The 56320-nt window shown below is 70.1% G+C and carries 51 protein-coding genes and 1 other annotated feature (2 of these 52 cut by a window edge); of the genes, 25 read left to right on the forward strand and 26 right to left on the reverse strand.

Features of this window, described 5'->3' with window-relative positions:
- On the reverse strand, window positions 1–147 hold the 5' end (the start) of the coding sequence (locus ACSTA4_RS13790; RefSeq protein ID WP_444963888.1) for an MFS transporter. Its footprint begins 1071 nt before the window's first position; the window shows 147 of its 1218 coding nt (coding positions 1–147); it begins with the start codon at window positions 145–147; its stop codon lies off the left edge, out of view.
- Between the two features lie 118 nt (window positions 148–265).
- Here ACSTA4_RS13790 and ACSTA4_RS13795 point away from each other — a divergent pair, with 118 nt between their 5' ends.
- Both ACSTA4_RS13795 and ACSTA4_RS13800 read left to right on the forward strand, forming a co-directional pair.
- Window positions 266–1213 (forward strand): MmyB family transcriptional regulator, encoded by a 948-nt coding sequence (locus ACSTA4_RS13795; protein WP_444963889.1) that lies wholly within the window; start codon window positions 266–268, stop codon window positions 1211–1213.
- A 405-nt stretch (window positions 1214–1618) separates the two neighbouring features.
- On the forward strand, window positions 1619–2437 hold the full coding sequence (locus ACSTA4_RS13800; RefSeq protein WP_444963890.1) for an MBL fold metallo-hydrolase: 819 nt from the start codon (window positions 1619–1621) through the stop codon (window positions 2435–2437).
- Window positions 2438–2589: 152 nt separating this feature from the next.
- On the opposite strand, the gene ACSTA4_RS13805 is transcribed toward ACSTA4_RS13800, so the two are convergent.
- The 3 genes from ACSTA4_RS13805 to ACSTA4_RS13815 all read right to left on the reverse strand — a co-directional run bounded on the left by ACSTA4_RS13805 (window position 2590) and on the right by ACSTA4_RS13815 (window position 4571).
- Window positions 2590–2823, reverse strand: coding sequence for a tectonin domain-containing protein (locus tag ACSTA4_RS13805; protein ID WP_444963891.1), 234 nt, complete (start codon window positions 2821–2823; stop codon window positions 2590–2592).
- Window positions 2824–3330: 507 nt separating this feature from the next.
- Window positions 3331–3990 (reverse strand): class I SAM-dependent methyltransferase, encoded by a 660-nt coding sequence (locus ACSTA4_RS13810; RefSeq protein WP_444963892.1) that lies wholly within the window; start codon window positions 3988–3990, stop codon window positions 3331–3333.
- 134 nt (window positions 3991–4124) lie between these two features.
- Window positions 4125–4571 (reverse strand): glycine-rich domain-containing protein, encoded by a 447-nt coding sequence (locus ACSTA4_RS13815; protein ID WP_444963893.1) that lies wholly within the window; start codon window positions 4569–4571, stop codon window positions 4125–4127.
- A gap of 585 nt (window positions 4572–5156) precedes the next feature.
- Here ACSTA4_RS13815 and ACSTA4_RS13820 point away from each other — a divergent pair.
- The 3 genes from ACSTA4_RS13820 to ACSTA4_RS13830 all read left to right on the forward strand — a co-directional run bounded on the left by ACSTA4_RS13820 (window position 5157) and on the right by ACSTA4_RS13830 (window position 8529).
- Entirely contained in the window at window positions 5157–6053 is an 897-nt protein-coding gene (locus tag ACSTA4_RS13820) for a hypothetical protein (protein ID WP_444963894.1), read from the forward strand.
- A gap of 339 nt (window positions 6054–6392) precedes the next feature.
- Window positions 6393–6638, forward strand: coding sequence for a cold-shock protein (locus ACSTA4_RS13825; RefSeq protein ID WP_444963895.1), 246 nt, complete (start codon window positions 6393–6395; stop codon window positions 6636–6638).
- A 538-nt stretch (window positions 6639–7176) separates the two neighbouring features.
- Window positions 7177–8529 carry a hypothetical protein gene (locus tag ACSTA4_RS13830; RefSeq protein WP_444963896.1) on the forward strand — a complete coding sequence of 451 codons (1353 nt, stop codon included), beginning with the start codon at window positions 7177–7179 and terminating at the stop codon, window positions 8527–8529.
- 40 nt (window positions 8530–8569) lie between these two features.
- On the opposite strand, the gene ACSTA4_RS13835 is transcribed toward ACSTA4_RS13830, so the two are convergent.
- From ACSTA4_RS13835 to ACSTA4_RS13860, 6 genes are all read right to left on the reverse strand, one after another.
- The gene (locus ACSTA4_RS13835) at window positions 8570–9541 is read right to left on the reverse strand and encodes an MsnO8 family LLM class oxidoreductase (RefSeq protein WP_444963897.1); all 972 of its coding nucleotides are present in this window, start codon (window positions 9539–9541) and stop codon (window positions 8570–8572) included.
- 316 nt (window positions 9542–9857) lie between these two features.
- Window positions 9858–12317, reverse strand: a complete 2460-nt coding sequence (locus ACSTA4_RS13840; RefSeq protein WP_444963898.1) for a DUF1963 domain-containing protein — start codon at window positions 12315–12317, stop codon at window positions 9858–9860.
- Window positions 12318–12499: 182 nt separating this feature from the next.
- Window positions 12500–14830, reverse strand: a complete 2331-nt coding sequence (locus ACSTA4_RS13845; RefSeq protein ID WP_444963899.1) for an ATP-binding cassette domain-containing protein — start codon at window positions 14828–14830, stop codon at window positions 12500–12502.
- Window positions 14831–15132: 302 nt separating this feature from the next.
- On the reverse strand, window positions 15133–16029 hold the full coding sequence (locus ACSTA4_RS13850) for a class I SAM-dependent methyltransferase (protein WP_444963900.1): 897 nt from the start codon (window positions 16027–16029) through the stop codon (window positions 15133–15135).
- A 123-nt stretch (window positions 16030–16152) separates the two neighbouring features.
- Window positions 16153–16758, reverse strand: a complete 606-nt coding sequence (locus ACSTA4_RS13855) for a helix-turn-helix domain-containing protein (protein ID WP_444963901.1) — start codon at window positions 16756–16758, stop codon at window positions 16153–16155.
- Window positions 16759–16809: 51 nt separating this feature from the next.
- Window positions 16810–17982: an epoxide hydrolase gene (locus ACSTA4_RS13860; protein ID WP_444963902.1), complete on the reverse strand. Its 1173-nt coding sequence runs from the start codon at window positions 17980–17982 to the stop codon at window positions 16810–16812.
- Window positions 17983–18085: 103 nt separating this feature from the next.
- Here ACSTA4_RS13860 and ACSTA4_RS13865 point away from each other — a divergent pair, with 103 nt between their 5' ends.
- Entirely contained in the window at window positions 18086–18661 is a 576-nt protein-coding gene (locus ACSTA4_RS13865) for a CGNR zinc finger domain-containing protein (protein ID WP_444963903.1), read from the forward strand.
- A 52-nt stretch (window positions 18662–18713) separates the two neighbouring features.
- Here the strand turns inward: ACSTA4_RS13865 and ACSTA4_RS13870 are convergent, their stop codons facing one another.
- Window positions 18714–21503: an ATP-binding protein gene (locus tag ACSTA4_RS13870; protein ID WP_444963904.1), complete on the reverse strand. Its 2790-nt coding sequence runs from the start codon at window positions 21501–21503 to the stop codon at window positions 18714–18716.
- 185 nt (window positions 21504–21688) lie between these two features.
- On the opposite strand from ACSTA4_RS13870, the gene ACSTA4_RS13875 reads away from it, so the two are divergent.
- Together ACSTA4_RS13875 and ACSTA4_RS13880 are read left to right on the forward strand one after the other, a co-directional pair.
- Window positions 21689–22594, forward strand: a complete 906-nt coding sequence (locus ACSTA4_RS13875) for an MBL fold metallo-hydrolase (RefSeq protein WP_444964169.1) — start codon at window positions 21689–21691, stop codon at window positions 22592–22594.
- Between the two features lie 21 nt (window positions 22595–22615).
- Entirely contained in the window at window positions 22616–24112 is a 1497-nt protein-coding gene (locus ACSTA4_RS13880; RefSeq protein ID WP_444963905.1) for a carboxylesterase/lipase family protein, read from the forward strand.
- A 141-nt stretch (window positions 24113–24253) separates the two neighbouring features.
- On the opposite strand, the gene ACSTA4_RS13885 is transcribed toward ACSTA4_RS13880, so the two are convergent.
- A complete protein-coding gene (locus ACSTA4_RS13885) occupies window positions 24254–25111 on the reverse strand; it encodes a helix-turn-helix transcriptional regulator (protein ID WP_444963906.1) in 858 nt (285 codons plus the stop codon).
- Window positions 25112–25281: 170 nt separating this feature from the next.
- On the opposite strand from ACSTA4_RS13885, the gene ACSTA4_RS13890 reads away from it, so the two are divergent.
- The 4 genes from ACSTA4_RS13890 (at window position 25282) to ACSTA4_RS13905 (ending at window position 29983) form a co-directional block, all read left to right on the forward strand.
- Window positions 25282–26112 (forward strand): NmrA family NAD(P)-binding protein, encoded by an 831-nt coding sequence (locus ACSTA4_RS13890; protein ID WP_444963907.1) that lies wholly within the window; start codon window positions 25282–25284, stop codon window positions 26110–26112.
- Window positions 26113–26556: 444 nt separating this feature from the next.
- Window positions 26557–28281 carry a SpoIIE family protein phosphatase gene (locus ACSTA4_RS13895; RefSeq protein WP_444963908.1) on the forward strand — a complete coding sequence of 575 codons (1725 nt, stop codon included), beginning with the start codon at window positions 26557–26559 and terminating at the stop codon, window positions 28279–28281.
- 155 nt (window positions 28282–28436) lie between these two features.
- Complete coding sequence (locus ACSTA4_RS13900) at window positions 28437–29027, forward strand: TetR/AcrR family transcriptional regulator (protein ID WP_444963909.1); 591 nt, start codon at window positions 28437–28439, stop codon at window positions 29025–29027.
- On the forward strand, window positions 29024–29983 hold the full coding sequence (locus tag ACSTA4_RS13905) for an EamA family transporter (protein ID WP_444963910.1): 960 nt from the start codon (window positions 29024–29026) through the stop codon (window positions 29981–29983). Before ACSTA4_RS13900 ends, ACSTA4_RS13905 begins: the two co-directional genes overlap by 4 nt.
- An 18-nt stretch (window positions 29984–30001) precedes the next feature.
- Here ACSTA4_RS13905 and ACSTA4_RS13910 read toward each other — a convergent pair whose 3' ends face one another.
- Together ACSTA4_RS13910 and ACSTA4_RS13915 are read right to left on the reverse strand one after the other, a co-directional pair.
- Window positions 30002–30901 (reverse strand): Vgb family protein, encoded by a 900-nt coding sequence (locus ACSTA4_RS13910; RefSeq protein WP_444963911.1) that lies wholly within the window; start codon window positions 30899–30901, stop codon window positions 30002–30004.
- 14 nt (window positions 30902–30915) lie between these two features.
- Window positions 30916–31806, reverse strand: a complete 891-nt coding sequence (locus ACSTA4_RS13915) for an alpha/beta fold hydrolase (RefSeq protein WP_444963912.1) — start codon at window positions 31804–31806, stop codon at window positions 30916–30918.
- A gap of 229 nt (window positions 31807–32035) precedes the next feature.
- On the opposite strand from ACSTA4_RS13915, the gene ACSTA4_RS13920 reads away from it, so the two are divergent.
- The gene (locus ACSTA4_RS13920; protein WP_444963913.1) at window positions 32036–33973 is read left to right on the forward strand and encodes an ABC transporter ATP-binding protein; all 1938 of its coding nucleotides are present in this window, start codon (window positions 32036–32038) and stop codon (window positions 33971–33973) included.
- Window positions 33974–34132: 159 nt separating this feature from the next.
- On the opposite strand, the gene ACSTA4_RS13925 is transcribed toward ACSTA4_RS13920, so the two are convergent.
- Window positions 34133–35023 (reverse strand): dihydrodipicolinate synthase family protein, encoded by an 891-nt coding sequence (locus ACSTA4_RS13925; protein WP_444963914.1) that lies wholly within the window; start codon window positions 35021–35023, stop codon window positions 34133–34135.
- Window positions 35024–35130: 107 nt separating this feature from the next.
- Complete coding sequence (locus tag ACSTA4_RS13930) at window positions 35131–35325, reverse strand: hypothetical protein (protein ID WP_019607433.1); 195 nt, start codon at window positions 35323–35325, stop codon at window positions 35131–35133.
- A gap of 380 nt (window positions 35326–35705) precedes the next feature.
- Between ACSTA4_RS13930 and ACSTA4_RS13935 the strand changes: the two genes are divergently transcribed.
- A complete protein-coding gene (locus tag ACSTA4_RS13935; protein WP_444963915.1) occupies window positions 35706–36506 on the forward strand; it encodes an SDR family NAD(P)-dependent oxidoreductase in 801 nt (266 codons plus the stop codon).
- Window positions 36507–36564: 58 nt separating this feature from the next.
- Here ACSTA4_RS13935 and ACSTA4_RS13940 read toward each other — a convergent pair whose 3' ends face one another.
- Window positions 36565–38607: a BCCT family transporter gene (locus ACSTA4_RS13940; protein WP_444963916.1), complete on the reverse strand. Its 2043-nt coding sequence runs from the start codon at window positions 38605–38607 to the stop codon at window positions 36565–36567.
- A 636-nt stretch (window positions 38608–39243) separates the two neighbouring features.
- Window positions 39244–39978 carry an NUDIX hydrolase gene (locus ACSTA4_RS13945; RefSeq protein ID WP_444963917.1) on the reverse strand — a complete coding sequence of 245 codons (735 nt, stop codon included), beginning with the start codon at window positions 39976–39978 and terminating at the stop codon, window positions 39244–39246.
- A gap of 67 nt (window positions 39979–40045) precedes the next feature.
- On the opposite strand from ACSTA4_RS13945, the gene ACSTA4_RS13950 reads away from it, so the two are divergent.
- The 4 genes from ACSTA4_RS13950 to ACSTA4_RS13965 all read left to right on the forward strand — a co-directional run bounded on the left by ACSTA4_RS13950 (window position 40046) and on the right by ACSTA4_RS13965 (window position 45069).
- Complete coding sequence (locus ACSTA4_RS13950) at window positions 40046–41785, forward strand: hypothetical protein (protein ID WP_444963918.1); 1740 nt, start codon at window positions 40046–40048, stop codon at window positions 41783–41785.
- Entirely contained in the window at window positions 41782–42693 is a 912-nt protein-coding gene (locus ACSTA4_RS13955; RefSeq protein ID WP_444963919.1) for a 5'-methylthioadenosine/S-adenosylhomocysteine nucleosidase family protein, read from the forward strand. Before ACSTA4_RS13950 ends, ACSTA4_RS13955 begins: the two co-directional genes overlap by 4 nt.
- 47 nt (window positions 42694–42740) lie before the next feature.
- Window positions 42741–43403 (forward strand): hypothetical protein, encoded by a 663-nt coding sequence (locus ACSTA4_RS13960; RefSeq protein WP_444963920.1) that lies wholly within the window; start codon window positions 42741–42743, stop codon window positions 43401–43403.
- A gap of 870 nt (window positions 43404–44273) precedes the next feature.
- Window positions 44274–45069 (forward strand): IS5 family transposase gene (locus ACSTA4_RS13965; protein ID WP_231972698.1). Its coding sequence is split into 2 segments (ribosomal slippage): window positions 44274–44605 and window positions 44604–45069, totalling 798 coding nucleotides; the frame shifts between segments, so codons are not numbered across the junction.
- A 240-nt stretch (window positions 45070–45309) separates the two neighbouring features.
- On the opposite strand, the gene ACSTA4_RS13970 is transcribed toward ACSTA4_RS13965, so the two are convergent.
- Window positions 45310–46563 carry an IS4 family transposase gene (locus tag ACSTA4_RS13970; protein ID WP_444963921.1) on the reverse strand — a complete coding sequence of 418 codons (1254 nt, stop codon included), beginning with the start codon at window positions 46561–46563 and terminating at the stop codon, window positions 45310–45312.
- A 167-nt stretch (window positions 46564–46730) separates the two neighbouring features.
- Here ACSTA4_RS13970 and ACSTA4_RS13975 point away from each other — a divergent pair, with 167 nt between their 5' ends.
- From ACSTA4_RS13975 to ACSTA4_RS13985, 3 genes are read left to right on the forward strand one after another with little or no spacing between them, the layout of a single operon-like run.
- Window positions 46731–47897, forward strand: a complete 1167-nt coding sequence (locus ACSTA4_RS13975; RefSeq protein ID WP_124090075.1) for a glutathione-independent formaldehyde dehydrogenase — start codon at window positions 46731–46733, stop codon at window positions 47895–47897.
- Between the two features lies 1 nt (window position 47898).
- Window positions 47899–48468, forward strand: coding sequence for a type 1 glutamine amidotransferase domain-containing protein (locus tag ACSTA4_RS13980; RefSeq protein ID WP_444963922.1), 570 nt, complete (start codon window positions 47899–47901; stop codon window positions 48466–48468).
- Window positions 48465–48767, forward strand: a complete 303-nt coding sequence (locus ACSTA4_RS13985; protein WP_444963923.1) for a putative quinol monooxygenase — start codon at window positions 48465–48467, stop codon at window positions 48765–48767. The genes ACSTA4_RS13980 and ACSTA4_RS13985 overlap by 4 nt, the downstream gene beginning before the upstream one ends.
- Window positions 48768–48827: 60 nt before the next feature.
- Here the strand turns inward: ACSTA4_RS13985 and ACSTA4_RS13990 are convergent, their stop codons facing one another.
- The 3 genes from ACSTA4_RS13990 to ACSTA4_RS14000 form a co-directional block, all read right to left on the reverse strand.
- Window positions 48828–49004, reverse strand: a complete 177-nt coding sequence (locus tag ACSTA4_RS13990) for a hypothetical protein (protein WP_444963924.1) — start codon at window positions 49002–49004, stop codon at window positions 48828–48830.
- A gap of 55 nt (window positions 49005–49059) precedes the next feature.
- A complete protein-coding gene (locus ACSTA4_RS13995) occupies window positions 49060–49476 on the reverse strand; it encodes a hypothetical protein (RefSeq protein ID WP_444963925.1) in 417 nt (138 codons plus the stop codon).
- Between the two features lie 72 nt (window positions 49477–49548).
- Window positions 49549–49848, reverse strand: a complete 300-nt coding sequence (locus ACSTA4_RS14000; RefSeq protein ID WP_444963926.1) for a hypothetical protein — start codon at window positions 49846–49848, stop codon at window positions 49549–49551.
- 174 nt (window positions 49849–50022) lie between these two features.
- On the opposite strand from ACSTA4_RS14000, the gene ACSTA4_RS14005 reads away from it, so the two are divergent.
- Genes ACSTA4_RS14005 through ACSTA4_RS14015 form a run of 3 tightly spaced genes read left to right on the forward strand, consistent with a single transcriptional unit; the run spans window position 50023 to window position 52829 of the window.
- Window positions 50023–50625 carry a recombinase family protein gene (locus ACSTA4_RS14005; RefSeq protein WP_444963927.1) on the forward strand — a complete coding sequence of 201 codons (603 nt, stop codon included), beginning with the start codon at window positions 50023–50025 and terminating at the stop codon, window positions 50623–50625.
- Window positions 50626–50631: 6 nt separating this feature from the next.
- The gene (locus tag ACSTA4_RS14010; RefSeq protein ID WP_444963928.1) at window positions 50632–52020 is read left to right on the forward strand and encodes a Mu transposase C-terminal domain-containing protein; all 1389 of its coding nucleotides are present in this window, start codon (window positions 50632–50634) and stop codon (window positions 52018–52020) included.
- Window positions 52017–52829, forward strand: coding sequence for an AAA family ATPase (locus tag ACSTA4_RS14015; RefSeq protein ID WP_444963929.1), 813 nt, complete (start codon window positions 52017–52019; stop codon window positions 52827–52829). Before ACSTA4_RS14010 ends, ACSTA4_RS14015 begins: the two co-directional genes overlap by 4 nt.
- A gap of 45 nt (window positions 52830–52874) precedes the next feature.
- Here the strand turns inward: ACSTA4_RS14015 and ACSTA4_RS14020 are convergent, their stop codons facing one another.
- The 4 genes from ACSTA4_RS14020 to ACSTA4_RS14035 all read right to left on the reverse strand — a co-directional run bounded on the left by ACSTA4_RS14020 (window position 52875) and on the right by ACSTA4_RS14035 (window position 55841).
- Window positions 52875–53177 (reverse strand): hypothetical protein, encoded by a 303-nt coding sequence (locus ACSTA4_RS14020; RefSeq protein WP_444964170.1) that lies wholly within the window; start codon window positions 53175–53177, stop codon window positions 52875–52877.
- Window positions 53174–54408 (reverse strand): IS3 family transposase gene (locus ACSTA4_RS14025; RefSeq protein WP_444962296.1). Its coding sequence is split into 2 segments (ribosomal slippage): window positions 53174–54129 and window positions 54129–54408, totalling 1236 coding nucleotides; the frame shifts between segments, so codons are not numbered across the junction. The genes ACSTA4_RS14020 and ACSTA4_RS14025 overlap by 4 nt, the downstream gene beginning before the upstream one ends.
- Window positions 54017–54130: a sequence feature (AL1L pseudoknot), on the reverse strand. Its footprint overlaps the gene before it by 114 nt.
- A 5-nt stretch (window positions 54409–54413) precedes the next feature.
- The gene (locus ACSTA4_RS14030) at window positions 54414–55088 is read right to left on the reverse strand and encodes a DUF5996 family protein (RefSeq protein WP_444963930.1); all 675 of its coding nucleotides are present in this window, start codon (window positions 55086–55088) and stop codon (window positions 54414–54416) included.
- 21 nt (window positions 55089–55109) lie between these two features.
- On the reverse strand, window positions 55110–55841 hold the full coding sequence (locus ACSTA4_RS14035) for a flavodoxin family protein (RefSeq protein ID WP_444964171.1): 732 nt from the start codon (window positions 55839–55841) through the stop codon (window positions 55110–55112).
- A 319-nt stretch (window positions 55842–56160) separates the two neighbouring features.
- Here ACSTA4_RS14035 and ACSTA4_RS14040 point away from each other — a divergent pair, with 319 nt between their 5' ends.
- Window positions 56161–56320, forward strand: the 5' portion of a protein-coding gene (locus ACSTA4_RS14040) for a DUF2630 family protein (protein WP_444963931.1). It continues 92 nt past the right edge of the window; the window shows 160 of its 252 coding nt (coding positions 1–160); it begins with the start codon at window positions 56161–56163; the stop codon falls past the right edge of the window.

Genomic DNA, 56320 nt, shown 5'->3' on the forward strand with positions numbered 1-56320 from the left:
CGCGGTGGTGACCGAGATTCCGAATTCGGTGGCGATTCCGGGCATCAGGCCGGAGATCGCAAACTCCGTGGTGCCGATTCCGAAGGCGCCGGCGGCCAGGGTCAGCAGCACCAAGCGGGTGCGTGAGGCGTTGTCTTGCGAAAGCATGCCCACCAGCCTGACCGGCCCGGGACGCGGCAGCCAGACACCCGTTGAGCGTGCACCCGGGGTTCCTACCACTGACAGGGTCATGCTCGCGCAGGTCAGGAGGCCTACCCTGGTGTGTATGACACCTTCGGCGAGCACACCATCGGGGAACCTGGGCGAGTTCCTGCGCTCACGCCGCGCCGCCCTGGACCCCGAACGGACCGACGTCGTCAGCTGGGGCCGACGCCGCAGGGTTCCCGGGCTGCGACGCGAGGAAGTCGCCCAGCTGGCCGGTGTCAGCGTCGCCTACTACACACGGTTGGAACAGGGACAGGCGCGCAACGCCTCCACCGAGGTGCTCCTCGCCCTGGCTCGGGCGCTACAGCTGACGCCGACCGAGACGGAGCACCTGCTCGACCTGGCCAAACCCTCCCCGCTGCGCCCCGCGCCCAGGACCCGGCCCGAGCGGCCGCACCCCCGGGCGCTGGCGATGCTGGAGGCCGTGTCCGACCAGTCCGCAGTGCTCCTGGGGCGGCGCAACGACGTGCTGGCCTGGACCCGGACGGGCCACGCCCTGCTGGCCCCGCACCTGCCGTTCGAGAGCACCGCGGACCCCGCGACACGGCCGTCCATGCCGAGGCTGCTGTTCCTGGACCCGCGGGTGCGGGGTTCCTACGCGGATTGGAAGACCGAGGCGTGCACGAACGTCGCCTACCTGCGGCGGATCAGCGGCAAGTACCTCGACGACACCCGCCTGGCCGAACTCGTCGGGGAGCTCAGCATGAAGGACCCCGAGTTCGCCTCCCTCTGGGCGTCCGGCCGCGTGGGGGAGTGTGTCGGCGGCACCAAGCGCTTCCGTCATCCCCTGGTAGGTGAGCTGAGCATGGAGTTCCAGATCTGGCTGCAAGCCGACAGCCCCGACCACCGCCTGGAGGTCTACACCCCGGCCGACCAGATGTCGGCCGACGCGATGACCCTGCTCGGAACCCTCACGCACGACCCGGGTGCGGGCGGCGGTCCTGCCGTCGCGGCCGACAGCGGCGACAGGGCTCCGGCACGGACGTCATCGGAGTACCGGAGGAACTGACCGGAGGCCGAGTGGACCGCCCTGCTCGCGGCGGTGCGCGTCCGGTAGCGGCACAGCGCGAACCCGCCCGAGGCCGACGTCCAGAGCATGCGCGATCTGCTCGTGTGTGAGCGGGATCGGGGTGTCGAGGTCGATCCACCGTCACACAGCGCGCTCGCTGCTCGCACCCGGCGGGCTGGGGCGTGGGGCCCGCGATCATTCCCGGCGTCTCCTGAAGGCGCCGCCCCCTCGCACCCTCCGGCCGACGTGCCGCCGGATTCCTGTCTCTGGCTGTCGATAATCTGCGGCAAGCAGCCCGAGCTCAGTCCCAAGCAGCAAGCCGAGCTCCGGCGACTACACGATCACCGACCTCACCGAGCTGTCTGCGAATGGCTCGATCAACCCGCGAAGAAGGGTAGGGCCGCCATGCTGACGCAGGTCGCGGAGGGTGTGCTGATCCACCAAAGCGAGTTGCTCCGGAACAACGCCGTTGTCGTGCAAGGCCGGGCGGGTGTGTTGCTCATCGATCCCGGGCTCACCGGCGACGAACTGACCTGTCTTGCGAACGACCTGTCCGAGACGGGCCAGCCCGTCGTGGCAGGCTTCTCGACGCATCCTGATTGGGATCACGTGCTCTGGCACGCCGACCTCGGCGACGTTCCCCGTTACGGCACAGCCCGCTGCGCGGCCGACATGCGGGCTGTGCGGTCAGATGCGGACTGGAAGGCCCGCGCCGCCGAGGGGCTACCGCCGGAAATCGCCGAGGAGACACCGCTGGACCTGTACGGCCTCATCACTGGTCTGCCTGCCGGAACTGTGCGGATTCCCTGGGACGGCCCTGAAGTCCGGATCATTGAGCATCCGGCGCATGCCCCGGGCCATGCGGCGCTGCTGATCAGGGAACGCGGGGTGCTCGTGGCCGGTGACATGCTGTCTGATGTCTTCGTTCCGATGCTCGACGACTTCAACGACACCAATGACCCGGTCGAGGACTACCTCGTCGGGCTGCAACGGCTTGCGGACGTGGCGGGCGACGTCGATGTCGTCATCCCCGGTCACGGGTCCGTCTGCGGAGCTGATCAGGTACACGCACGGATCGAACAGGACCGCGCGTACGTACACGCCCTGCGCGACGGCGTTGTCCCCGACGACCCGCGGGTCGACTCGCCTGAGCCCGGCTGGGAATGGGTGAGCGACATCCACGCAGGGCAACTCCAGCGTCTCGCCCAGAGGAGAGCGTCATGAACCGTGGGGCGGGGACGGCGTTGCCGGGCGCGTGAGCGTCCCGGCGGCCGGAACAGCCTGCGCATGGGCACCCTGTTCCACAGGACGGGGCAGGCGGGGAGCCCCCCGCGACTCCGTCGACGCGGGAGGCCCTCACCTGTCGCGGACCCGGATCAGGGCTGGTCGCCGGTGTAGCGGTAGATGTTGTTGTTGGCGTTGACGCCCCAGACGGTTCCGTCGGCGGCCGCGCTGATCTCGACCAGCCCTCCGGGGATCTTGATCCAGGGGTTGGCGTCGTCGTTGGTGTAGCGGTAGATGGCCCCGCTGGCGTTGACACCCCACACGTTGGTGCGGGAGCCCGCCGAGATCCTCGTCAGTCCTCCGGAGATCTGCTTCCAGTGCGCCATGTCAATCGTCTCCGTCCATTGGGGGTATTGCGCTGAACTCTCAGGAACACCTGTGGCACGGCCGGTCCGGGGGAGACCGGTGCACCTGTGGGGCGACGCTGAACGCGGAGGATTTCGGCAGCCCGGACACCGGCCGCTGATCCCCCTTTCCTCTTCCGGAAATGGGTCCGCTGAACGGGGTGGGCACGACGGTGTTCCACCACTTATCAGTGGAACCGCGGAATTCTCGCCTTTCCCGACCTCGCGCGCCACTTCCGTTGAGATGCCCGGGGGTGGGACGAAGCAACCATCTTGGGCCCGTTTCGGCCAATGTTAAAAACGTTATTCACGCGCGAAAAGATCCGTGATATTGAGATGGCAAATGCACTATGGGTGGAAAAATATAAGATTTCCGAAATGTATTTCCGTGTGCCGGCGGTGGTCCAGGGGCGCGGAGTGGCCGGAGGCCGGTCGCCGTTCGGCCGACGTCGTTGCCCGCGCGGACTGTCCCGGCGGCGGCACGGGAACTCAACGGGAAGCGGTTCCGATCAGGGTTCCCACATGGTCGGCCTCCGGGGCCGACTCCTCCCACACGCGCACCTCACGGAACCCGTGACCAACCAGAATCTCCTCCCACACCTCGGGTTCGTAGGCCCACCGGTACACCCACACCTTCCGGCCGTTGAACCCACCTCCGTACATGCCCTGCACTCCGTACGATCCGGGAACCGCGGGGGCGTGGGAGAACACGAACAGGCCGCCGGGTTCCAGACGTTCGTGCACCAGCGGGAACAGCACGTCGGGATCGGTGAACCAGGCCGCTCCCCACACCGAGTAGACGGCGTCCCACCGCTGGCCGGTTCCCGCCAGGAACTCGACCACGTCCGCATGGTGGAACTCCGCGCCCAGGCGGTCCCACCGGAGGCGGGCCCGCTCCACCGCCACCGGTGACACGTCCAGCCCCGAGGCCTTCACACCTTGAGAGGAGAGTGCGGCGACGGCCGCCCCCTGCCCGAACCCCAGCTCCAACGCGGAGGCGGGTTCCCCCAGCAGTTCGAATCCGGGCCCGTGGCCCGGGTACTGAGTCCACTCCAAGGCGGTGGCCAGCGCCTCCTCCGGGTCCTGTGGGGCGACGCCTTGGGCGTAGCGGTCCCAGTAACCCGGGACGTCCGTGGTCGGGTTGGCCATGGTTGCGGTCCTCGCGGCTCAGGAGACAGGACCCGCACCACGGTAGCCACGGCAAAGCTGAGACGGCAGGGGAACAACGAAAGAGGCCGACACCTCCGCAGGTGTCGGCCTCGTCCGGGTTCTACTCAGGCTTGTCAGTGGCAATTGCTGCCCGGGTGGCAGGGGCTGCATCGCATCGCGTCACGGTCCCACAGCGGCCAGTCCACCGCGAACCCATTGGACTCGATGATGCGGGCGGTGCGTTCCACCGTTCCGTCGTACTTGAAAGCGATCTCGGGGACGTGCTCCAAGAACCTCCCGTCGAAGTGGTGGTGGCAGAACTCGCGGTAGTTCACCGTGTCCAGGATGAACCCGTGCACGGCGATGTCCACGAGCGGCCCGCATCCGACTTCCAGGCCCTGTCCCCACTTCTCCATGGCGGTGACCAGGTAGGCGACGGCCTGGCCGAAGCACCGGTCGGCCATGACCGAGTCCCAGGGGTGGTCGCGGGTCAGCAGAAGGATCTGTCGTTCCCACACCTCGGGAGCGACGAAGCTACGGGGGTCACGAGTAGTAGTGGGGGTGTCGATGATGGAGGTCATCAAGTGTCTCCTTCCCGTCCCCGGAGGAGGGCTCCGACCGGGGGTGTGCCTCCTAGTGGACGCCACCGCTGATAGGCGCATCAATGCGGTTGTGGTGAGCGAACATTGACCGCGACGGCAATGTTGGCCCCATCCCGCTCCGGGTACGTCCCCGAATCCCCCGATCTCTGGGAGACGGACGTGAAGGTCACTCGCGCGACTCGCGCCCAGCTCGCCCGCGACGCTGCCCGTATCCGCGCCGACCAGCAGCGTTACGGCGCTACCGTCCCTGCGATCGCTGCTCAGATCGCTCGGGACCTACCCATCACCCGCCTGGAGGCATGGCGTCTCGCCTACGGGTGGTCGCGCCCCCACGTTGTCGAAGCCATCGCCCAGGTGTACCGGTCGGACGGGCTTGCGCCTCCCGGTCTTACCACTGCCATGTTGTGCCGGTGGGAGCACGGTCACACCCGCCCCGGCCCCGACTATGTCCAAGCCCTCACTCGTGTCTACGGGGTGACTCCAGAGCGCCTGGGTGTCCCCCTGCCACTGTGCACCCCCGGTTGGTACGGTCACCGCATACCGCAGCCGCGACAGGAGCACCACATGCCCGCCGAGTACCCCGAACTCACAGCCGTCGCTGACAGCATCGCCCTCACTGGCCCTGGCGGGAGCACTCCCGACCTTGCGGCACGGGCGTTGGAGTTCTACGAACTGCGGTACAGCGACTATCCTCCCCCTGCGCTGGCGGCAGAAGTGGCCCGCTGCCGGAGTTTGCTCATGGGCCACCACGACATCGACACTCGGCGTGTGCTCGGCTGGATGTCTGCACTTCTTGGCAACCTCGCCCACCACACTGGGGACCCGGCTGGCGCCCTCATCCACCTCAGCGCGGCGGCTCGTGTCGGAGAGCAAGTCGGTGATCGGTGGCTATCGGGGTGGGCGTTGGGAGCCCAATCCATGGTCACTCTCGGCCAGAGTCGGCCGGTGGACGCGTTGGAGCTGGCGGAGCAGGCCGCAGTGTTCTCAGACTCCTCATTGAGGCGTGCTCAGACCACTGCCTGGTGTCGTCTGCGTGCCCTTGCCGCGTTGGGGGATGGCGAAGGCGTGGGACGGGAGAGCAGGGAGGCACAGCGGTACATGGACACCGCGGAGGAAGTGCCGGGCCGGTTCGGGTTCGATCGGGCGGAATTCGAGCTGCATCTCGGGGAAGCCAGGCTGGGCCATGATCCGGGAGTCGGAGCCCAACACGCGGAAGTGTCGGCGAGGCTGAAACGCGTGGGGTCCCCGGGGTGGGCTGCTGCCACGGTCGTGTTGGCTCGTGCTCAGGCAGCGCTTGGAGATGCAGAAGCCGCGACTGAGCTGGGGATGCGGGTGGCGGAGGCGGTTCCGACTGGAGACCTGAGGGATACCACCAAGGGGAGGTTGCGTCATCTTGTGGCGGATTTGAGCGGTTACCGGGGTGCTGATGGGCTGCGGTCTGTTCTTGAAAACTGTTCATGAGGGTGTAGCACGATGACCTGGTCCAAGAGGCGGAGGCAGTCGTCACGCGGGGCCTATGCGGACAGTAAGGCGGTCCCCTCATCGCTCACACGTAGCTAGGAGGGTGACCCCTGCGAAACCAGGTCGTAGCCGAAGTGTGTCTCGTGTCTACCTCTCTGTTCATCCATCGGTGCACTCCGGTGTTGACACATGAGGTGGATGGAAGTGTGGGCACGGGGTTTCGTCCTGGTGAGCGCGTAGCCGCTGGGTGTCCGGGGCGGAGTCCGCTAAGTCGGTTGTTTCCGGCCGTTTCTGCGTCTTTCCGAGGCGATCCCATGCCATGATTTTTGTGGTTCGATGATGACAACCGCCTACTACCGATGGGGAAGACACGTGGCTGAGCGCCAGACCGGCACAGTGAAGTGGTTCAACGACGAGAAGGGGTACGGCTTCATCACGCCGGAGTCCGGACCTGACCTTTTCGTTCATTTCAGGGCGATCGAGGGCACCGGCTTCAAGTCGTTGCAGGAGGGGCAGAGGGTCAGCTTCGAAGCTGTTCAAGGAAACAAGGGGATGCAGGCAGACAAGGTTCAGGTGGAAGGGTAGGCAAGCCCGCCCGAGCTGAAGCTCGCGAAGCCCTCGCACTCGGTCTCTTCCGGGCACGGGGGCTTCGTCGTGTACGGCGCTTGGACCACCCCGTCCGGTGGTGTCGGGGTGAGCGCGCGGGCTGCCCGGCCGAGCCCGGAGCGTCGTGCCGTGGCGGGGATGGCCACCGGGCCCGGCCCTCCGGGTTCTGGTGCTTTTCCTTGCCAACCGGAAAATGCATCGCAAAAGATTGCTATGTGAATTAGGGGACGAAAAGGACAGTTCAGACTTCTGGCATGTGTGGACTTGGGGGAAAATTACGCGAACTCGTGTTCGCTGCGCTAGCGTGTTCCCCGAAAAGAAAAATCCCGGTCGGTGCGCCAAACACCGATCCGGGATTTGGCCGACGCCTGCGCAAACAAGCGTCCGGCCGCGCCACCTACCTGCTTCACCAGGAAGGCGACTCGTCATGGAGTCTACCGCCCCCACTCCCCGTGCCACCACCGAACGCCGTGATTCGGCTCGGGTTTTCGGCCCGCGTCAACGCCCTCGCGGGGCAATGCGCGGAATTGGTTTCATTCCGGACATCTGGGTCAACGAAGTCCGCGAGGCCGGACTCTTCCCCACATCCCGCTCCTTCATCGCCGCCACGGTCATCGCCCGCGCCGCCGACCTCGACGGCCGCTGGTGCTTCCTCTGCCTGGACACCCTGGTCAACCGGTCCGGCCACCTGCTCAGCCTCTCCGTCGCCAAGCGCGCCATCGCGGACCTCGTCGCCGCCGGACTGGTCCGCAAACTCGACCCCGGTCAGACCCGCGCCTTCTTCGCCGAGGACATCAAGGAGCGCACCCGCTCGCACGACCGCCTTCCGCTCGTCCTCGAACTCCTGATCCCCGCCGAGGACTTCCCCGAACCGGTCCGCGAGGAGATCAACGCCGTCCGCGCGGCCCTGGGGGAGGAGCCCCTGGACGAGACCACCCGCCCCCGGATCAGGAAGGCCGCGACGGTTCGAATCGACCTCGGCGACGGGTCGAATCGACCCACACACCTGTATCCCATTCACCTCTCCTCCGACGAGCGCCCCGATTCCGTCCGCAGGAGCCCAGACACAGCAGAGCGGCCCGAACCCGCGCGGCCGCGCACGTACGGACGTCCTCCACACGCGCATCCCCGGAACGCACACCCCCCGCACGTCCAGCCCTCGCAAGGGCACCCCCTGCTCCGGCATGTCCCCGACGCCGCCCTGAACGACCCGCGCGCCGACCGGGCCGCCCTGACCAGCGCCCTGCTGCGCCTGCGTGACGCGGGCCTGACCGCACAGGAACTCACCGCCCTCGTTCGGGGCGCGGAGAGGCTGCGCCGCCCCTTCCCGGCCCTGATGCTGCGCCTGCGCGGCCCGGCCCAGGCCCGCGCCTTCCTCGCGGGCACCTTTGGCCGGGGAGTCACGCCCACAACGCCTTGGCGGCCGGGGATTCCCACGCCCCGAAGGCCCGCCGAGGAGCGCGGCCCCGACGACGGCGACCCCTTCGCCCGTCCACCGGGGTTCGACGTGGACGCCCGGGGCACGGCGGTGCGCACGTGTCCCGAGCACCCCGGCGTCCGCAACGTTCCCGGCGGCACCTGCCGGGTGTGCGGAGGCCCCTGCCGGTCGGTGCCGGGCGAACTCCTGCACCCACCAGCCTCGCCTCGACCACCCGAGGCAAGCGGGGGAGGGGAGGAACCGCGCATCACGGAACCGGCGGGTGAGGGGCCCTGCGAACTCGAACCGGCCCTCACCGAACGCATCCTGGTCTCGCTCATGGGAGGCGGGCCGATCGCCGCCGATGAAGCCCCCGCACGTGGGACAACACCAGCGCACCCGCCCGCGCGTCAGGCCGTCATCGACCGGCTCCGCCGACAGCTCGCCGCCTGATGCCCCGGCGACGGGCACGGCCCGGCGGACACGCGACCCGTCACCGGGCCTGGAGCGAGGCGAGGAACTCGTCGGTCCTGCGGACCTCGTCGCGGTCGTAGGTACTGACATTGGCGAGCAACTCGGAACCGCCGGTGCGGTCGAGGAGGTCGGTGAGCGCGTCCGCCACCTGCTCGGGAGTGCCCGCGATCGCGGAGTCCATCCAGCCGTGCACATCCTTGCGCTTCCTGTCGCGGCTCGTCTCGCCCAGCAGCCGGCGCACCTCCTCGACGGGGCGGAGCGCGCGGAACTCCCCGACCTCCCGTGAGTCCGCGTACGCCCAGGCCTCGGGCAGCAGCAGATCGCGAGCGCGCTCCTCGGTCTCCGCGACGGAGACGTCCACGTTCACGACCAGATAGGGAGCGGGCGAGGTCGGGCTCGGACGGAAGTCCTCGAAGTACGCGGCGATCCTGCCCGGGTCACGAAGAACCGGCCCTCCGACCACCGCTGGAAGTCCCAGTTCGGCGGCGAGTGCCAGCCCCTCCCGGACGGCGAGCAGGAACACCGGCGGAGGCGCGACGCTGGGTTTGGCGGTGATCCCGGCCCGGCCGCCCAGATACTCGCGGACCCTTTCGACCTCTGCCGGGTACTCGCCCTCGCCCAGGGCGGTGCGCCCGAGCGCACGCCGGATCGGAGCGGTGAAGCCGAGCGAACCGCCCAGTCCCAGGTCGATCCTGCCGGGGAAGAGCGCCTCCAGGAGCAGCGCCTGCTCGGCTATCACCAGCGGGCTGTGGTTGGGGACCATGACCCCGCCGGTGCCCAGGCGGATATCGCGCGTGCGGGCGCCGATGGCCGCGAGCAGCACGGTGGGGGCCGAGCTGGCGATACCGGGCACCGCGTGGTGCTCGGCGGTCCAGAACCGGTGGAATCCGAGTTCCTCCGCGCGCACGGCCCTCTCGACGGTCGTCGCGATCGTCTGTGCGTCGGACTCGCCGCTGCGCGTCCGTGAGCGGTCAAGCAGGGAGACCCGCATCGGTTCTCGCCTCCGTCCGTGTGGTGGGACAGCGCATCGTCATCCTCCGCCCGGAGCGTACTCGCCGCGAGCCCTGTGGGCCGGAAGGATCTCCGGCCCCGGGGCATCAGCGGCCTCAGCCCTGTGCTCACGGGCGATGATGAAGATCTACATCGTCAAGGCAGCGGTTCACCATATCCCTTCGAAGCTCGCCCCCTCACAGTGCACGCTGACGGGGACGGCTCCGACACCGAGGCCGTAACGCGGTGCCAGTCCTCAGCCGCAGGAGCGCGAACCCCGGCCGCGCCGGCGGCCGGGGCCCGCTTCCGCAGCACCGTCAGGGGTTGGAGTACATCTGCACCACGACGCGGTCGAAGCGGCGCGCCTTGAGGTCCTCACGGGTGATGGTCCAGTACAGGATTCCCATCGGAACCCCGACCCACTGCGCGAGCAGGACCCAGTCCTCGGGGTCGGAGCCGGGCCCGCCCTCCTCCGGGTCCGCCGAGGCGCGTGCCGGGTCTCCGTAGCCGTCGAAGTCCGCGGCGTATCCGCCGATCTGCCACTCGCCGCCCTCGTCGGACTGCTCGGACCAGACCTCTTGCAGCGTCTCCGCGTGGGGGTGCAGGGCGAGGGTCTCGTCGTCGACGGGGCAGGAGGGCAGTCCCACGCCGGGGATCAGCCGCAGGTCACCGGTGCGCCGCAGCTCCTCGTCCAGGTCCTCGGGGGAGTCGTATTCGTAGGGCTCGTAGCTCGGTGAGGACTCCCGCTCCTCGACCGGCGTCCCCGCCGGGACGTACACGGCGCCGCCCGGAATGACGAACTCGTCCAACTCGACGTTCGCGAACAGGAGCACGTGGCCGTCGGGCGGTAGCGGGATGTCGGTGGCCTCCGGCGGGATCGCGGCCAGGTCGAGCGTCGCGATGAGCTGGTGGTCATCGCGGTTGTCGGGGTCGTCCTCGTCCCACACCGTGCCCGGGGTGGGCGCGTCCGGCGGGAGCATCAGCGGAGTGCCGAGCCTGCCGACGACCGTGCCGGCGCCGTCGCGCGCCGTCCGCAGTTTCGGGCGGGCCAGCCCGAGCCACCGGTCGACGTCCTCCGCCGGAACCCCCTTGTCGAGCGCCTGCTCCCGGAACCGGTCCAGCCACCACAGCACCGACGCGGGCAGGGCCCTGACCGACGGGTGCAGCACCCCCGCGCCGAACTCCCAGCCGGGCTCCGGCCCCACCACGCCCGGCTCGTTCAACCCCGCGAGCCACTCCGCGGCGGACGACCGTGTCCGGGCGTCGGCGTCCGACAGCGCGGCCGCCGCTGCCGCCCTGGCGTCCGGGTGGTCGCCGAGCACACGCCGGGCCGCCAGCCGGTGGCGGTTCGCGCCCAGCGCGAGCGAGGTCAGGCGCGGGACCAGGGCCTCGGGGGCGGCGGGGAAGCGTTCGAGGATGGTCAGGATCATCGTCGTCGTGTCCACGGCGGAGTCGTCCGGATGCCGTTTCCCGTCGCCGCCGTCGAGGTACTCGTCCGCCAGGTCCAGGCGCTCGGCGAACAGGGGCCACCAGCGCTCGGCGTTCTCAGGGGTCAGGAAGGCGCCGATCTTGCGCCTGTGGTGGTCCGTGCGGGTGACCAGGAGCGAGGCGGTACGCCGGTCCGCGTCGGACAGCCCGGCGGCGCGGAACGCGTCCCGCAGGGCGCGGACGTCGGGCATCAGCGCCAGCCGCCCCTCGACGCGGTGCCAGGAGCGGTCCCCGTCGGTGCCGCCCCCGACCCCCAGCGCCCGCAGCTCCTCCGCCAGGTCCGCGTCCTGGGGAGCGGCGACGGCGGGCACGGGGACGGCGGCCTCCGCGGTTCTCAGCGCCCGCACCCGGGAGGCGGCCCGGCGCAGCAGCCGCTCGCGCTCGGGGTCCCGCGTCTCGGCGCCGTCGTCGGCCAGGGCCTCCTCGATCGCCACGACGCCGCCGTCGAGGTCGGACATACGGGCCAGGGCGTCCGGCAGGATGTCCGGCGGCGCGGTCCGCAGGTGCCGTCGCAGCAGGTCCACCTGCCGGGGGCCGTCGATTCGGGACAGGGCGGACAGCGCCTGCGCGCGAACGCCCGCGTCGGCGTCCACCGCCAGTTCGGCGGCGAGTTGCGCGTGCGCCTCCGGACTGTGCGCGCACCGGTCCGCCACGTATCTGCGAGTGTTCAGACCGGACCCGGTGACGACGTCCGCGAGCTCGTCGGCGTTCCGGGCGAGGAACGCGGCGCCCGCGTCATCCTCCAGGAACCGGTGCCGACGAAACGGCCAGTGGCGGGAGTCCGAGTACAGCAGTGCTGACAGGGTGGCGTGCACGGGAGTCCGGCCGGGCGCGCCGCCCGCCCGGGCGACCTCGGTGAGGGTGTGGGGGTCCCACCGCCGCTGGGAACCGTCGGCGTCGGTCCCGTCGGCGGCGCCGCAGACACGGATCACGTCGTCGGCCAGCACGAGGAGCCACGACGGCTCCCCGGATGACGGGGCATTGCCGGTGACCGCGTGCAGCACCTGTCCGAACCGGACGAGCAGGTCGATCGGCGCGAGCCGGTAGACCACCAGCCGTGCCGCGTCGGCCTCCCGCAGCGACCAGCCGGGATGCGCGTCGGCGACGGCGGTCAACCGGTCGGACCGCCAGACCGCGTCCGGTTTGGCGACCATGTCGGCGCCGGTCGGCCGCTCCCGCAACGCCGCCAGGGCCTCCGGTCGGGTGCCGCTCAGCACGTGCTCGACGACCGGTTCGTGGGCCTCGGACACCCGCAGCGGCGCGAGGCAGTCCCGAACCGCTGACGCCACCCGGGTAGCGGTGTCCGTGCCGCCGTCTGAGTCGGTCGTTTCTGCTTCAGATTCGTACATGCCGGAAGACTAGGGGCAGACTCGGACACACGCCTTCGCCGCCGCGCCTTCGGCCGGACCCGCGTCTACCGTGTCGAGAGGTGACCACCGCGGCACACGGCGGCGGGCGGACGGCCGCCCCGTCACAGCACCCCCTTCAGGTAGGAGCCCGTGCGGCTGTCCGGGGCCGCCGCGACCTGCGCGGGCGTGCCCTGCGCGACGATCCGGCCGCCCCGCGATCCGCCGCCCGGACCCAGGTCGATGACGTGGTCGGCGGTGGCCACGACCCGCATGTCGTGCTCGGCCGCGACCACGGTGGCGCCCGCGCCGACGAGGTCGCGCAGGCGGCTGACGAGGACGTCGGTGTCGTGGGGATGGAGGCCGGTGGTGGGCTCGTCGAGCAGGTAGACCGTGCCGGTGACCCGGCGGCGCTGGAGTTCGGTGGCCAGTTTGATCCGCTGGGCCTCGCCGCCGGACAGTTCCGTCGCGGGCTGGCCCAGACGCAGGTAGCCCAGGCCCACCCCGCCGAGGGTCTCCAGGGAGCGCCGCACCGACGACTCCTCGGTGAAGAACCCCGCCGCCTCCTCCACTGACATCGCGAGCACGTCCGCGACCGTGCGCCCCCGGTACCGCACCCGGAGGGTGTCGTCGTTGTAGCGCGAGCCGCCGCAGGTCGGACAGGGGGCGTAGGTGGTGGGCAGGAACAGCAGCTCCACCGACACGAACCCCTCGCCCTCGCACTCCGGGCAGCGTCCCCCCACGACGTTGAAGGAGAACCGGCCGGGCCCGTAACCGAGCGCGCGGGCCTCCTCGGTTGCCGCGAACAGCTTGCGCACCGTGTCGAAGAGCCCGGTGTAGGTCGCCAGGTTGGAGCGCGGTGTCCGCCCGATGGGCTGCTGGCTGACCCACACCACCCGGCCGTGTTCGGCGGCCCGGTCCCCGATCTCCGCCAGCAGGGAGGACTTTCCCGAGCCGGACACGCCGGTGAGGGCGGTGAACACGCCGAGGGGGACGTCGGCGTCCAGCCCCTTGAGGTTGTTGCGGGCGGCCCCGCGCAGCTCCAGGTACCCGCCGGGGGTGCGGGTCGGGTGCTCCGGGACCTCGTCGCCGAACAGGTAGCGGCCGGTCACCGACTCCGGGACCCCGCGCAGGCCGGGGACCGGGCCGCTGTACAGGACGCGCCCGCCGTGCTCGCCCGCCCCCGGACCGACGTCGACGATCCAGTCCGCGCCGCGCACCACGTCCAGGTCGTGCTCGACGAAGCACACGGTGTTGCCCCCGTCGCGCAGGCGCCGGAGGATCTTCGAGAGCGCCTCGACGTCGGCCGGATGCAGGCCCGCGGAGGGCTCGTCCAGGACGTAGACCACCCCGAAGAGCCCCGTGCCCAGCTGGGTGGCCAGCCGGATCCTCTGGAACTCCCCGGTGGACAGGGTCGGCGCCGGTCGGGCCGCGCTCAGATAGCCAAGTCCCAGCTCCGACAGCACCCCGACCCGCGCCGTGATCTCCCCGACCAGCGCACCCGCCGCACCCGTGTCCTCCGCCCAGGGGCGCAGCAGGCCCACCAGCTCGGTCAGGGGCAGCGCCGCCAGTTCGGCGATGGTGTGCCCGGCGAAGGTGACCCGCAGCGCCTCCTGCCGCAGCCGCCGACCGCCGCACTCCGGGCAGGTCCGGTCCACCATGAACTCGGCGGCCCTGCGCCGCCGGGCCTCACTGGCGGAGGAGGCGTACGCCTTGAGCACCAGCCTGCGCGCGCTGCTGTACCTGCCCTGGTAGGGCCGGTGGACACGGCCCGCCTCGCGGACCGGGTGGACGGTCACCACGGGCTGCTCCTCGGTGAACAGGATCCAGTCGCGCTCGTCCTGGGGCAGTTCCCGCCAGGGCCGGTGGACGTCGTACCCGAGGGTGTCGAGGATGTCGCGCAGGTTCTTGCCCTGCCAGGCCCCGGGCCAGGAGGCGACGGCCCCCTCGGCGATGCTCAGCCCGGGGTCGGGTACCAGAGACCCCTCGGTGACCTCGTACTCGACCCCCTCTCCGTGGCACGTCGGGCAGGCCCCGGCCGCGGTGTTGGGGGAGAAGGAGTCGGAGTCCAGGCGTTGCGCCCCGGGCGGGTAGACACCCGCCCGGGAGAAGAGCATGCGCAGTGTGTTGGACAGCGTGGTGAGGGTGCCCACGGTGGAGCGGACCGAGGGCGCAGAGCGCGGCTGGGCGAGCGCCACGGCGGGCGGCATCCCGGTGACGTCGTCCACCTCCGGGGCCGGGAGCTGTTGGAGCAGGCGCCTGGCGTACGGCGCCACCGACTCCAGGTACCGGTGCTGGGACTCGGCGTAGAGGGTGCCGAAGGCCAGGGAGGACTTCCCCGACCCGGAGACGCCGGTGAAGGCGACCAGGGCGTCGCGGGGCAGCTCCGTGTCCACGTTCTTCAGGTTGTGGATGCGGGCGCCGCGCACCCGGATGCGGTCGTCGTGGTTGTCCATGGGACAAGGATTACCCGGTCACGGGACCGGAGAGGACCCGCAGACCCGCGGACCGCCCGGCCACGGCCAACCGCGGCGCGCACCGGCCCTCCCGCCGGGGAGGCGGGCGGGGTGGAGTCGGAACCGGAGGGTTCCCCGTCCGCGCCCCCGACAACGAGAGCCCCCCGAAGGGGCCGACCTCCCCGCGTTGCGCGGCCGCCCCCGCGTGGAGTGACGGCGGGTGGGCGGCATCGCACCGCCGCCCACCCTCCATCGGATGCTGGGGCCGCCTGCCGGGCAACCTGGGCAGCCAGGACCCGGGGTCAGCGGCGTGCGGCCCACACGGCGCGTTCGGTGCGCACGGCCAGGTCGTCGCGGCGCAGGATGCTGTGCGGGCCGTCGGTGTCCAGGAGCCGGTCGAGCGCGGCCAGGTCCTCGGGGGAGAGCTCTCCGGCGACGCCGGTGCGGATGCGTCGCAGGCCGCTGAGCGCGTAGCGGCCGATCGCTTCGCTCTGGGAGCCCCCGATGTTCACGGCGATCGTGCGTTCACCCTCGACCGTGAAACCGGCGGCGGTCAGCATCGGACCCCAGTCGGCCCCGCGGTGGGGCATGTGCTCGGTGTGGAGGCGGTCGGCCGCGGCGTGTACGCGCTCCTCCAGGCCGGGCCGGTCCTCGGGGGCGTCCTCGGGCAGGAAGCGGGGGAACCCGGCCAGCTCGACGACGGCGAACAGGCCGCCGGGCGCGAGCGCGTCGTGGACGCTGCGCAGCGCGCGGTCGGGGCGTGCCATGTGGTGCATCGAGGCCGAGGCCCACACCAGGTCCGGTGAGCCGAGGTCGGGCCAGTCGGGGGCGTCGAGGTCGGCCCGCACGGTGCGCACGCGCTCCTCGACGCCGCGGGCGCGCGCCTTGGCGTTCAGCCGCTGGAGGTGCCCGTCGGAGGTGTCGACGGCCGTGACGCGCGCGTCGGGGAAGCGGTCGAGGAGGGCGAAGGTGCCCGCGCCCGTGCCGCAGCCCAGGTCCACGATCCGGCGCGGGTCCGCCGTCAGCGGCAGCCACGCGGTGATGGAGTCCGTGTGCTCGGCGAGGACCTCGGCGTCCAGGTCGAGGATCTCCGCCTGGAAGTCGGCGTCCTGCTCCTGGTGGCCGTGTCCCTGGTGGTGGTCGTGTTGGGCGCCGTGGTCGTGACCGTGACCGTGGTTGTGCGGGTGCGTCTGGTTCATGTCCTCCACAGTAGGACGCCCATGCGTCCCGAGCATGAAGGTTCCCGGTTTGCGCAAGACATTGGCCGGATGTGCTGCCCGACGCGCAAGACGCGGTCCCCGCGCGGTCGGTGCGGCCGCTCCTCAGGCGTCCCGGGCGTCCGGGGCGTCCGGGGCGTCCTCCTCCCGCTGGTGGCCGCGGCGGGCGTCGCGGTCGAAGATGCCCAGGATCTCGCACGGGCCGCCCTCGGCGCCGATGGCGTGCGGCGTCATCGTGGGGAACTCGGCCGCCTGGTTGGTCTCGACGCGAAAGCGCCGGTGGCCGAGCATGAGCGTCGCGGTGCCGGACAGGACGACGAGCCATTCGCGCCCGGGGTGGGCGCGCATGCGGGCCGGGTTGTCGGGCGGCGGGTCGGTCACGCGCTGGCGCACCACGCTCATGCCGGGGTCGCCCTTGACGGGCCAGCGCATCCGGCCGCGGGCGCCGTCGATCATCGGGCTGATGACGACGTCGTCGTCGGCCGTCTCCACGAGCTGGTCCAGCGTGGTGTCCAACGCGCGGGCGAGGGTGACCAGCTGGTCCAGGGCGAGGCGGCGCCGACCGTTCTCGATGCGGCTGAGCGAGGACTGGCTCAGGTGGGCGCGGCGGGCCAGTTCCTCCAGGGACCAGCCCTGCGCCACCCGCAGGGCGCGGATGCGCCTGCGTACGAGGCCGTCCAGTTCTCCGTCTTCTTGCGTCATGGGCATCATGGTATGCCTGCTATGCAAGACCGGAGTCGGTGGCCCGTGCGGGGGCCGTGTTCACCGCCGGGCGGCCAGCACCGCCGCGAGGCCCTCCCGCAGGTCGTCGACGAAGTACCCGGGAACCTCCAGCGACGGGAAGTGTCCGCCGCGTTCGGGCGACCTCCACCGGACGATGCGGCGGTACCGCTCCTGCGACCAGGGGCGCGGGTACTTCTCGATGTCGCGGGGGTACACGGTGATCGCCGACGGGACGTCGACCCGGAGTTCGGGGTCGAGCGAGTTGTGGCTCTCGTAGTAGATGCGGGCCGCCGACGCCCCCGTCCGCGTCAGCCAGTACAGGGTGACGTTGTCGAGGACGCGGTCCCTGGAGATCGTCTCGAACGGGCTGTCCTCGGTGTCGGACCACTCGGCGAACTTGTCGAGGAGCCAGGCCAGGAGCCCGACCGGTGAGTCCACGAGCGAGTAGCCGATGGTCTGCGGCCGGGTCGCCTGCTGCTTGGCGTAGGCCGCGCGGTGGCGCCAGAAGCGGCGGGTCTCCTCGGTCCACGCGCGCTCGACCGCCGTCAGCCCGTCCGTCGACAACCCGGGCGGCGCCTCCGCGAACGTCGTGTGGATGCCCAGGACGTGCGCCGGGAACCTGCCGCCGAGGACCGTGGTGATGTTGCCTCCCCAGTCGCCGCCGTGGGCGAGGAACCTGTCGTAGCCGAGTCGGCCCATCAGCTCCACCCACGCGGCCGCGATCCTTTCGGTTCCCCACCCGGTGGTGTCCGGCTTGTCGCTGTAACCGAACCCCGGCAGCGACGGGGCCACGACGTGGAACGCCGGTGCGTCCGCGTCCTTCGGGTCCGCCAGTTCGTCCACCACGTCGACGAACTCGGCGACGCTGCCCGGCCAGCCGTGCGTCAGGACCAGGGGAGTGGCGTCCGCGCGCGCGGACCGGCGGTGCAGGAAGTGGATGCCCAGGCCGTCGACGGTCGTGCGGAACTGGCCGACACGGTCGAGGTGCCTTTCGAACGACCGCCAGTCGTATCCGGTGCGCCAGTAGTCGACGACGTCGACCAGGTCGGAGAGGGGGACCCCCTGCTCCCACCGGCGGGGGCCGGGCGCCGCGCGATGGACCGTCTCGGCCTCGGGCAGCCGCGCCGCGGCCAGCCGCGCGCGCAGATCGTCGAGGTCGGCGTCGGTCGCGCGGGCTTCGAACGCTCGCACGTCGCTGTTCGGACGGGACATGGGGGCCTCCTGGCCGTCACGGAACCGGCTACGACCATCGCGAACCGGCTAAGACGGTTCTAACAGTCCTCCACGCCCGTGCGCAACCGGCTAAGGTGGTTCCATGCCCGCTGAGTTCCCTGACTTCCGCCTCGGCACCGTGCTGGCGACCAGCTTCACGGCGACCCTGACGGAGCGCTGCGGCGACGCCGTGGAGCGCATTCCCACACCCCGCCGACTCCTCGACTGGCTGGCGGTGAACGGTCTCGCCGTGGACTCCTGCACCACCGCCCAGCTCGACCTCGCCCGGGAACTGAGGGAGTCGGTCCACGCCGCCGCGACGGCGGCCGCGGTCCGGGAGGCCCTCCCCCCGACCGCCGTCCGGGTCATCAACGAACGCAGCGTTCAGGGCCGGGCCGCGGCCGTCCTGACGCCCGAGGGCGAGCGGCGATGGCGGCTCGGCCCGTCCTCACGGGTGGAGGACGCCCTCGGCGTGATCGCCGCCGACGCGATCAGCGTCATCGCGGGCCAGCGGGACGGGAGACTGGCCCTGTGCGCGTCGCCGACCTGCCGGGCCGCCTTCTTCGACACCAGCCAGAGCCGCACCCGCAAGTGGTGCGACATGAACACGTGCGGCAACCGTCAGAAGAAGGCGCGCTTCAACGCCAAGCAGCGCAAGGACCCCCGAGCAGCGGAGTGACCGTCGACAGCGCGGTGCCCCGTACCGCCGGTCCGCGCCTGGCGGGCGGGCCTCATCCCCGGTGACCGGCCGTCGGAAGGGCGCTCTCCACGAGGTCGCGCAGTTGCGAGCGGGCGGTGACACCCAACTTGGGGAAGCTGCGGTAGAGGTGCGAGCCGACCGTGCGCGGGGAGAGGAACAGCCTCTCGCTGATCTCCCGGTTGGTCAGCCCGCGGGCGGCGAGCCTGATGATCTGCTGCTGTTGCGGGGAGAGCCGGGAGAGCGCGTCGGGGACCGCGTCCGTGACGTCGAGGCCCGCGGCGCGCGACTCGGACCGTGCGCGCTCGATCCACGGGCGCGCCCCCAGACGCCGGAAGACCTCCAGAGCCTCGGTGAGCGGCCCCCGCGCCTCCGCGACGCGCCGACGGCGCCGCAACCATTCGGCGAGGTCCAACAGGGTCTGGGCGCGTTCGAAGGGCCAGTGCTCCAGCCGCGGATCGGCCAGGGCCGCCCGGAAGTGCGCCTCGGCCTCCTCGGGGCCCGTCAGGAGGGCGCGGGCCCGGCTGATCAGCGCGCGCAGGCGGGGCGAGGCGCCGTCCCCGAGCGCGCGTGCGCAACGCTCGACGATCGCGGCGGCCTCCGCGCGCCGACCACCGCGCGCGGCGGCGACGGCCAGGTCCGCCAGGGCCGGGTAGGAGGCGTGGTAGTGCACCGGGTCGCCCTCGGCGGTGAAGACCGCGCGCAGGTGGTCGTAGGCGGTCTCGTACGCGCCGTCCGCGATCGCCGCGGCACCGAGCGCGCGACGGGCGTAGACGGCCACGGCGCGGCTCTCCAACGGATCGACCAGGGCGAACACCTCCCCGATCCGGGCACGGGCCGCCGTCGTGTCCCCCTGGTAGGCCAGCACGGTGGCGTCCACCGCGGCCGCACACGCCATGGCGTGGTCGAGACCGGCCCTCGCCCCGACGGCGGCGGTGCGGGCACAGGCCTCGCGTGCCCGCTCCCACCGTCCCTGTTCCACATAGCTCCAGGCGGCCGCGCCTTCCAGACCCTCCGGCAGCGGCCCCCGCGACCGCCAGCCGTCGAACGCCTCGTCGAAGGCGCGGACGGCCTGCGGGGTCTCGTCCAGGAGCCACGCCATCACCGCCAGGGCGGTGAGCCGGTCGGGCCGACGCCGCACCTGCGACGCCGACCGCGCGAGCACGGACAGGTGCCCGGCCCTGTCGTCGAAGGGGTCCGACACGGCCCTCACCCAGGCGCGCGTCCACGCCTGCGACTCCTCCTCGGGAAGCAGCCCCAGGACGGCCCGGACGCGGTGCCGTTGGGCGTCCTCTCCGGAGTAGAAGCGGACCACGGCGGCATCGGCGAGGAGGTCCAGCGCGGTGGCGGGCTGCGCGTCCGCCGCCTGTTCGGCGGAACCGACCAACCGGGAGAAGACCACCGAGTGGCGCACGGTCAGCACCTCCAGCCGTCCGACCTGCGCGGTCAGGGAGGCCAGCAGCGACGCGTCGTCGGTGTGCGCGCGTGCCTCGGCGGCCAGTTCCTCCACCCAGGAGATGTCGCCGGTGAACACGGCCGCGGTGGCCGCTTCGACCAGCAGCCTGGCCCTGTCCCCGCGCCGCGGTGCGAGTTCGGCGGCGCGCTGTAGGGCGCTGGCCGCCGCCGCGTAGCCGCCGCGGCGGCGGGCCCGTCCCGCGCTGCGCTCCAACTCCGCCGACACGGCCGCGTCGGGGCCCGTGCACGCGGCGGCGAGGTGCCAGGCACGCCGGTCCGGTTCGTCGCCCAGTATCCCGGCGAGCGCGAGGTGGGCCTCGCGCTGCGAGGCGGGGGACGCGGCGTGGTAGATGGCCGACCGGACCAGGGGGTGGCGGAACCGGACGTCCCGGCCGGTCCGCCGCACCAGCCCGGCCCGCTCGGCGGGCAGCCACGCGTCGTCCTCGGCGTGCGGCAGTCCGACCGGGGCGGCGATCGAGAAGTCGGCGCCGTCCATGGCGGCCAGGAGCAGCAGGGCCCGCCTGCTGGAGTCGGGCAGGCCGTCCAGACGGGCCGCGAAGACCCGCTCCAGGTGGTCGGTGAGCGGGAGAGGGCCCGAGGAGGGCGTCCTGGCGGGCGCGTCGGGTGCGGCGGACGCCCTCGCCAGTTCGGTCAGGGCCAACGGGTTTCCACCGGCCTGGTCGAGGATCCGTGCCCGGGTCCGGCCGACGGGGCTGCCCGGCTGCATGTCCAGCAGCCGGTCGGCGGCCTCGTCGCCGAGCGCTCCCAGGGTGAGCGTCGGCAGATGGCGGTCCAGCCCCGGGAGACGGGCGCCGGAGCGGACCCCGAACAGCATCGTGACCGGTTCGCCCTCCAACCGTCTGGCGGCGAAGGACAGCGCGTCCAGGGAGGCGCGGTCCGACCACTGCGCGTCGTCCAGCACCACGAGCAGGGGACGCCGCTCGCCCAAGGCCGAGAACAAACCCAGGACGGCGACTCCGACGAGCATGAGATCGGGTTCGGCCGTGGCCGACCCCGAGCCGAAGGCGTCGCGCACCGCCGCGCGCTGCCTCTGCGGCAGCGCGTCCACCTGGGCCGACACGGGCCTCAGCAGCTGATGCAGCGCGGAGAAGGCCAGGCTCGACTCCGACTCGCTGCCCTCGGCGCGCAGCACGAGAGCTCCGTCCGCCCGGGCCCGGCGCGCCGCGGAGTCCAACAGCGCGCTCTTGCCCGTGCCCGGGTCGCCGACCAGCACCAGACCCCGCTCGGCCGACGCGGAGTCCACCGCACGGAAGAGGCGCGCCAGTTCCGCGTCCCGGCCGACGATCGGGTCCGCGGGGCCCCGCCCCGGCCCCGTGATCGCACCGGAACCGCCTGCGTGCTCGCCCACGGGGTCTCCAGGGGTCGTGGCCCCCCGGTCGGAGCCGCCTTGCCTCGGCCCCCAGGCTACAAGCGGCGCAGGCGCTGCCGGGGCGTGCGCGCAGGTGCAGTCACGTGACGGATACCGCGTGCGCCGGGGCCGCCCGTATGGTCCCAGGAAAGCACCCGAATTACTGAGGAACCCTCATGGAACAAATGCAACTCGGCAATGTCACCATCACCCGGGTCTGGGAGTACTACGGTTCCGTGGAAATGACACCCGACACCTTCTTCCCGGAGGTGTCCAAGGAGGTCTGGGACGACGGTGCCCCCTTGCTGAGCCCGTATTTCGTGGATTCCGAGGCCAATACGGTGAACTCGGCTATCCAGACCTGGGTGCTGCGCAGCGAGGGCAAGACCATTCTCGTCGACACCGGTGTGGGCAATCACAAGGAGCGCCCGTACGCGCCCGTGTGGAGCCGTCTCGAAACCGACTTCCTGGCCAATCTCGCCCGCGCCGGAGTCGCACCCGAGGACGTGGACATCGTGGTCAACACACATCTGCACATCGACCATGTGGGCTGGAACACGTACCTGGACGGCCGGAACTGGGTGCCCACCTTCCCCAACGCCACGTACCTGATGCCCAAGGACGACTTCGACTTCTGGAACCCCGCCAACGGCCACCAGCCGCGGCTCGGCCGCGGCAACCAGAACGTCTTCGAGGACAGCGTGGCCCCCGTGCACGAGGCCGGTCAGACGCTGCTGTGGGAGACCAGCCACCGGATCGACGCCGACCTGCGACTGGACGCCGCCCCCGGGCACACCCCCGGCTCCTCCGTGCTGACCCTCGCCTCCGGAACCGACCGGGCCGTGTTCGTCGGCGACCTGCTGCACAACCCGGTGCAGATCCTCGAACCGGACGCCAACAGCTGCTTCTGCGAGGACCCCGCGGGCGCCCGCGCCACACGCCGCGAGGTCCTGGGCAGGGCGGCCGACGACAACGCCCTCGTGATCCCCGCGCACCTGGGCGGCCACGGCGCCGCCGAAGTGGTGCGCGACGGAGACAAGTTCGCCGTCAAGGGCTGGGCCCCCTTCGCCCCGTACACCGACCAGGGCTGAGACCAGCGGAAAGGCATACCTGTGAACCACCACCCCGACCCCGTCGTGACCACCGCGCAGGGAGCGGTCCGCGGCCGACGCCGCGACGGCACCGCCGCCTTCCTGAACATCCCCTACGCCGCGCCTCCCCTCGGCGCCGACCGGTTCGCGCCGCCGCGACCGCACGAGCCCTGGGACGGCGTACGGGACGCCGCCGTGCCGGGCCCCAACGCGCCGCAGGCCGAACGCGGACTCGGCGGCGTGGACATGTCCCCCTACTTCGGCGACGGTTGGAGCCGCGGAGACGACTACCTCACCGTCAGCGTCTGGACGCCCGAGACCGCGGACGGCGGCCTGCCCGTCATGGTGTTCGTCCACGGCGGGGGGTTCGTCGCCGGTTCGACACGCTCGGACATGTACGACGGCGGCGGCTTCGCCCGTGACGGCGTCGTCCTCGTCACCCTGAACTACCGGCTCGGCATCGCCGGGTTCCTCGACCTCCCCGGAGCACCCGCCAACCGCGGCCTGCTCGATGTGGTCGCCGCGCTGCGCTGGGTCCGCGAGAACGCCGCCGCCTTCGGCGGCGACCCGGACGACGTCACCCTCTTCGGTCAGTCGGCCGGGGCGACCATCGTCGGCGCCGTCCTGGCCACCCCCGAGGCCACGGGCCTCTTCCGCCGAGCCATCGTCCAGAGCGGCAGCGGACTGGGGGCGTTCACGACCGAGCAGGCCGCCCGCGTCACCCGTGCGGCGGCCGACCTGCTGGGCGTGCGGCCCGATGCCGACGCCTTCGCGGAGATCCCCGACGACCGCCTGGTCGAGGCCGCCTCCAAGCTCGCGGGCATCGACCTGCGGACCGGGACCCACCGCGACCCGCTGATCGGACTCAGCCCCTTCAGCCTGGTCCTCGACACGCAGCCCGCCGAATCCGTCGCCGCCGGGCTCGGCGCGGACGTCGACCTGCTCATCGGCACCAACACCGAGGAGGGGAACCTCTACCTGGCCCCCGTGGGCGCCTACTCCACCTCGACCGCGTCCGACGTCGACGCGGCCGCGGCGCGCTCGCACCCGGACCCGGCGCGGCTCGTCCAGACGTACCGCGGGTCCCGCCCCCGGGCGTCCTTCGGCGAGCTGCGGTCCGCCGTCATGGGCGACGCGCTGTTCGGCGCCGGTAGTTGGGCCCTGACCAGCGCCCACGCCTCCCATCCCGCGTCCGCCACCTTCGCCTACGAGTTCGCGTGGCGCTCCGACGCCCTGGGCGGAGAACTCGGCGCCGCCCACGCGGTCGAGCTGCCCTTCGTCTTCGACCTCGCGCACCTGCCGCGGTTGCGCGGACCGGGCGGTCTGCTGGGGCGCGGCGAGCCCCCCGCGGACCTGGCCGCCCGCGTCCACCAGACCTGGATCCGGTTCGCCAGGACCGGCGACCCCGGCTGGACCCCCTACGACAACGAGCGCCGGGCCACGATGCGCATCGGCACCGAGTGGGTCCAGGTGGACGACCCCCGGAGCCCGGAGCGGCGGGCCTGGGCGACGCCGTGACGCTCCGGGGCCGCCGCTCCGCTCACGCCCGCCTGAGCTGAGGAAGAACCGCTGGTCCCTCGGCCCAGCGGGACCGCGGTTCGTGGAGCACCCGTGCAACCGGTTGTGGCGTCGGCTCCGGCGTCGTCCGAGCAGCTCCCGCTAGTGCCGTGACGAGGGCTCGGGGACCGCGAGGCCGAGCTGGAGGCGGGTGAGCTTGTCGTGGTCCAGGGTGCCCGGCTCCGCGCTGAACACGACCACGCGCAGGTCGGTGCCCGGCACGGCCAGGGTCTGGCAGTCCAGGTCGAGCACGCCGAGTTCGCCGTGGTGCACGCGCTTGCGCAGCGTCGCACGCGGACGCACGTCGTGCCGCCGCCACTGCGCCGCGAACCCGGGATCGCGCTCGGCGAACTCGCCGACCAGCCGCCGCAGCGCGGAGTCGTGCGGGCGGCGGGCCAGCGCCTCGCGCGTCTGGGCCGCCGTCTGCGCCTCGAACCCGCCCGCCGACCCCGGCGGCGCCGAACACACCGTTCCGCCCAGGCGCATGGACAGCCGCAGCACGTTGCGCTCGGCCGGGGCCAGCGCGGCGAAGTCCGTGATCAGCGCGGACGCCAGGCCGTTCCAGGCCAGGACGTCGTGGCGGGCGTCGCAGACGTAGGCGGCGACCGGGCCGAGCCGCTCCAGCAGGGCGAGCACCCCCGCGGGGATCTGTTCGGCCGGGCCGGGCCGCGCGGGCGGCGCGTGCCCGGCGAGCCGGGACAGGTGCGCCCGCTCCGCCTCCGACAGCGCCAGGGCCCGCCCTATCGCGTCGATGACCTGCGGTGACGGGCGCGGCGCCCGGGCCTGTTCCAGTCGCTCGTAGTAGTTCACCGAGACCCCGGCCAGGTCGGCGACCTCCTCGCGCCGCAGCCCCGGTGTGCGCCGCGCGCGTCCGCCCGCGGTCTCGGGCAGGCCGACGTCGGCCGGGCGCAGGGCCTCGCGGCGGGCGCGCAGGAATCCGCCGAGTTCTCGCTTGTCCACGCCCCCAGCCTGCCACGCGCGCGGTCGGCCGACCACGGACCACTGGTCCGGGGATAACGCGGCCGTTCCCCCGCGCGGTGAGCCCCGCCAGTGTGGCGGAGGACGGACCGAACGACACGGACCGGACGAAGCAGACGCAGACGGACCGAACATCCGAAGGGACCGAAGACATGAGCATCCTCGTCACCGGCGGCACGGGCAACACCGGCCGCCCCCTCACCGAGGCACTGCGGGCCCGCGGCGCGCACGTGCGCGTTGCCAGCCGCGGGCCCGGCCCCGGCGGCGTGTCCTTCGACTGGGCCGACCCCGGAACGCACGCCCGGGCGCTCGACGGCGCACGGGCCCTGTACCTGGTGCCGCCGCCGATGACGCTGGACCCCATGCCGACGGCCGGGCCGTTCCTGGAGGCGGCCCGGGCCGCCGGGGTGCGGCGCGTGGTGCTGCTCGGTTCGCTGGCGCGGCTGTCCGAGGCCTCCGGCGTCGCGGAGCTGGGCGAGGCCGTGCGGTCCTTCCCCGAGTGGGCGGTGCTGCGTCCGTCGGGGTTCATGCAGAACTTCACCGGGGCGCACCCGGTGGCGGTGGGCATCCGCGAGCGCGGTGAGATCCGCTCGGCGACCGGCGAGGGGAAGCTGGGGTGGATCGACGCCGCCGACATCGCGGCCGTCGCGGCGCAGCTGCTCCTGGCACCGGGACCGGTGGCCGACGAGCACGTGCTCACCGGCCCGGAGTCGTTCGGGTACGCGCGGGCGGCGGCGGTCATCGCCGAGGCCGCCGGTCGGCCGGTGCGCCACACGCCCGCCCCGGCGGCCGAACTGGTCCGGCGCAACCTGGACGCGGGCATGCCCGAGCCCTTCGCCTCGGCGCTGGTCCGGGTGGACGCCGACATCGCCGAGGGCAGCGAGGACCTCGTCACGGACACGGTCCACCGCCTGACCGGACGCCCGCCCCGCGCCTTCGCCGACTTCGTCCGGGCCCGCCCGCGGGAGTGGTCCGCGGCCTGAGCGGCGGGGCGGGCCCGCGACGGCCCCGCCCTGCGGTCGGCGGCCCGGTGCCCCCGCCCGTCCCCGGGCCCGCCTCGGCCCCGCCCCGCGGTCGGCGGCCCGGTGCCCCCGCCCGTCCCCGGGCCCGCCTCGGCCCCGACCCGTCAGGCGGACCGGTGCCCCCGGGCTCGCCCCCGCACGCCGGAGCGAGGCGAGGCCATCGCGCACGGATGCCCTGGTGTACGTTGTCCGAGGTGGTCGTGTCCGCTGCGGGCCGGTGCAGGCGAGGAGCCCCCGGTACCGGAGTCCCGCCGGTACCGGCCGCCGCGGGACTCGTCCCGCCCCTCGAACGGACACGAGCGTTTCCGGCCTGACGGCCCTGCGCGGGTGTGGCGGACACGTACCGGGTGTGCCCGCCCCCCGGCCGGGGCGCGTGCGGGCGGGCCCGCGAGACAAGGAGCCGCTGTGGGCGATGGTTCTGGTACTTACAGCGATTCGGCCGGTCCGTCGGATCGGCACCGGTTCCTCACGGAGGCGCTGGACCGCGTGAACGCGGGTGTGTACGCCGTCGACGAGGGAGAGTGCCTGGTCGCGGTCAACGCCACCGCTCTGCGCCTGCTGGCCCGATCGGCGGACGAGATGCTCGGGCACGACGTCCGATCGCTGCACCGGGACGCCCGGGGCCGGAAGGCCGTCGAGGAGGCGGACGACGCCTCCCACGGGAGGCCCTCCGGTCCCTTCCCCCGCACGGGAGAGTCCTGGTTCGAGCGCGGCGACGGCACGCTCCTCCCCGTGTCGTGGTCCGCCGTCCCCTGTGAGCCCGACGGTTCACGGATCGCGGAACTGGTCTTCTTCCAGGCCGTCGAACAGGACGGGGGGAACCCCGAGCGAACCGTCTTCCCCCGCCGGACACTGTCGGAAACGGAGCGGCTGGCCCTGCTGGCCGACACCACCGCACACCTGATCAACAACGTGGACGTGGAGAAGTCCCTGCTCCGGGTGGTGGAGCTGATGCTTCCACGACTCGCGGACTGGGCGATCATCGACCTGATCACCGAAGGCGACGAGGTCTTCCGCTCCCTGGTGGTCCAGGCGGACCAGGGCAGGACCACGGTGCGCGAGGACCTACAGGGTCCGATGCCTCCGGTGCCCGAAACCTCCAGCATGCCCCTGTCCAAGGCCCTGCGGGGCGCCGCCTCCACCCTCGTCGACCGGGAGATCTACGCCGGTCCGCCCGACACCGGTATCGCGGTGGAACAGCGCAGGCTGTTCGAGGCGACGGGCATCAACACCGCGGCCATCGCCCCCGTCCGCGGGCCCCGTGAGGTGCTGGGCGCTCTGACCCTGGGGCGCACGGGCTCGCAGCACCCCTTCACCCGCGACGACCTCGCCCTTCTGGAGGACATCGCCCGGCGCGTCGGCCTGGCCCTGGAGAACGCGCGCCACCACCAGCGCCAGCGCCAGGTCGCCGAGACCATGCAGCGCTACCTGCTGCCCCAGCTCCCACGGCTGTCGGGCGTGGAGATGACCGCACGGTACCTGCCCGCACCAGACGTCTCGCACGTCGGCGGCGACTGGTACGACGCCTTCCCCCTGCCCAACGGCGACACGGCCCTGGTCATCGGTGACGTCGTCGGCCACGACCTGGACGCGGCGGCCGGGATGGCCCAGCTCCGCAACATGCTCCGGGCCTACACCTGGGCCCGGGAGCAGTCCCCCCACCGCACGCTCGAACGCATGGACCAGGCCCTGGAACACATCAGCGACGTCCACATGGCGACCCTCGTCCTAGCCCACCTGACGGTCGGCGAGGCCGGACGGTGGGAACTGCTGTGGTCGAGCGCCGGGCACCCCCCGCCCCTGCTCGTCCACCACGACGGCATCGCCCACTACCTCGAGGAGGGGAGCGGAGTCCTGCTGGGCACGGGGATGGCGCGGCCGCGCGCCGACGCGCGCATCGCCCTGCCGCCCGGGTCGACGCTCGTGTTCTACACGGACGGCCTGATCGAAGCCCGGGGGCAGTCACTGGACACGGGCCTCAGACGCATGCACCAGCACGCGGCCTCCCTCGCGCACCGCCCCCTGAACTCCTTCGCCGACCAGCTGATGGAGCGCGCACGGCCGAGTGGCAACGACGACGCCGCCGCCCTGCTCGCGATCCGCGTTCCGGCGGACGCGGCCGACTGCTGAAGCGACGGCCGCCCGCAGGCTCCATCCTCCAGGCGGTGACGCCGGAGCCCATCCCGGGGCGCGTGTCCATGGCCCGTAAGCGCCGGGCCCGCTGGAGAGGTCCGCCGTCAGATATAGGTAGACTGGTCTACCTAATGCGACACCGGAGGAGCACCATGGCGAACGTCGAGGAGGCCCGGCCACGCGCGGGCTCGGCCCGGGAGAAACTTCTCAGCGCGGCGGCGCGGCTGTTCTACGCCCACGGCATGACCGCCACCGGCATCGACGCGGTCACCGCCGAGGCCGGTGTGGCCAAGATGAGCCTGTACAACAACTTCTCCTCCAAGGAGGAGCTGACGCTGGCCTACCTCCAGGAACGGCACCGGGAGTGGCTCCACCTGTACCGGCGCCGACTGGAGGGGGCCGACACCCCCCGGGAGGGGGTCCTGGCGGTGTTCGACGCCTACGTCGACCACGCCTCGGCCGCCTACGAGCACGGATTCCGCGGCTGCGGGCTGCTCAACGCCGCGGCCGAACTCCCCGCGGGCGCACCGGGCAGAGCGCGGGTGCGCGAGCACAAGGAGCAGGTCGAGGCACTCGTGGCCGGGCACCTGGAGCGGATCACCGACCCCGACACGGCGGCGCGCACCGCCCGGCACTGCTCGTTCCTGCTGGAGGGCTCCATGGCCCGGGCCGGACTGGAGGGGGCGCCGGACCGCCTCCTGGAGGCGCGCGCGATCGCCGCGGCCCTGGTGGACGCGCTGTGAACCGCCACCGGTCGCTGGGCATCGCGGCCATCACGGTCACCTCCGTCCTGTGGGGCACCACCGGAACCGCCGCGACCTTCGCCCCGCAGGCCGGGCCCCTGGCCATCGGTTCGGCCGCCCTGGGGATCGGCGGCCTGCTCCAGGCGCTGATCGCCCTGCCCGCGCTGGCGGCGGCCCGTTCCCGGCTGCGGGACAACCTGCCCCTGGTGGCGGTGGGAGCCCTGGCCGTGGGCGTCTACCCCCTGGCGTTCTACGGCTCGATGCACCTGGCGGGGGTGGCGGTGGGCACCGTGGTGTCCCTGGCTTCGGCACCGCTGGCCTCCGGCCTGCTGGAGCTGGTGGTCCAGCGCACACCGCTGAGCCGTTGGTGGATGCTGGCCGCGGCGGTGGGCATCGTCGGCGGCGTGCTGCTGTGCGTGTCCAACACGGCCGCGCCCGCCGCCTCGCCGGGCGGGACGGCGGCCGGTGTCGCGCTCGGGCTGGTGGCGGGTCTCACCTACGCCGCGTTCTCCTGGGCGGCGCACACCCTCATGGGGCGCGGCATCGACCGGGCGGCGTCCATGGGGGCGGTCTTCGGCTGCGGCGGCCTGCTGCTCATGCCGGTGCTCGCGCTCACCGGCGCCCCCCTGGTGGCCTCCGGGCAGGCCTTCGCGGTGGCCGCCTACATGGCGCTGGTGCCCATGTTCCTGGGCTACCTCTTCTTCGGCTTCGGCCTGACCCGGGTCTCGGCGAGCACGGCCACCACGGTCACGTTGAGCGAACCCGCGGTCGCGGCGCTCCTGGCGGTCCTGGTCGTCGGGGAGACGCTGACCGGCGCGGGATGGTTCGGCCTGGGGCTCATCGCCCTGGTCCCGGTCATGCTCGCCATCGCACCGGCCCCCGGCCCGGCGGCGCGGCCCGTCGAACCGGCCCGTGCGGCGGGGACGCCGGTGACCGGGGACCGCGAACCGGCGTGAGCGCCGAGTCACGGGACCTCACAGCGCCAGGGAGGCGATACTGCCGGTCTCCAGGGCGACCCAGACCGTTCCGTCCGCGGTGACCGCGACGCCATGGGGCTCACGGGAGGGCGCGGGCAGGTCGAACAGGTCGATGTCGCCCTCCTCCGTGATGTGCCCGACGCGGTTCGCGCCCCACTCGGTGAACCAGCAGCCGCTCGCGGGGTCGGCCGCGATGGCGTGGGGGCGTGAGTCGCGCCGGGGGAGGGGGAACTCCCGGATACGCCCGTCCGTGGTGAGGCGGCCGATCTGACCCGCGGCGATCTCCACGAACCACAGGGCGCCGTCCGGACCCGCGGTGATACCGACGGGCCCCGCCTGGCTGGTCGGGAGGGGATGAAGGGTCACGTCCCCGCCGACGGTGACGCGGCCGACGGCGTCGGCCTGGTTGAGGGTGAAGTACAGGGCTCCGTCGGGACCGGAGGCGATGAACGACGGGAATCCTCCCCTCGTCGGCAGGGGGAACTCGGTGACCTCCCCGTCGGTGGTGATACGGCCGACACGGTCGGCGTTCATCTCGGTGAACCACAGCGCCCCGTCGGGCCCGCTCGTGATGCCGAAGGGCTGGGCGTCAGGGGTCGGCAGGGCGAAGGAGTCGGTCCCGCCGTCCGCGGTGACGCGGCCGATCCTGCCGTCCTTGGCGCGGGTGAACCAGACCGCGCGGTCCGGGCCCGTGGTGATGATCGAGGGCGCGCACGAGGTCGAGTCCAGCGGGTACAGGGTGACGGAGCCGTCCGGTGTCATGCGGGCGATCCGGCCGTCGTGGACGAGCGTGGTCCACAGCGAACCGTCGGACCCGGCGGTGATGCCGTACGGGCCGGAACCCTGCGCGGCCACGGGATACCCGCGTACGGAACGCTGCTGGAGGCGGTGTGTCACAGGTGTTCTCCGGATCAGGCGGTGGGTCGGGCGCGCACGGTGTCCCAGATGACACGGGCGAGTTCCTCCGGGCGGGCCATGGGCACGTTGTGGTGCGCGCGCATCTCCACGAGTGTGCGTTCCGGGCGGGCGGCGACGACGGCCCGCACCTCGTCGCGGCGCGCGGCGTAGAAGCCCCGGTCGGGAAGGACGACCGTGAGCGGGCAGGTGAGGCGCTCGTAGACGTCCACGCTGGGGTAGACGGCCGCGTCCGGCGCGGGGGCGCTGATCACCGCGATCTGCTCAGCGGTCGGACGCCGCAGCCACGCGTGCTGGTCCCCGCTGAAGGAGCGCTCCAGCACGCCGCGCACCAGGCCGGGGCGGCAGTCCCTGTTGAGCTCGTCCCCGGAGGCCTCCCGCACACCGCGCTCGATGTACTCGCGCGCCTGTTCGGGGGAGGCGGACCACCCGTAGCCGAACCGGGCACGAACCCGCTCCATCGCCTCGGGCGTGGTCCACCGCTCCTGTTCCGCCACGGCCTCCTCCCGGGTGTTGAGGACGAGCCCGTCGACGACGCACACCGCGGCGGGGCGGACCAGCCCGCTGGCGGCCACGGCGGTGACGGCGTAACCGCCCAGCGAGTGCCCGACCAGGACAGGGTCCTCCCAGCCGAGGGCCCGGACCGCACCGGCGAGGTCGCGCCAGTACTGCTCCGCGCCGTGGGAGTCGGCCCTGGTCCGACCGTGCCCGCGCAGGTCGACGGCGACGACCCGGCAGCGGTCGGTCAGGTGGGCCGCCACGTCCGTCCAGGCGGCCGCGTTGTGCCCGCTGCCGTGCACGAGGAGGACCGGGGCGCCCGCGCCGCCGAAGTCCAGCGCGGCCAGGGCGTCGTGGCCGAGGTCGAGTGTGGTCTCTCGGGTCTGCACCGGAACATCCTGGGCCCGGTGTGTCCCGGCCGCAACCGTATTTCCCGTGTCACGGCGCGGACGGCCGACTGCGGGGCGCTGGCGGGTGGGAGCGGGAGTACCTCCAGCGGGGCCGCCGAGGCCACGGGCGGGCGGAACGCACTGTTATGTTGTCGATCGCGAATCCGACTTTCCTCCCCTCCCGGGCCCTGGAGTCGGGCACGAGTGCGGTGAGGAATGAGGACTGCAGGTGAAGAACGAGTCTCGGGTCACCAGCCGAATCCGTCCGGAGACGGTGAGCTGGGTTGGTTCGGGACTGGTCAGCGGCGGAATCCTGCTCGCGGCCGTCGACATGGTGCGATTTCCTCTCATGGAAGAGAAATTGACGACTCCCGACGGCGGCCTCTGGTGGCTGGCGGCCATGTTCCTCGGCGCGATCGTGCTCTGCGTCGTGTTGCGACGCGACACATGGGAACGCCAAGCCGGACCAGCCGCACGCCTCGGCCGGACCCGCACGGTGCTCCTCCTGGCCATGAGCGTGTCGTTGCTGTACGTGTCCTACACCGCCTTCTCGCCGACGGCGTTCTCATGGACAGCGGAGGACCCGCAGTCCTACTTTCCCGATGCGGCCGGAGTCTCCCTGTGGACGGCAACCCTGGCGATCACCCTCGGCGCGATTCTGATGGCGGCCACAGCCCACCAGCCTAGGCTTCGGCCCCTGCCCGGTTCCGTGCCGCCCATGGCCGGAGGGCTGGCCCTGGTGCTGCTGTTGGAGTTCGGGCTGGGCGCCGCGTCCCTGTACCAGCCGACGGAGCACACGGTCACCGACGCTTTCCCGGACACACCCGCCCCGGTGCCGGGCGACGTCAGCGAGGTCGGCTGGGAGTGGGAGGTACCGCAGGACGTGTCCGTGTGGGGCGTGGAGCCCGGACCGTTCGGCCCGCTCCTGACGCTTGAGGACGGTGTCGTCGCTCTGGACGGCTCCTCCGGCGAGGTGCTGTGGAGCTACCGGCACCCCTACGACAGTCGGGTGCACGTTGTGGTCTCCGATGGTGGAACGCGGGCGCTCGTCACCCGACAGCCTGCCGCGGACCGATCGGGTGATCATCACGTCACCGAGATCGACACCGTCACCGGAGGAATCCTTCGCGAGTTCACCGTGCCGCCGCTGCTTGAGGAGGGAGATGACGAGGACGCCCGCGTCGACTTCCTCGCAGGCGCGTCCGAGGTGAGCCTGTACTCCTGGCAGGACACCGATGAGGGGCCGAGGGTCCGTGTGCACGCGGTGGACTCCAACGAAGAGCTGTGGTTCCCCACCGTCCCGGAGTTGCAAGGCCTCATCTGCTCGAACTTCGGAGGCTGGCAGAGCGGCGAGAACCTCCTGCTGCACGAGGACCAGGTCCTCATCACGTACTCGTGCGCGGACGAGGACCGGCTCGACGAGGACACCACGTTCCAGGACCTGAGCTATGACAACAGTGAACCGCTGACCGGTGTCGTCGCCGCGTTCGACGCCCGCACGGGTGAGGAGAACTGGATCCGTGAATGGGACGACACGGACACGGAACTCAGCATCTCCGTGGACCGGCCCGTACCGGGCACGGACTCCCACCCCGTGATCGTGGCGCAGGGCCGTTACCGGAGCGACGTTCCCCGGGCGCTGGATCCGGGTGACGGTTCGGACACCCTGGAGCTTCCTCCGGAGTTGATGGACTCGGAGAGCGGAATGAGCCGCGACTTCGAGCACATCGTGAGAGCCGGCTCCGAGGGCACGGTCCTCCTCTCCCACGACTCTGCGGCTCGGGGGGACGGTGACGAACACGAGCCTTTTCTGTTCCACCGTGTCTCCGCTTCCGGCGAGATCATCGCCACGGCCGAGATGCCGTTCAGCACGGTCTTCCTCGATCAACTGCCCGAAGCCGTCGCTCTGGAGGACGCCGTGATCATCCCGCGCCTGGAGTACGAGGAGACAGGCACGCAGGAGACCATCCCCGCCGTGGTCGTCATCCCCTACGACGCGGGACCGGACGCCGTACGCACCATCCGATTCGACGAACCGGAGTTCACCTCGTATCCCGGTACACACGGCGCCCGTACCGGTGACCACCGGGCGATCCCCGTCCCCGGGGCGGTCGTGACCTACGTCAAGGGCACCGAGACCACGATCGTCCGCGGGCTGGTGGGCTGAAACGGACAGTGGTCACCCTCGGGATGACCGCGTCCCCGGACTGCCCGGGTCAGCAGTCCTCATCTCGACAGCCATCAGCATGCTCAGCCGGATGCTCGCAGCAGATCAGGACGCGGGCGACCACACGCTCTGATGGGCGGGCGTCTCCACAGGCGCCGTTCAGGCCAGCCCCAGCTGCCCGACCACACGGGCCACCCGCTCCCGCTCGGCGGCGGGCAGCCCCAGGATCGGGCGGGGCAGGCAGCGCGGGGCCACCAGCCCCAGGTGTTCGGCGATCGCGGCGATCACGCGCAGGCTGCCGTGGGAGGCGAACAACTCCCACAGCGGACGCAGCCGCTCCGACTCCGCCTCCGCCCCCTCGGCGTCACCGCTCAGGGCGGCGCTGACCAGGGGCAGGGCGGCGGCGGGCAGGGTTCCGCCCACCACGGAGAACCAGGCCCGGCAGCCCGCGTTGAGCCCCGTCGCGGCAACGCCGTCACCGGAGATCCCGATGGTCACGTGGTCGGGGACGGCCGCGCGGACCGCCGCCACACGTTCGCGGGCGGCCACCGGGTCTGCGGGCACCGGCGGGATCTTGATCGCGACCACGGCGGGCAGCGCGGCGACGCGCGCGTACAGTTCGGTCGAGAAGGTGAAGCGCGTCGTGCCGGGGTTGTCGTAGACCACCAGGGGCACCGACAGCTCGGCGGCAACGGTCGCGTAGAGCGCGAACACGTCCTCGTCGGTGAGCGGCTGATAGCTCACCGGGGCCAACAGCACGGCGGACGCACCGGCCTGCTGGGCGTCCTGGGCCAGGGCCTGCACGTGGGAGGTGCGCAGCGCGCCGATACCGACGACCACCGGTGTGCCGTCCGCGTGCTGTACCGCCGTCCGGGCCGCACGGCGGCGCTCCTCACGGTCCAGGTAGGCGTAGGAGCCGGTCGATCCCAGCGCGCCGATGGAGTCCACGCCCGCCTCGGCCAGGCGGGTGATCAGCCCCGCGTAGGCCCGCTCGTCGAAGCGGTCGTCGTCCAACGGGGTCAGCGGAAAGGCGCTCAGGCCGGTGAACATGCTGTCTCCTCATGTGTGCGGGGCGGGTGTGGCGGCCGGGCACCCCGACCCCGTCCCCTGATGTTCGCGGGGGCCCGGTGTCGGAGAACACCTCCCGCACGGTCGTGCTACCGGGACCGCTGGTGCGCCTTCCACTCCCGGTGGAGTTCACGCCGGCGCTCGTACTCCCTCTTCGCGCGGTGCTGCGGATCGGTCTCGGGGGTCAGGGACGCCGGGCCCATGACGTGCAGGAGCGCGTAGTTGATACGAAACCCCGTCCTGTACAGCAACGAGAACGAGTCCTTCCCACGCGGCTTGTCCATGGCCGTCCACCTCACTGTTTCCGGGACCGCGGACACACGCCGCGAGAGTGCGAGAGAGCGGGGAAGTCATCGCCGCGGAAGCGGCGGCCCTCCCCGCCCAGCAGCGTATCCGCCCGGTTCTCGCCGCCCCGGTCGGCCCGTCCTGTAAGGGCACAGCCCGCGAACGGCTTCGCGGTTTCCGGCACCGCGGCAACCGGACCGCCGTCCGGGCCGCGCTGCGGCGGCCGTCCCGCTCTCCCCGCCTGCGGGGCGGGCCCCTCACCAGGGTCGGCGGACATCGGCCAAGGTCAACCTCTGTTGACCGGCGGTGGCGGCCGTCATACCGTGGGAGCGCGCGGTCGGCCGAACCGGCGGCGCCCCCTTCTGTGAAAGGCACCCACATGGCCACCATCCTGGTCACCGGCGCGTCGGACGGACTCGGCCGAGCCCTGGCCGAGGACCTCGCGGGGGCAGGGCACCGGCTCCTGCTCCACGGCCGCGACACCGGACGGCTCGCACAGGTCGCCGCGGACACCGGCGGCGAGGTCTACCGGGCCGACCTCTCCTCCCTCGCCGGGGCCAGGCGGCTCGCCGCCGAGGTCGCCGCCCGCCACGACCGGCTCGACGTGCTCGTCAACAACGCCGCGGTGGGCTTCCGGATCGACGGCGCCGAGCGCACGACCTCGGCTGACGGCCACGAGTTGCGCTTGGCGGTCAACTACCTGGCTCCGGTGCTGCTCACGAGGGAGTTGTTGCCGCTGCTGCGCCGGTCCGCTCCCTCACGGGTGGTCAACATCGCCTCCCGGGGACAGCAGGAGTTGGACCTGGAGGATCCGCAGTTCGAACACGGCTTCACCGAACCCGCTGCCTACCGCCGGTCCAAGCTGGCCCTCATCAGCCACACCCTGGACCTGGCCGGGGAACTGGTCGGCAGCGGGGTCACGGTCAACTCCCTGCACCCGGGGACCTACATGGAGACCTCCCTGACCAGGGCCGCGGGCGTGGAGTTCCACGACCCCTTGGAGAAGGGGGTGGCCGCCACCCGCCGCCTGGTGGACGCGCCCGAGCTGGAGCGGGTCAGCGGACGCCACTTCGACGACGGCGTGGAGACACCGCCCTCCGTCCCTGCCGCCCTCGACCCGGGGTATCGTCGTCGTCTCGCCGAACTGACGAACGAACTGCTGGAGAAGTCCGGCGTCTGACCGGCGGGGCGGGTCGGCCCCCGACGTCGGCTGAACGGCGGGGGCCGGGGCGATGGAGTCAGCGTGCCTCAGGCTCGGTCCCGTCCTCCGACACCTCGACGCGCTTTTCCCCTGTCACTGCGGACCCTTCGGGGGCGGTCTCCGAGCTCCCACCAGCGGCCGGGTCGTAGCCGTCGGCCCACTCCCCGGTCTCGAAGTCGAAGCCGACCGGTTCGCCCTCCTCGTTGGTGCGCTGGTACCACTCCGTGTAGCTCTCGTCGGTGGAGTCGATACCCGCCCCGGCTCCGTCCCCGGGCCGTGATTCCACGACCTTCAGGGAGAAGTCGTCGCCGTAGCGGTCCACTCCCTCGGTCACGGCGTTGTCCATCGCCGTGTCGATGTAGTGCATGCGCAGAGTGAGGGGGTCGGTGCGCAGCTCCCTGAACCACGCGACGACGGCGAGGACCAGCACGAGCGCGAACGGCACCGCCGTGACGATCACCAGCTGCTGCAGTCCCGTCAACGCCGTCGCGTCGCCCAGAAGCAGCATCACGATCGCGATCCCCGACATGACCAGGCCCCAGAAGACGACCACCCACAGGCGCGGGTTCTGGTCCCCCTGCGTGGTGAGCATGCCCATCACCACCGACGCCGAGTCGGCGGCGGTGATGAAGAAGATCGCGAGCACCACGATCACGACGAAGGGCAGCCACTCCACGTACGGCAGGTTGTCGATGAGGGCGAAGAGCACCTCGGGCGCGGGCATGCCCTCGGTGAGACCGGGGGCGCCCTCCCGGTACATCCAGATGGAGGTGCCGCCCATCACCCCGTAGGCGACGAAGAGCAGCGAGGACGGGATGATGATCGTGCCGAGGGTGAACTGGCGGATGGTGCGGCCGCGGGAGATGCGCGCGAGGAAGATGCCCACGAAGGGCGACCAGGAGATCCACCAGGCCCAGTAGTAGACGGTCCACAGCGACTGGAACTCCTGCGTCTCGGGACCCCACGAGAGCGACCGGCCCATCATGTCGAACAGGGAGCCGAAGTACTCCATGACCGCCGAGGGGAGCAGGTTCAGCAGGAACAGCGTGGGGCCGAGGAAGAGGAAGACCGCGACGATGCCGATCGTGAGCACGATGTTCACGTTCGACAGGAGCCGGATGCCCCTCGCGACGCCCGAGACGGCCGAGATGACGAAGCCGACCGTCAGGACCGCGATGATGACGACCAGGGTGTTGTTGGTGAGGTCCCCGGCGCCCGACACGATGCTGACGCCGGAGCCGATCTGCATCGCCGCGATACCGAGGGCGGCGGCGGTGCCGAAGAGCGTGGCGATGATCGCGAAGATGTCGACGAGCTTTCCGGCGAAGCCCTCGGTGAGCCGTCGGCCGAACAGGGCGCGGAAGATCGAGGACATGAGCAGGGGACGGCCGCGGCGGTACGCGGCGTAGGCGACGGCCCCGCCGACCAGTGCGTAGATGGCCCACGCGTGGAAGCCCCAGTGGTAGTACATCTGGGCCAGCGCCGTGTGCAGGGCCTCGACCGACTCCGGCTCGTCGGTCAGCGGAGGCGGTGAGATGAAGTAGCCCAGCGGCTCGGAGGGCCCCCAGAACAGGACCGCCACACCCAGCCCGGCCGCGAACAGCATGGCCGTCCAGGAGAACGTGCTGAACTCGGGCCGCTCGCCGTCCTTGCCCAGCGGGATCCTCCCGTAGGGCGAGAACGCTATGCCCACCGTGGCGACGAGAACGACGATGGCCACGACGTTGAACATCCAGCCGAGGTTGTCGGTCGACCAGTAGAACGCCGTCTCGGCGACCCCGGCGACACTCCCCGGCGACCAGATGCCCCAGACGACGAAGGCGACCGTCAGCGAGCCGGCGATCGCGAAGACGAGCCAGTCGACCCGGTAGCTGCGGCGCTGATCGTCGATCGAGATGCCCGGAACGAGGACCGGGTGTGTGTCGTGGGGATACGTGGGGTGCTGGTAGTCCAGGCTTCCGAGCGCGGTGTGGCCCGTCCGGCCCCGCGGGCCCGAGGACCGGCCTTTGCCTTTGTCGTCCTCGGGTTCGTTGCCGTGGCGGCTGGTCTGCTCTTTGTCTTTGTGCGGTTTTTCGGGCATGGCGAACACAGCCTCGCGAATAGTGGAGCAGGGGTGCGAATCGTGCCCGGGGGCACCAACGCACAACGGAAAGGTTGACGAAAAGGGCGGGAGAACCGGCGGCCATGTCGCCTGGTCCCGGCGGAACTAGCGGCCGCTGCCGTTGGATGCGCCACCGCACAGTACGTGTGTCTCTGCGCGCACGCGCTGAAGTCGGAAAGCTCCGGTCACCGTTTGTCGCGATACCCGTCGGATGTCCCGGAGGGCTCCTGGGCGCGGCTCACCGTGCCGTCGGCCGATCACCGTGCCCGCTCACGGGCCGTTCCCGGGTCCCACCGTGTCGGTCGGATCAGCGGGGTGGCCAGGCCGCCGGGCGCGGTTCGGGCCGTAGGTCCTCTTGTGATCCCGCGCCCGGGTCGGCCTTGCGCCAACGATGCGAATTTCGACATAAGCGACGACAATAACTGCGTCGCGGATAGTTGTCAACTGGAAGGGTGGCAATTCGGCGTGGAGATCGGATTGCGCGACCGCGATCGAGGCGTTTTTCCCCTTGATTGCTCGTGTATTTCCCTGCCTCTGTCGCGGACGCGACCACACCTTCCCCGGATTCAGCTCCCGAGGGCAGTCCGGGAACCGGAACACCGTCAGCCGCTTCCCTCAACCGCCTGAGCGCAGAAAAGGCGGGTTCAGAAGAGCGGCGGTTCCTTTTCGATAGAGAGCTGCAGGTCGGCCAGTGGCCTGGAGTCTTTGATCTCCTGTCGGTTCCAGGAATCCTTTGGCCTTGGTGGCCCTGCGCCGAAAATTGCTGGGGTCCAGGGAACGCCCCCACACGACCTCGTAGACGTTGCGCAGTTCGGGAAGAGTGAAGGGTTCGGGACAGAAGGCCGTCGCCACGGTGGTGTACTCCAGTGTCCTTCGGGTGCGCTCCACCGCGTCCTCGACGATGCGCGCGTGGTCGAAGGCCAGCGATCCGGGCTCGCCGAGAAGGTCGGAGACCGGGGCCCAGTAGGCGTGCGCGGCGTCAGTGCCACCCACGGGGGCGGGCAGGTCCGGGCCCAAGGCGAGGTAGGCGATGGTGACGACGCGGCCCCGAGGGTCCCTGCCGGGATCTCCATAGGCACCGAGCTGTTCCAGGTGCAGCAGCGCGCCATCGATCGCGGTTTCCTCCAGCAGTTCCCGGTGTGCACCCTCGTCGAGGGTCTCGTCGGAGCGCACCCGCCCACCTGGCAGCGCCGAGCGTCCGAGGAAGGGCTCTGCCCCGCGCTCCACGAGCAACACCATGAGCCTGTCGTCCCTGATGGTGAAGATGGCGAGGTCAACGGTCACCAGTGACAGCTCCACGCCCACGGACCTCTTCAGGCGTTCGTCTGCTGCGGCATCTTTAAAGGTCATCTTGACTTTAACCCCGTCTCCTGTTTATGGTCACTGTGACCATTATCCCTCCAGGGTAGGTAGGCGTATGACCACGCTCCATGCGGCTCCGGGCCAGGAAACCCCTACGCGAGCATCCAGCGACGCCACACGCCACCTGTGTGCCGGTGTCTACGTCAATGAGAAGTTCCGGGATCTCGTCATCGGGAAGATCTCCACCGCATCCCTTCGCCGGGTCGCCCCCTCCTACGGCTTCGACCTCGTACCCGTGGTGCGCCATGCCTGGCGAGCGGCTCTCCTGGCCGCGGTCCCCCGAGCGATGATCCTCGCCGCCGTGCTGGTGCCACTGGCCTGGGAGTTGACCGCGACATCGACGATCGTCGTGTGTGGTCTTCTTCTCCTGCTGCTCCTGCGGAAGGCGCTGCGTCTGTCGGCCCAGGTGGCCAGTGAGGAGAAGTTCTTCTTGCGTAGAAGGCGCAAACGAGGCGCGCGACGCCGTCGACTCTCTTTGGAAGGGTGGCGCTGGAAGAAGGAAACCCGCCAACTCAAGCGCACCGCCGTGTGCGCCCTCGTTCTCGCCGTCATCGGACTTGTCAGTTTCGGTGTGTCTCCGGACCAGGGAGAACTGGCGCTGTACCTGATGGGCTTGATCGTGGCCACCACGTTCGTGACCGGCGCGGTACGCCAGTTGCACGTCAACCGTGTCCAGAAGACATCCCGGCTCCGACCGAACAGGCTTTCCCGTCGTGAACGGGCCATCGACGAGCAACAGCAGCACGACTGCGCCGTTTACCGGCGTCCTCGCCACAGCGGCGAGGAGACCGACGAACAGGATCCACTCTCCCTGTTCGGTGAGGAGTCGCCGTTCGTTGGGGCGGGCGAAGCGGTCTACCAGTGGGATCCGCCCATGAACGTGCAAATGTTGCGGCCCAGCGAGGACGAGAACGAGCCCCTGCACAGGCGTGAGCACGCGACTCCACCGTTTCGCGCACACGAGCTGGTGGAGCGACTCCGCCGCGAAGTCAACGAACTCCGCACGGACGAACCGCATGTCCGCCTCCCGGTCGAAGTCCGGGACCGCGTCTATGCGGCGGAAAGCGACGTCTCAAAGGATCGTTCCCTGCTCGATCCGGCCGGGATCGACGCCGAGCGCATGCGTCGTCTCATCGACGGCGAGGACACCAGTGGGCTCCACTTCATCGAGGTGAGTGTGCCGAGCCACGGTTCCGAACTTGTCACCACCGTGTTCCTGCACGTCAGACTCCAAGGCCGCACACTGACCTTGTTCTGCGTGGCCTGTGCGCTGACCCGCAACCCACGTGAGTTCCAGCGCTCGGAGGAGTATGGCCAGAGCGGCAAGAGAGCCGCTGTGGCAGCAGGAGGTCACGCTCTCCTACGCCTTCCCCATGAGGTCTCTGCCTGTTGGCGCATACTTCGCTACGTCTACTACCTGACCAAGACGTTGGTCCTTGGGCCGGACGGGACGCGGCGTCCGCTGCGGAACATCGAGATCGGCAGCCAGGTCAGCGCTCGCGAAGAGCACGCCCAGGAGTGGCGCCAGGTCCAGTTCGACCAGTCCCAGGTTCTCAGCCACATGAAGACCGTCGAAGAACGTCTGCTCAACGCGATCAGCGATTTCCTGTACGAGAACAACGTCGACAACTCGGAGTTCAACAAACGCGCCAAGAAGCTGGTGCAGAACAGCTTCAACATCGGCAGCAACACCACCATCCTCGGCAGCGCGGTGGGCCCCGGAGCGCACTCGGCCAACACCGTCGGAGACATCGGCAACGCCCCCATTCCCTCGAACAACGGAGGACCGCAGTGAAGTACGGAGATTTCCATCTGGGCGACAACGCACAGATCAGCCACAGCGCAGTCGGACCCGGTGCCCGCTCAAGCAACGCCATCTCTCCCGGCCCGACGTACTCGCCGGTCGCTGATGCTGAGGCAGCGAAGGGTCGACCGAGCTGTGACGTCGGGATCGTCACGATTCTCGCCAAGGAGATGCAGGCGGTCATCGATCAGTTCGACCTGAGCACTGAGAAGAAGCTCGACGGTCTGTTCTTCGCCACGGGGGAAGCCACCACCGAGAGCGGTACCGTCACGGTGGCCGCCACCCAGACCCACAGCCCTGGTCAGCGGTCCGTCATGTCCGCGCTGGAGCACCTGCGCCGCCACTTCTCTCCTCGCTTGTGGATCCTCGTCGGCATCGGGGGAGGGTTACACCCCGAGCACGCCCGGATCGGCAACGTCATCGTCTCCACCCGAGTCGTCTACTACGAATCTCGGAAGATTCAGGCCGGCGGTCGGGTGCAGCCGCGGGGTGAGGAGCGTCAGGCCCCTGCCCGGGTCGGGCACGCGGTGAACCGCTACTTCACCGACCGCGGTGAGCCCGCCATGATCCGCGGCCAGGCCAAGGGTCACCGGAAGCGGACCTTCGAGGTGCTTCCGGGGCTGATCGGTTCCGGAGAGGCCGTCATCGCCGATCGGGACGCGGATATCCGCAGGTTCCTGACCGGCTACAACGACAAGGTCCTGGCCGTGGATATGGAGTCCGGCGGGCTGAGTCAGTACTGGCAGGAGAACTCCGTGGGCGGAACACCCAACCCGGACTGGGTCGTGGTCAGGGGCATCTCCGACAACGCAGATCAGGCAAAGAACGACGACGGCCATGATCTGGCCGCCCGCAACGCCGCCCACGTCGTCCGGGACCTCCTGCCCTATCTCTGCTGAATCACGGAGAGGACGACATTTTTCCACCCCGTGACGATGGGACTCCCATGACCGCATTCCTTCTCGGCGTGTTGAGCTCCCTGCTGGCCACCGTTCTCGTCGTCGTCGCGGGGTGGTTTCGTTCCGGTCGGCCCCGTTGGTGGCTGGTCGGACTGCTGTCCCGGCTCACCGGGACCGGGATCACGCGTCTGTACCGACAACAGCGTTTCGCTGAGGCCGACCTTGCCCGCGACATCGCACGGGCCAAATGGGTGAAGGTGCTGGCAGGGAGGGGAAACGTACTCACCCGGGATGCCTTCGCCCCGTTGTGGTCGGGGAACTCGTGCACGGTCCAGGTCCTGTTGCCCGATCCCGGGAGCGACCAGCAGTCCTGGTTGTCCAGGAGGGGAGAGGACCTGGGCCGGGCCGACCTCGGGATCAGCCCACCGATGCTCGCGGCGCAGGTGCGGGCCAACACCGCCTACTTGGAACGGATCCGACTCCACAATCCCGCCGTGGACTTGCGGCTGTTCGACTTGCCGAACATTTTCCGGGTGATCGCGACGGACCGGGGCGCGTACCTCACCTTCTACAGTCGACATGGGCACGGCCGTCACTCCCTCTGTCTGCACCTGAGCCCCTCAGGCGCGCTGTACGACGCGGCCCTCGGACTGTTCGAATTCTCCTGGGCGAACAGCTCGCCCACGCAAGGTCCGGAAAGCGACAGGTGAGAGCCATGCCGGGGTGTTGCGCCCCGACTGTCTTGTGCGGAGGCTGATGGAAACAGCGGTGCTTGCCGGGATCGGGACCGTGACCTGGGCTTCGTGCGGGTCCTAAGGCTTGCGCGTCACCAAGTGGGGTGACCGCTCGCCGTCCAGGATCGAATGGATGATGGAGTCGCGCCAGGAGTCCCGGTTCCACAGGTGACGCCGGATTCGTCCCGGCAGGAGGTGAACAACTACGCCTACGGCATGGGCGGTCCGATCAACAACGTCGACTGGACCGGGTTGATGAGTCCGGCCACCGCAGCGGAGACGATAGGTTCCGCAGCAACAGGCGCGGCAGCCGCCGTGGGAATGGTCGCGGTTTGCGGGACCTCCTTGGGAGTTGGCTGCCCTCTGGTCGGAGTGGTCGTCGGTGCAGCAGCCAGCGGTTTCGGTGGAGTCGTTGGCGCGGGACTGACGGGTGGATCGCAAACTGAAATCGCGTCATCTGGCAGAGCCGATCTGGTCGGAGGAGCGGTGACCGGACCGCTTCCAGCTGCTCCTGGCTTGCTGATCAGCCTGGGAACCAGCGGGTTGCTGGTGTCGGACTCAGCGTGACATGCCTCTGATAGTCGAGCAGAAAATCGTATCCCTTGTCTGCGTGAGGAGGCCGAGAAGAAGGGAATGCTGACTACAGATGACGAATAAGCGAATGGAGGGTCTCGTGCCGCATCGACCAACGCCTGATTTCGTTGAACGGTTGGCTAAGGCCCGGTTTCTTCTTCCTTTGGGTTACAAGGAGTTCCCGGAAAACCCGACTAGTCACGACTCAATGCCGCTTAGAGCTCATCTCAAAAGCCCTACGAGATGCTCCTGAGCCTGGCATGATCACGTGCTGTGAGCGATGTGTTGCCCGATGGGCTCTGGGAGATCGTCCAGCCGCTACTGCCTCCCGCGCCGCGGACCGGCCGACCCCGGGCGGACCAAAGAGCCGTGTTGACCACGGTGCTGTTCGTCCAGGCATCCGGCTGTTCCTGGGAGAAGGCCGATGGCCTGTTCGGCGTTACCCGTGCCACCGCCCACCGCTGGTTTCAGACCTGGACCGAGATGGGCCTGTGGCCCACGATCCACCGCACGATCCTGGATGAGCTGGGCAGACGCGCCCTGCTGGACTGGTCCCGCGCCACTGTCGACTCCCAGTCGATCCGCGCCAAGAGAGGGGGAGAGCACGGGGCCAAACCCCACTGATCGCGGCAAACCCGGCTCCAAGCTCCACCTGCTGTGCGACAACCAGGGCCTCCCGCTGACTTGCGCGGTCTCCGCGGCCAACGTCAACGACATCGAAGCGCTCAAGCCCCTGGTCCGGGGCGTTCCGGCGGTGCGATCGCGGCGAGGTCCCCGGCGGCGGCGTCCAGCCAAACTTCACGGCGACAAGGCCTACCACTCCCGGGACCAGCGCCGCTGGCTGCGCGAGCGCGGCATCGGCGTGCGCCTGGCCCGTCCCGGCATCGAGTCCTCCCAACGTCTGGGACGCCACCGGTACAAGGTCGAACGCTCTATCGCCTGGCTGGGCTCCTACCGCAGATTGAACGTGCGCTGGGAGCGCAAGGCCTCCACCTTCCTGGCCATGCTCGGCATCGCCTGCATCCTCATCTGCTACAAGCACCTGGCCAAGCATGCTGACGGCTTTTGAGATGAGCTCTTAGCGTAGGTCGGTCCTCACGCGGCGAGCCCGGGCTCGGGGAGGTTGACCAGCCGAACCGTCGCGGCACCAGCATGGTGTGTGCCGGTATCGGTCGCGCGTTTGATCCGGTAGCTGTTGTGGCGGGCGCGTTTGACCACACGCGGGTAACGACGATGACGGCGACGCGGGTTGAGGTTCTTCCTCCGGGTGAGATCGCGATGCAGGCCCCGCAGCCCACCGAGCGGACTCTCAGGGGGAAAAAGCCGCCGGGTCAGCGACGCGGCGGCGGGCGATACGCACCGTGCGGGTGAACTTGACCCGATCGGGATCGATATCGGCCTCGGTGGCCGCCCCACAGATCAACGCGCTCAACGCGTGGTGGGTGAGCAGACAGCCGTAGATCTCTTGGCGCACCATGTCCGGGCTGTGCGAGCGCAACACCCGCCCCGGGCCGCGCAGGGTGGTCTTGAGTTCGGCGTTGGCACCCTCGCTCTCCCACCGTTGATGGTAGGTCTGGGCCAGCCGGGCAGCGGGGGCGGCGTGTGGGTCGGTGAGCGTGGTGATCACACAGATCAGCTCACCCTGACCACCACCGGTGTCTTGGGCGGGAACCTCGTACTCGATGACCCGCACCCGGCGGGCCTGAGCCGGATCGAGGTCTTGGCCGCCGCGAGCGGCCTGGACCAGGCGGGTGCGCTCCGTCTTGCCCAAGCGGGGGCGCATGATGAGCGAGTGGTAGGACCCATCGGGCAACAACTCCACCACCGGTAGTTCCAGGCTGTCCTTGACCCGCCACAACAGGTGGGCGCCGGTGTCGGCGGCCTGGGTGAAGTCGGTGAAGGAGAAGAAGTTGCGGTCGGCCAGCACCAGCATGTCCTCCTCCAGCCGGGTGTAGAGGGTGCGGGCCAGGGACTGCTCGCCGGTGCCCTTGCCGCCACCGCCCGGGCCCAGGGCCGCGGCCAGGGGCGCGTGGGAGCCGCACTCGTTGACGGTGACCACCCGGACTTGGGGGAAGGCCGAGGGGGTGGCCGATCCTCCGCCGTAGCCGAACTCGGCGGCGTTGGTTTGGGTGTCGGGCACGTCGAAGATCATGCCGTCGATGGCCACCATCCGTAGGTGACCTAGCCAGGTGCCCCGGGTGAGGGGGCTGGCGACCGGTTCGGTGGTGACCTGGGCGAAGATCGTTTCCAGGACCTGCCAGCCCAGTCGTTGGCGTGCTTGGGTGAGCCCGCCCGTGGTCGGTGGCTCCCAGTCCCAGCAGCCCCATCGGGCCAGGGGTTCGGCCAGGCGGGTGATGACTTCCTCGTAGTCCTCCTCGGAGAACAGGGCCAGGGCCATCGCGAAGTAGACCATCACGTGGGGTGGGAGTTTGCCGTCGGAGCGTTTGGCTTGTCTGCCGTGCTCGGCGATGGCCTCATCGATCACCTCCCGTGGCACCGACGAGGTCAGTACACCGATCGAGATCTGGTCCAAGAGCCCGCCAGCGGGTGAGGTGAGAGCCATGGTCAGCAACGTACTTGCCCGGCACCAGATGCCCACACCTACCTACGCTAAGCGGCATTGCGCCTTGACACGTGGTTCCTGGGGGCGTTCGCTGTCTAGCGATGGGGCCGGCGTCGGAGAGGCCTTGCCAGAAAGACATCGAGCAACACAATCGGATCGGAGTAGACATGAAAGCAGTGGTGTACGAGGGACCCCGTCAGGTCAGCACGAAGGACGTCCCGGACGCGAAGATCGAGCGACCCACCGATGTCCTGGTCAGGGTAACGACGACGAACATCTGCGGCTCGGACCTCCACATGTACGAGGGGCGGACCTCCTTCGAAGTAGGCCGGACGTTCGGTCACGAGAACATGGGGGAGGTCATCGAAGTCGGTAGTGGCGTGGAGAAGGTCAGGGTCGGAGACCGGGTTGTGCTCCCGTTCAACATCTCGTGCGGATTCTGTAAGAACTGCGAACGCGGCCTGACCAACTACTGTCTCACCACCCAGCCCGAACCATCATTCGCCGGAGCGGCCTATGGGTTCGCCGACATGGGTCCCTATGGCGGTGGCCAAGCGGAGCTGCTCCGCGTGCCTTTCGGTGACCACAACGCGCTGCGCCTGGGCGAGGATGCGGAGGAGAGGGAGAACGATTACGTCATGCTCTCTGACATCTTCCCCACCGGCTACCACGCCACCGAGATGGCCGGCGTGATACCCGGCGACAGCGTTGTGATCGCTGGGGCGGGTCCGGTCGGATTGATGGCCGCCCTGTCCGCGATGATCAAGGGCGCAGCAAAGGTGATGGTGGTCGATCGCCACCCTGACCGGCTCGCGCTGGCCGAGCAGATCGGTGCGATTGCCATCGACGACTCCAAGGTCGACCCCGTGCAGGCTGTGCTGGACGAGACGATGGGGCTCGGAGCTGACCGTGGTTGCGAATGCGTGGGCTACCAGGCCCACGATCCCCAGGGCAACGAGGACACCGCCGCCACGCTGAACATGCTCATCAACTCGGTCCGCTTCACCGGAGGAATCGGCACCGTTGGCGTGTTCGTCCCCCAGGACCCGGGGGCCAAGGGCGAATTGGCCAAGCAGGGCAAGGCAGCCATCGACTTCGGCACACATTGGTTCAAGGGGCAGACCATGGGAAGCGGTCAAGCCCCGGTCAAGCGGTACAACCGCCAGCTGCGAGACTTGATCGCGGCCGGCAAGGCGACCCCTTCCTGGATCGTCTCCCACGAAATCTCGCTGGACCAAGCCGCCGATGCCTACAAGAACTTCGACGCCAGGTCCAAGGGTTGGACCAAGGTCCTCATCAAGCCCGGCATGTCAAACGGAAAGAAGGAAAACTGAGATGGCAGCAGATCTTCAGGGCAAGAGGGTCGCGATCCTCGCCGCCGACGGAGTCGAACGCGTTGAGCTCGAGCAACCCCGCGAAGCACTGGAACGGGCCGGCGCTCAGACCGAGGTCCTCTCGATCCACGACGGCGAGATCAAGGCCCGTAAGAACGACCTGGATGAAGCGGGCACGTTCACCGTCGACGGGTTGGTCGCCGACGCCTCGGTGGGCGACTACGACGCCCTGCTGCTTCCCGGCGGCACGGTGAACCCCGACCAGCTCCGGGTCGACAAGGACGCCGTTTCCTTCGTCCGCGACTTCGTCGAGAGTGGCAAGCCCGTGGCGGCGATCTGTCACGGGCCTTGGACGTTGATCGAGGCTGGCGTGGTCGGAGGTCGCACCTTGACGTCCTTCCCGAGCATCCGCACGGATCTGCGCAACGCCGGTGCGGAGGTCGTTGACCAGGATGTCGTGGTCGACGGGAACCTGATCACCAGCCGCTCACCCGACGACCTGCCTGCGTTCTGCGATTCGATCGTGGCGAAATTTGCGAGCAATTCGACCCAGGGAGAGGTGACGTCATGAGCGTGACGAAGGGACTGCTTGTCAGGCTGGAGGCCCTGCCCGGCAAGGAAGACGAGGTCCAGGAATTTCTCGGCATCGGGCGAGGGCTCGTCGAGGAGGAACCGGCCACCATCGCGTGGTTCGCGATCCGTCTCGGCCCGTCCTCATTCGGGATCTTCGACGTGTTCCCCGATGACGCCGGCCGCGACGCGCACCTGTCCGGCGCAGTTGCGACCGCTCTCGGCGAGCAGACGGGCAAACTGTTCAGCGAGCCTACGATCGAGAAATTGGACGTCCTGGCCTCTAAGCTCCCCGCCTGAGACCACGACCTCGTCGAGCGTGCCGCGGTCCGATTCTCACATCGCACAGCGGCACGCTCGTCACGATGGGGTCGCGGTGGTGGCTGCCTGCAGTGCGACGGTGAGGTAGCCCGCGGAAGCACCGACGCCCTTATCCGCGACGTGGGCGGGCGTACCAGCTGCAACCACGGTCCCGCTGGCGTCGCCCGCGCCGGGTTCAAGATCGATCACGTGATCGGCCACCGCGATAACGCGCATGTCCAGCTCCGCGGCGACGACCGTGTTGCCCGCATCGAGCAGCGGTTCGTCCTGGCTAGGGTTCCTCGCAGCGGCGGTCGAACAACGACCACCCACACTTCAATAGTCGGTACGACGCTAGGAACGGTTCCGCGACGTGCTCCAGACTTCCTGGAGCTTTTCCCTCGCCCACACCCGTGCGTCGCTCAGCCGGTCCGAAGGTTGTCCGCTGGAAGAGCGACCAACCAAGAACGTGAGCGTCAGCGCTCATCTCACGCCACAACCGCCGGGCGGCGTCGCGCGACGTCCGGTCCAGGAACGCGTGGTCAGCTGCGGCGCCGATGATCTCAGTGAGGTTGAGCGTCGCCGTTGTAGTCCGGATTGAGGTCACATCACCACGGCGTTCGGTCAGCCACCGTCGCTGATCGACGAGGCTTGCACGGTCCGCGGCGTCGAGTGGCGTGCTCTCGAGAAAGCCGTAGTACTTGTCCATCTGTGCGTACATCTCTGTGAGGACGGTCAGACCTCGCTCGCGCCGCACATTGCGATCCTCGGATTCCAAGATTCACACCGCTTGGGATGCGCCGACCAGGGCTCCTCGCAGCACAGTGAAATGTGACGAGGGATACAGCTGCTGCGCGTTGATCGCATCGAGCGCGAGGCGAAGGTGTTCACCCGCGGCTATGAGAGACAACCGTGCAAGCTGGCTGATCGCCATACGTTCAAAGATCTGGTCGTCGACTCCGAGCTCACTTCCGCGCTGGGGCTCCTCGACGCGATGAGCCCTGAGACGCCAGCGGTTAAGATCGGACGCTGTATCGAGTATCTGGGTCAGAGCTGCTCGCTGGGCTGCGGTGAGGACCATGGTGGGCACGCTAGCAACGAGGATGTGCACCCACCGAAAACGAACGATTCCGCTACAACTGTCCGAACCGGCGCTCCGCCAGAGTGCGAGGCGGCGTGTCTTGTGCCGGAACCCAGTCCCGGATTCTACGTGCCGCCACTACTCCAGCTGGTCGAGTTTCGCTACGTTCTCCTCATGGGTCACCTCCTCGGGTACGCGCGCGTGTCCACCACCGACCAGGACGCGTCGCTGCAGATCGACGCGCTGGGCGCCGCTGGCTGCTACCGCGTGTTCGTCGACACCATGTCCGGGTCACTCCAGCACCGGCCCGAGCTCGACAAGCTCCTCGACCAGCTCCGCCCCGGCGACACTCTCGTCGTCTGGCGCCTCGACCGGCTCGGCCGGTCGATCCGGCACCTCATTGATCAGCTGCACGCTCTCGCGGAGCGTGGGATCGGGTTCCGGTCCTTGCAGGAGACCATCGACACCACCTCTCCCGGCGGCCGGCTCGTCTTCCACGTCTTCGCCGCGCTGGCGGAGTTCGAACGGGACCTCATCAAGGAACGCACCAACGCCGGCCTCGCCGCCGCCCGAGCCCGAGGCCGCACCGGCGGACGACCATCTCGCCTCTCCGCGGACCAGGTGCGCACCGCACGACGGCTCTACGAGCAGCAGGACATGACCGTCGCGCAGATCGGCGACGTGCTCGGCGTCAGCCGCACCACCATCTACCGTGCACTCGCGAAGCACGCCGAGCCCGTCGCGGCGCGACGAACCAAGCCTTCCCCAACGATGTAGCTGGCCATGGACGCGAGCGAGCGGTGGGGCATCCTTCGACTGCACGTCGAGGACGCCATCCCGCTCGCCACCCTGGCCCGCACCACGGGCGTCGCCGAGCGCACCCTGCAACGCTGGCTCGCCCGCTACCGGACCGGCGGATACACTGCCCTCGCCGACGGCCCCCGCACCGACCGCGGTGTCCGGCGGACGGCGCCGGAACTGGTCCACCTGGTTGAAGGGCTCGCCCTCACCAAACCGCGGCCGTCCTTCGCCACCATTCATCGTCAGGTCGACGTCCACTGCGCCGAGCGGGGACTGCGATCGCCGTCGTACTCCGTTGTGCGGTCGATCGTGAACGGGCTTGATCCCGGGATGGTGACGCTCGCGCTCGAGGGGCCTACGTCGTACCGGGACAAGCACGAGCTGCTGCTCCGACGTCGCGCGGATCGTCCCAACGCGATCTGGCAGGCGGACCACACGATGCTGGACCTGCTCATCGTCGGACCCGACGGCAAGCCCGAACGGCCGTGGTTGACGGTGATCCTCGACGACTACTCCCGCGCGGTCTGCGGGTACATGGTGTTCCTCGGCGCCCCGTCAGCGGCGAACACCGCGCTCGCCCTGCGGCAAGCGATCTGGCACAAGCCTGAGCCGGACTGGCCCGTCTGCGGGATCCCGGACGTGCTCTACACGGACCACGGGTCCGACTTCACCAGCCACCGAATCGGCGACACAGCAGCCGTGCTGCACCTCCGCATCATCCACTCGCAGGTCGCTCGCCCCCAGGGCCGCGGGAAGATCGAGCGGTTCTTCGGCACCATCAACACCGAGCTCCTCCCAACGCTCCCCGGCCACTTCGCACCCGGATCCTCGGCGCCGACGCCGGCGCTGGATCTCGCCGGTGTCGACAGTGCCATCAACACGTTCATCCGCCGCTACAACGCCCGCATCCACCGCGAGCTCCGGAAGAGCCCACTTGAAGCGTGGATCGCAGACGGGTGGCTGCCACGACTGCCGGACTCCCTCGAGCAGCTCGACGGGTTTCTGCTCACCGTCCCAACCACGCGCGTCGTGCAACGAGACGGCATCCACTTCGAAGGGCTCCGCTACACCGCAACCACCCTCGCACCCTTCGTGGGCAGCACCGTCAGCGTCCGGTACGACCCCCGCGACGTCACCGAGATCCGCGTCTTCCACCGCGACGCGTTCCTCTGCACCGCCATCAGCACCGAGCACCAGACCGAGACGATCAGCCTCAAGCAGATTCAAGCCGCCCGGAACGCTCAGCGCCGGGCTCTCCGCGGCCAGATCCGCGAACGCATCGCGATCGTCCGCCCCGCGCCCGATCACACCCCACCAGCACCCGCACCGGATCAACCGCGACTGAAGACCTACGAGGAGGACCGGTCATGACGAGCCAGTTCATCATCACGAAGGAACACCGCCGGTTCGCGGAGTTCGCCGACGCCGTCCGGAAACAGAACACCATCGGCGTCTGCTTCGGTCCTGCCGGCGTCGGCAAAACCCTCTCCGCACGCCGCTACGCGCACTGGGACAGCATCGGCCCGTTCATCGCCAGATGGGCCGCACGCAGCGAAGACGACACCAAGATCTACGCAGCCGCACACCGCTCCCGCACCGTCTTCTACACGCCCGAGGTCTCCGCCACGATGCGCGCCCTGCAGGACGACCTCCGGCACGACATGCTCCGCATCGAACACTGCATTGAGGAACACCTCCTCCTCCACGGCCGCCACTTCGACCACGCACACGGCCCCAACCCGTCCCTGCTCGAGCTGATCATCATCGACGAGTCCGAACGCCTCACCGGCAACGCGATCGAGTGGCTCCGTGACCAGTACGACCGCACCGGCATCGCGATGATCCTCATCGGCATGCCCGGCATCGAGAAGCAGTTCAGCCACTACCCCCAGCTCTACAGCCGCCTCGGGTTCGCCCACCAGTACCGTCCGCTCGGCCACGACGAGCTGCTCTTCGTCCTCGAACGTCAATGGCGCAAGCTCGGCAAGACACTCGACCCCGACGACTTCACCGACGCGCAAGCCGTCGCCGCCGTCGAACGCATCACCCGCGGCAACTTCCGGCTCCTCGAGCGCCTCCTCCCTCAGATCCAACGCGTCCTGAAGATCAACGAGCTCGACGTCATCACCAACGACGTCGTCGAAGCCGCCCGCAGCACCCTCGTCATCGGCACCACCTAACCCGACACCGATCGCAGCGAAAACGACGACACAAAGCGAAGCTGCTCACACCGTGTCCCCGCCCCAGCGGGTCGCCTCACCGCGGCACCAGGTGGCGAACCGATACTCCCGCAACTGGTCGAAGTCTCGTAGCCGCCCGTCGGCGAGCACCCCGGCGACACCGTGGTGGTCGAGCCTAGACAGTTTGGTGCCGCCGCCATGGGAGGCATCGGGGTAGCCGCCGGCCGACAGCACCAGCACCTTCCCGGCCGGCCGGTCTGCGACCGCGGTGTAGAACAGCGACGCGAAGCCCAGCCCGGCCTGCGGCAGATCGTCGCGGGCGGGCAGGTTGTCTCGTGCCGGGTTTATTGGAGGCTCGGAACCAACGCTTCGCCTTCTGTTGCCCCGGCCTGCTGCCGGTAGAAGCCGTCCTCGAACTCCGCTGGCGGGACCAGACCGATCTCGCCGTGCAGACGGCGGTGGTTGAACCAGTCCACGTACTCGGCTACCGCGATCTCCAGGTGGTCAAGGTTCCTCCACGGGCCGCGGTTACGGACCAGCTCGGCCTTGAACAACGAGTGGAACGCCTCGGCCAGAGCGTTGTCATAGGAGTCGCCGGTGGTGCCGACCGAGGCCACCGCGCCCGCCTCGGCCAGGCGCTGGGTGTAGCGCACCGCCAGATACTGCACCCCGCGGTCGGAGTGGTGGACCAGCCCATCGATGCGCCGTCCCACGTGTGCCCGGTTCCACACCGCCATCTCCAACGCGTCCAAGGCCAGATCGGTGCGCAACGACCGCGACACCTGCCAGCCCACCACCCGGCGAGAGAACACATCGATCACGAACGCGGCGTAGACCCACCCGGCGAAGGTGCGGATGTAGGTGATGTCGGCGACCCACAACCGATTCGGAGCATCCGCGGTGAACGCCCTCTCGACCAGGTCCGGGCGCATGTCCGGGCCCGGGGCCGGGGTGGTGGTGCGCGGGCTCTTGCCGCGGGTGATGCCCCGCAAACCGGCTTGGCGCATCAGCCGGTGAACGGTGCAGCGGGCCACCCGGTGGCCCTGCCGGTTGAGTTCGGCGTGGACCTTGCGCACCCCGTAGACGCCGTAGTTGTCGGCGTGCACCTGCCGGATCTTGGCGGTGGTGGCCTCATCGGTGCGCGAACGCAGCGACGGGGTCCGGCTCTTGGCCGCGTAGTAGGTGGACGGGGCGACCTGCAACACCTCGCAGATCGGCTCGACCCCGAACTCCTGCCGGTACAGGTCGATGTAGGCCACTACCTGGTGTGTGGGCGGTCGAGCTCCGCCGCGAAGAAAGCCGACGCTGACTTCAAGATCGCGTTCGCCCGCCGCAGCTCCCGCACCTCGCGCTCGAGCTCAGCGATCTTGTGGGCCTGGTCGGTGGTGGTGCCGGGCCGGGTCCCGTCGTCGATCTCGGCCTGGGTGACCCAGTTGCGCAGCGTTTCACGGTTGACGCCCAACTGGTCGGCCACTCGGGCGATGGCCCCATCGCGGGTGGTCGGGTTGCGGCGGGCGTCCACAGCCATCCGGATCGCTCGTTCGCGCAGCTCAGGCGGGTACTTCCTCGGTGCCGGCATGACTCTCATCCTTCCCAAGTTTGAGAGCCTCCATCACACCCGGAACGAGACACCCAGTCACCGCAATTGGGGGCCCCACCCGGATGGGTTGGTGCCGGGCGTCCGGAGAACCGGGTGCAGGCCAGGTCGAACGACCCCCAAAAGAAGTGCACCGGGCTGACCTTGCCCACGAAGTGGGAACGGAAGTCCTCGATCACCCGGCTGGCCTGTAGCAGTTGTCCCCAAAACAGGTGCGCGGAGTCGGGGTCATAGCTGGTGTGCACGGTGTCCTCGGCGAACGGGATCGCGGGCTCGACCTCGTTGGGGTGAGACTGGATCTGGACCCCGATGCCGAGCTGGTCCAGCGCCCACAGCGTCTGGTGGTGGAACTCGGCCACCGGTTTCGCCTCCAGCGCAACGGTCCGGGTGCCACCGTCGCTGGAGCGGATGCGGAGCTGGTGGTCGCAGAAGTCGAACTCGAGGTCGAAGACCCGGTTGCCATAGGGGATGGTGCCGGTAGTCAGCCCGCGAGGACTGACGTAGAGGGTCACCTGCCACCAATGGTTGACCAGGGGCGCCTGCGACAGCCGGACCTTGCCCACCACCTGGGTCCACATGTGCACGGTGTCGCGGGTCGCGGCCCAGTCGGCGATCCGCAACCGCGGCCACGCCTGGCGAGCCGCCAACTGGTGTGTGGTCATGCTCACTCCTTGCCGTTGTGGCTATCGGTGCTCGGGGTTGTCCTGGTCCGGCGCGCAACCGGCGTCCCACTCGCTGCGCCGGTTTCCGTACGCCGGGACGCCGCCAGCGGCGCGCAGCATCGCCGCCAGATGCAGCAGGTTGTAGGTCATGAAGGTGGTGTTGCGGTTGGTGAAGTCGTTCTCCGGTCCGCCGGAGCCGGGGTCGAGATAGGAGGGCCCGGGCCCGGCCGAACCGATCCAACCGGCGTCGGCCTGCGGCGCGATGGTGAAGCCCAGATGCTGCAGGCTGTAGAGCACGTTCATCGCACAATGTTTGACCCCGTCCTCGTTGCCGGTGATCAAACAGCCGCCGACGCGGCCGTAGTAGGCGTACTGCCCATTCTCGTTGAGCAGGCTGGAGCAGCCGTAGAGCCGCTCGATCACCCGCTTCATCACCGAGCTGTTGTCACCGAGCCAAATGGGCCCCGCGAGCACCAGGATGTCGGCAGCCAGCACCCGCTCAAAGATCGCCGGCCAGGCGTCGCTCTGCCACCCGTGTTCGGTCATATCCGGCCACACCCCGGTAGCGATGTCATGGTCGATCGCCCGGATCTCGTCGACCTGGACTCCGTGCTCGCCCATGATGCGGCTGCTCAGCCGGACCAGTCCGTCGGTGTTGCTCGGCTCCGGCGAACGCTTCAAGGTCGCGTTGATGAACAACGCCCGCAACCCATCGAATCGCGGCGACGTCGAAGCCTCCTCCACCGCGGACATGGTCACCCTCGGATCCGTTCACGCCACCGCCGGCGCAGTCTGCCCCGGGTCGTGACATCACCTGCCATGGCCTTGGTCATCATCGCAGCTCCTCAACCATCAACCGAAGTCGGAACCCCAGCCTTACAGTCCTGCCAGGCTGCGGCAATGGGCCCGCTGCCCCGGCCCGGCGGCGGCTCACCCATTCCACCACCAAAGACGGCACAGCACCGCCTTCGCCCGGTACCGGTCAGCAGACCAGAGAGCCCTGGCCCCGGACCGCGATGCCGGTTATCGTCGAGGGGCCAGCTGCTCGGGCCGGTAGCGAAGGAGAACGCAGATGTCGTCGTCGGAGGCGGAAATCCAGGATCGCATCAAGGCCTTGGTCGAGGAGGAGCACCAGCTGCGCGGCCGCCGCGAGCGCGACGAGATCGCCGCCGACAGCGAGCTCCAGCGGTTGCAGGCAGTCGAGGTAGAACTCGACCAATGCTGGGACCTGC

Source organism: Nocardiopsis sp. M1B1 (genome assembly GCF_052466615.1).

Bases quoted from the DNA above. Each gene is read 5' to 3' on its own strand.
- ACSTA4_RS14005 (WP_444963927.1), top strand. From the start codon at position 50,023: ATGGGTCACCTCCTCGGGTACGCGCGCGTGTCCACCACCGACCAGGAC.
- ACSTA4_RS13815 (WP_444963893.1), bottom strand. From the start codon at position 4,571: ATGACCTCCATCATCGACACCCCCACTACTACTCGTGACCCCCGTAGC.
- ACSTA4_RS13805 (WP_444963891.1), bottom strand. From the start codon at position 2,823: ATGGCGCACTGGAAGCAGATCTCCGGAGGACTGACGAGGATCTCGGCG.
- ACSTA4_RS13810 (WP_444963892.1), bottom strand. From the start codon at position 3,990: ATGGCCAACCCGACCACGGACGTCCCGGGTTACTGGGACCGCTACGCC.
- ACSTA4_RS13930 (WP_019607433.1), bottom strand. From the start codon at position 35,325: ATGGACAAGCCGCGTGGGAAGGACTCGTTCTCGTTGCTGTACAGGACG.
- ACSTA4_RS13830 (WP_444963896.1), top strand. From the start codon at position 7,177: ATGCGCGGAATTGGTTTCATTCCGGACATCTGGGTCAACGAAGTCCGC.
- ACSTA4_RS13940 (WP_444963916.1), bottom strand. From the start codon at position 38,607: ATGCCCGAAAAACCGCACAAAGACAAAGAGCAGACCAGCCGCCACGGC.
- ACSTA4_RS13945 (WP_444963917.1), bottom strand. From the start codon at position 39,978: ATGACCTTTAAAGATGCCGCAGCAGACGAACGCCTGAAGAGGTCCGTG.
- ACSTA4_RS13960 (WP_444963920.1), top strand. From the start codon at position 42,741: ATGACCGCATTCCTTCTCGGCGTGTTGAGCTCCCTGCTGGCCACCGTT.
- ACSTA4_RS14030 (WP_444963930.1), bottom strand. From the start codon at position 55,088: ATGACCACACACCAGTTGGCGGCTCGCCAGGCGTGGCCGCGGTTGCGG.
- ACSTA4_RS13935 (WP_444963915.1), top strand. From the start codon at position 35,706: ATGGCCACCATCCTGGTCACCGGCGCGTCGGACGGACTCGGCCGAGCC.
- ACSTA4_RS13825 (WP_444963895.1), top strand. From the start codon at position 6,393: ATGACAACCGCCTACTACCGATGGGGAAGACACGTGGCTGAGCGCCAG.
- ACSTA4_RS13975 (WP_124090075.1), top strand. From the start codon at position 46,731: ATGAAAGCAGTGGTGTACGAGGGACCCCGTCAGGTCAGCACGAAGGAC.
- ACSTA4_RS13900 (WP_444963909.1), top strand. From the start codon at position 28,437: ATGGCGAACGTCGAGGAGGCCCGGCCACGCGCGGGCTCGGCCCGGGAG.
- ACSTA4_RS13860 (WP_444963902.1), bottom strand. From the start codon at position 17,982: ATGTCCCGTCCGAACAGCGACGTGCGAGCGTTCGAAGCCCGCGCGACC.
- ACSTA4_RS13800 (WP_444963890.1), top strand. From the start codon at position 1,619: ATGCTGACGCAGGTCGCGGAGGGTGTGCTGATCCACCAAAGCGAGTTG.
- ACSTA4_RS13795 (WP_444963889.1), top strand. From the start codon at position 266: ATGACACCTTCGGCGAGCACACCATCGGGGAACCTGGGCGAGTTCCTG.
- ACSTA4_RS13820 (WP_444963894.1), top strand. From the start codon at position 5,157: ATGCCCGCCGAGTACCCCGAACTCACAGCCGTCGCTGACAGCATCGCC.
- ACSTA4_RS13990 (WP_444963924.1), bottom strand. From the start codon at position 49,004: ATGCGCGTTATCGCGGTGGCCGATCACGTGATCGATCTTGAACCCGGC.
- ACSTA4_RS13835 (WP_444963897.1), bottom strand. From the start codon at position 9,541: ATGCGGGTCTCCCTGCTTGACCGCTCACGGACGCGCAGCGGCGAGTCC.
- ACSTA4_RS13950 (WP_444963918.1), top strand. From the start codon at position 40,046: ATGACCACGCTCCATGCGGCTCCGGGCCAGGAAACCCCTACGCGAGCA.
- ACSTA4_RS13970 (WP_444963921.1), bottom strand. From the start codon at position 46,563: ATGGCTCTCACCTCACCCGCTGGCGGGCTCTTGGACCAGATCTCGATC.
- ACSTA4_RS13850 (WP_444963900.1), bottom strand. From the start codon at position 16,029: ATGAACCAGACGCACCCGCACAACCACGGTCACGGTCACGACCACGGC.
- ACSTA4_RS13980 (WP_444963922.1), top strand. From the start codon at position 47,899: ATGGCAGCAGATCTTCAGGGCAAGAGGGTCGCGATCCTCGCCGCCGAC.
- ACSTA4_RS13925 (WP_444963914.1), bottom strand. From the start codon at position 35,023: ATGTTCACCGGCCTGAGCGCCTTTCCGCTGACCCCGTTGGACGACGAC.
- ACSTA4_RS13875 (WP_444964169.1), top strand. From the start codon at position 21,689: ATGCAACTCGGCAATGTCACCATCACCCGGGTCTGGGAGTACTACGGT.
- ACSTA4_RS13995 (WP_444963925.1), bottom strand. From the start codon at position 49,476: ATGGACAAGTACTACGGCTTTCTCGAGAGCACGCCACTCGACGCCGCG.
- ACSTA4_RS13890 (WP_444963907.1), top strand. From the start codon at position 25,282: ATGAGCATCCTCGTCACCGGCGGCACGGGCAACACCGGCCGCCCCCTC.
- ACSTA4_RS14035 (WP_444964171.1), bottom strand. From the start codon at position 55,841: ATGTCCGCGGTGGAGGAGGCTTCGACGTCGCCGCGATTCGATGGGTTG.
- ACSTA4_RS13985 (WP_444963923.1), top strand. From the start codon at position 48,465: ATGAGCGTGACGAAGGGACTGCTTGTCAGGCTGGAGGCCCTGCCCGGC.
- ACSTA4_RS13845 (WP_444963899.1), bottom strand. From the start codon at position 14,830: ATGGACAACCACGACGACCGCATCCGGGTGCGCGGCGCCCGCATCCAC.
- ACSTA4_RS14000 (WP_444963926.1), bottom strand. From the start codon at position 49,848: ATGGTCCTCACCGCAGCCCAGCGAGCAGCTCTGACCCAGATACTCGAT.
- ACSTA4_RS14015 (WP_444963929.1), top strand. From the start codon at position 52,017: ATGACGAGCCAGTTCATCATCACGAAGGAACACCGCCGGTTCGCGGAG.
- ACSTA4_RS13865 (WP_444963903.1), top strand. From the start codon at position 18,086: ATGCCCGCTGAGTTCCCTGACTTCCGCCTCGGCACCGTGCTGGCGACC.
- ACSTA4_RS14010 (WP_444963928.1), top strand. From the start codon at position 50,632: ATGGACGCGAGCGAGCGGTGGGGCATCCTTCGACTGCACGTCGAGGAC.
- ACSTA4_RS13855 (WP_444963901.1), bottom strand. From the start codon at position 16,758: ATGATGCCCATGACGCAAGAAGACGGAGAACTGGACGGCCTCGTACGC.